Genomic DNA, 56,562 nt, shown 5'->3' on the forward strand with positions numbered 1-56,562 from the left:
CCGCCTCGTCGATCTCGACGACGTCGGCCTCGAGCGCCTCGTCGCTGAACTGGTCGGCGCCCGATTCGACGTCGGCCTGCTCGGTGACCTCGGTCGGACTACGGGCGACGACGTGCTCGGTCTCGTCGACGAGCCGCCAACGCCAGTCACTGCCCGACTCGTACAGTTCGTAGGTCGGCTCGCCGGCCACGGTGACCGACGCCGACTCGAGGGCGGGGAGCAGCGCCTCCGCGGCTTCCTCGGCGTCGCGACGACTGTCGAAGGTGTCCGAGGCGCTCGCGACGACGTCGTCGCCGTCGTCGACGAAGCGCCAGGTCCAGCCGCCCGGCCGCTCGACGAGTTCGACGCCGACGTGTTCGATGTCGAGCAAACGCGCGCGGTCGAATCGTTCCGCGAACGTCTGTGCGGCCTCCTCGGCCCGGTCCTGGGTTCGGTAACCCGAGTCGCTCGAGGCTAACGGATTCCGCTCGTCGTCGACGAGTTGCCAGAACCACTGGTCGCGTTTCTCCTCGTAGGTGAACGCGGCGCCCTCGATCTCGATGACGTCCGCGTTCGGACCGCGGTCTTTCAGGAAGCTCACGGAGTTCTCGGCGCCGTCGCTCTGGTCGAACTCGCCGGTGCTCGAGCCGACGACGCTGCCGTCGTCACGCGCGAGCGTCCACTGCCAGGTGCCGTCGCGGTCCTCGTAGAGGCGGAACGCGGAGGTGGTGAGCTCCATCAGCCCCGCGGAGCTGATCTGGGACTGGACGCGCTCGATGCTCTCGGTCGCGTCGGGTCGCGTGACGGCGCTCTCGTCGCTCGTCGCGAGCGCCTCGAGGTGGAGGACGTTCCACTGCCAGTCGCCGTTCTCGTCGCGGAAGACGGCGAACTGAGCGCTCTCCATCGCGTCGCCGGTCAGGATGTCCGGATCGTCGGTCGCTCCTTCCTCCTCGACGAACATGCCTTTCTGTCCCGTGAGGATGGGTACGAGGGCGGTGACGCCCGCGATGATTCCGATTCCCAGCGTATAGACGGAGATGACCTGAACGCTGTAATCCACCCCCAGATCTCGCCAGTTGTTCGGATACGCCCAACCGAAGAAAACGATGCCGCCGAGCGCGATGAGTACGCCGAGCACGCTCGCGTAGATCCCGATCCGCCGAACCGGGAGCATGAGGACGATTCCGAATAGACAGAGCGCGAGCCCCGTCGCCGCCGTGATCCCGGAGATCCGAATCAGCGTATAGGAGTCCGCGCTCCCGGCGTAGCCGACGACGAACGTGAATATCCCGGCCGCGCCGAGGAGATAGCCGGCGATGAATATCCAGTAGCCGTAGACGTCCTTGCTCGAGTCGGGTTCACCGACGTAGTGTTCGTACAGCCGAAACAGTTTTTGGTGAATTTCAGTTGTCGAGGACATTCGTAAACTTGACCGGATAACTGAAACCCATCGTAATAAAGCTCCGGCCACAGTTCTTCCTTCTGATATGTGGCCACCGAACGTGTTCGTTCGATCGGGTCGACTCGTCGAATCGTCTGACTGCTCTTATCTGGGGTATAGCGGCATTTAGGCGGCCGGAATCGAGTAGCGAGCTATCGAAACTCCCAGTACTCCAGTAAATCAGGTGCCGTTACCTTTCGAGTCGACGATCGTTCGAGTTCGGTACGCGGCGTCGACCGACGATCGAGACGAACGGAGTCCGGCGGCGATCGAGACGGACCGTCCCGCTACGCCGGACGAGATGGGTGCCGTTCGGTGGAGAATCCGGAGAACTTCAGCCGCGGCAGCAGTCACTCAGTCACTTCAACATCGCGCCCGCGGGATGTGTCGCACAGACGGTCGGCTCGTAGCCGGCGTCCGACAGCCCCGTCCCGAGCGCGAAGACGGTCTCGCCGAGCATGGCCATCGAGGCCTGGCCGTCGACCTCCGTCACGTCGCCGATCGTCCGCGCGACCTCCTCGGTCAACAGCTCCGCTTCGCGGGCGAACAACCGAGAGGCGTACATAAAGGAGAGCAACGTCGGCTCCTCGACGACCCGTGAGAGCGCCTGTTTTCCGGCGGCCGAGAGCGGCTCGGTTTCGCCCGAAAGCACGTCCGCCGTCGAGAGTTCTCCGAACGAGACGTACTCGACGCGCGCTCGCGCGGGAATCGCGTCGAGCTTGTTCACCTGTGGAGCCCCCGGCTCCAGCCGAATCGGGACCCCCCCGTGAGCCTGTGCGACCACGTCTCCCAGTCCGGTTCCCGCCTGTACTTCGGCCCCGTGTGCGATGGTCACGAGTTCGTTCCACGAGAGTTTGCGATCGAACACGCGGTTCGCCGCGAGGGCCGTTCCGAGCGCCATCGCGCCCGAGACGCCGAAGCCGGACCCGATCGGCAGTTCCGATTCGGCCTCGACGCGGGCGCTCACCTCGAGCGTCTCGAGAACCGTGTCGACGGGATCGATCCCGTACTCCTCGCCGTCGAGGACGACCGTCGACGTGCCGTCAGTGGCGGGTTCGACCGTCACCTCGACGCCGTCGGTGAGCGTCACTCCCGCCCCGCGGGAGCCCGCTTTCGTCGGATCCTCGTCTGGATGAGCGCTGAAAAAGCCCGTGATGTGCCCCGGTACGAACGCCGTCGCCTCCTCGCGCATTGGACGGTATTTCGACTCGGACGATATAACAGTGAAGATTTGGTACCGACCGACTCGAGTATGTCATCGAGTACGAACCGAGTGACGTCCTGTGGGTCCGATGACTGGTCGGTCACTCTCTCGGGGGCCGCTGTGTCCTCTGGGCGGCGACGAAACTGAGTTCGAGCTACGAGATCGAGACCGTCGCCCCTCTCGGTGCGGCCGCCGACGGCTCGGAGCTCTGCGAGGATCTCTGGATCGACGGTATCGACAACACCGGTGAAGTTCGCAACTACCACTCCGAGAACGACTCGACCGTCGGCAGCGCCTACGGCGGCTGGGGCGACACCGCGCTCGGAAACGAGGGTGCTGACTGCGATCCAGACGGGTATACGGACGTCGACGTGACCGACAGCGTCGGCAGTCACATGGGCTTCCTGGGTGATTCCGCCGTCGGATCCGACCTCGCGGACGCAATCGACGGCGACACCGATGACGGCGACGACGACGACCGCTGGTGGTAACGCGACGACCAATCGCTGTTCCAGAACTGAGCACTTGTCCGACGACCGCTTTTCCCGAGACGCTCAGCAGTGAAAGTACAGAGTGTGGCTCTGCCAGGCACACATCCTTACTAGCGTTACCGAAAATAGATTATTAGCCGCGACTAGATGAACGATTATTCCTATTTCGGACAACTGAATAGTATTTGGAAGACAAACATAGCGTATTAATTAACAGTTCCGCCTCACGCATATAAATAGATTCGTTACTGAGCGAGTAAAATGAATACATATACTTTCGATCAACATATTGTCGATGACAGATAACGACACACCGCGCGAAACGGACGAATCGATGACGCCGAGCCGACGAACGATGCTGAAAGGAACCGGCACGGCCATCGTGGGCACAGCGGGCCTGGCCGCGTCGTCCAGCTCGGCCGCCGCCGTCTCGAGTTGGGATATCGAAGTCCTCGAGGTCGGTGACAGCGTCTTCGGTATCGGCTCGACACCGTCGATTCCCGTCGACGACGAAGTGTTCGTCTTCGCCCACGGCTGGTTCGGCGATACGACCGTCGCGAGTCAGGCCGCGGACGTCGCGACCTCGATGGAGGACGCCGGCTACGAGGCCGACGAGTACGTCGCCATCGAGTGGGACGCGACGACGATCAACTTCCCGGCCGCGGAGAGCGAGACCGAAGACGTCGGCGAGGAACTCGCGGAGATGGTCGAGGAGTTCTACGACGACGGCGGTGGCGACCTCCGACTCATCGGTCACTCGTTGGGTGGTCGCGTCGTCCTCGAGACGATCAACGCCCTCGACGACGACTACGAAATCGAAACCGTCGCCCCGCTCGGGGCCGCAGCCGACGGCGATATGGTCTGTGCCGGCGGCGACGGACTGTTCAGCGACAACTGGTACGACGGCATCGCGGAGAACGCGGACGAGGTCCGCAACTACCACTCGAACAACGACTCGACCGTCGGATCGGCCTACGGTGGCTTCTTCGGTGCCGCACTGGGCAACGACGGTGCGGGCTGTCCGGGCGACACGGCGGACAACTACACGGACGTCGACGTGACCGACAGCGTCGGCAGCCACCTGGCCTACCTGGGTGACGAGGAGGTCGGTGCCGACCTCGCCGAAGCGGCCGGCGTCGACGTTGACGACGGCTGGTGGTGAGCTCGCTCGAGTCTTCCGTCGGTGCTCGATCCGAACCCAACCGTGTCATGCACTTTTCTGGAGTTCGTGCTCGCGAGTAGCTGGCCGTCAGAGCGGCTCCTAAAAAAGATGGTTCGGTAGTTCGACGAGACTCTCACGCCGTTCGAGTCCTGCTAGCTCCCAGAGATCGCGCCTTACGGCGACAGGCGCTGCCGGTCCTGCAAGACGTGGCTCTCTACGTTCGCCACGCCTTGCTGGCTCCCAGGTTTGTCGCCTACGGCGACAAACGCTGGCGATCTCGCGGAAAGAGTACAGCCTCCCGAATGTTGTCCAGGCCGAGAATCGTCATCACCAGACGCTCGCCGCCGAGACCGAAGCCGGCGTGCGGTGGCATCCCGTACTTGAACATCTTCGTGTAGTACTCGAACTGATCGGGGTCGAGACCCTGCTGTTCGAAGCCTTCGATGAGCTTCTCGTGGCGGTGTTCGCGCTGTCCACCGGAGACGAGTTCCATCCGCGGATGCATCAGATCGAACCCGGTCGAGAGCTGGTCGTCGTCGTCGTGATCCTTGATGTAGAACGGCTTGATCTCGCTCGGCCAGTCGGTGATGAAGTAGTGGCCGCCGACGTCGTCGCCGAGCGCCTTCTCGCCTTCCGTCGGCAGGTCGTCGCCCCAGACGAGTTGCTCGTCGAGTTCGCCCGTCGCGTTGATGCGCTCGATGGCCTCCTCGTAGCTGAGCCGCGGGAACGCCTCGTCCGGGAGTCCGAACTCCTCGTCGAGGCCGAGCGCTTCGAGTTCCTCGCTGCAGTTCTCGTTGACCGCCTCGTAGGCGGCCGTGACGACGCCTTCGACGACGTCCATCGCGTCGTTCTGATCGCAGAACGCGCCCTCGAAGTCGATCGAAGTCGCCTCGTTCAGGTGTCGCGGCGTGTTGTGTTCCTCTGCGCGGAAGATCGGACCGATCTCGAAGACGCGCTCGACGTTCGAGCCCGCGATCAGCTGTTTGAACAGCTGTGGCGACTGGTTCATGAAGGCCTCCTCGCCGAAGTAGGTGATCGGGAAGAGCTCGGTGCCGCCCTCGGTCCCCGTGGCGACGATCTTCGGCGTGTTGATCTCCGTACAGTCGAACTCGCGGAACTGCTCGCGCACGGCGCGCATGATCTCCGCGCGGATCTCGAAGATCGCCTGCACCTCCTCCTTGCGGAGGTCGAGCGTGCGGTTGTCGAGTCGCGTCGAGAGTTCGGCGTCGACCTTTCCGGAGGGGTCGAGCGGCAGTTCGGGGTCGGCCGGTGCGACGACCTCGACTTCCTCGGGCGTGATCTCGACGCCCGTCGGGGCGCGCGGTTCCTCCTCGACCGCGCCCGAGACTTTGACGACGCTCTCTCGAGAGACGCCCAGTCCCGTCTCGACGAGGTCTTCGTCCATCTCGTCTTTCTCGAACTTGATCTGAATCTTTCCGGAGCTATCTCGGAGAATCAGGAAGGCAATACCGCCAAGATCTCGGATTTCGTGAACCCAGCCGGCGACGGTCGCGTCGTCGCCCGGCTCGGCGTCGGCAGTGTGAGTTCTGTCCTGCATACCACCCGATTCCGGTCGCCGGAACTTAAGCGCAATCGTTCGAGTCCGCGACTCGTGACTCGCCGTTCGGTGGTACCGAGGCACTCGTCGACCGCGAGCGAGGACGGACTACCGATCTCGATCCGCCCGCTCGAGGACACCGAACCGTCCGCTCGCGTCCGCACGAAATTCGGCGGATCGACGTCGGCGGTTCTCGAATTCGGATTCGTCCACGAGTCCGGCGAGTTCTCGAAGCGGATCCGCGTCCCTCGCCATCTCCGTTTTCAGTTCTCTCGCGGGATCTGTCAGTTTTCCGTTCACGGGTATCACGACGAGTTTTGAACCTGCAGTCCGACGATCCGGTATGGACGACCTCGAGCGACTCGCCGACGAGATCCGGCGCGCAGAGACCGTCGTCGCCTTCACGGGGGCGGGAATCTCCGCACCCTCCGGCGTCCCGACCTTCCGCGGCGACGACGGCGTCTGGGACGAGTTCGACGAAGGACAGTTCACCTACGGCCGGTTCCAGCGCGATCCCGAGGGGTTCTGGGACGACCGCGTCGAACTTCAACGAGTGATGTTCGACGAGGCGTACGAGCCCAACGCGGCCCACGAGGCGTTGGCTGCGATGGGGAACGGCGGGGACCTCGAGGCGATTCTCACGCAGAACACGGATGGACTGCACGGCGAGGCCGCCGAATCGGTGACCGGCGGATCTGCAGACGGCAGCCCGGACGACACGACGATTCTCGAACTCCACGGCAACTCCCAGCGAGTGCGGTGTACCGACTGCGGGAAGCGAACCGACGGCGATCCGATCTTCGAGCGCGCGGCCGACGGCGAACGCCCGCCGACCTGTGACTGCGGCGGCGTCTACAAACCCGACGTCGTCCTCTTCGGCGAGCAACTGCCCGGGGCGGTCATCCAGCGCGCCCGCTCGCTCGCCCGCGAGAGCGACGTCTTCCTCGCAGTCGGCTCCTCGCTGGTCGTCGAACCCGCCGCGTCGCTGCCCCGACGCGCCGCATCGTCGGGGGCGACCGTCGGGATCGTCAATCTCGAGTCGACGCCGGTCGACGACGCGGCTGACGTGATCGTGCGCGAGGACGTCACCGACGTGCTGCCGCGACTGCGCGATCTCGTCGACGATACCGAGTAGCGTGGACGAACGGAGCGACAACCGCAGAGAGAGCGTTCCAGCGGGCGAGACGATATCGGCTGATCCTCAGACCGGGTAATCGATCGACTGCGTGAGATCTCGAACGAGCAGTTCCTCACAGATCGCCGGCGTCGTCGGTCGTCCGACGGAGTCACTCGAGTCGATCGAGTGACCGGTTTCGGCGAAGTGCTCGAGGGCCAGTTGCGAGCGCTCCCGTTCGGTAGTGCCGGACTCCCTGCCGGCGAACCAATCGCAGTTGTTGCAGTACTTCATCGGGAGGGCTGGCGTCCGGCGTGGTGGTCCGATTCGATCGTGACGTTGCGGTCGCTGTCGACGGTGATCACTTTTCCGTCGTGGGTGAACGTCACGCGTCCCCTGCGGGATTCATCACCGCTCGTCGGTTCGAACAGCGAGTCCAGCGCGGCAGGATCGACACTGTGGAACAGCGGAGGTGACAGCTCCAATGGATCGACGCCGTCGTGAGCCGCGATCTCTCGAGTGACGCTGATCGACAACGGTTCGCCGTTGGCAAGGGGTTCGTCACCGAACGAGTTTTGTTATGCCGACGCTGATCGACAACGGTTCGCCGTTGGCTGGGTGGGAGGGTGATCGTGTTGCCATCGTCAGTGTAAGGCCGCGGTAGTGTATAAGAATGCTGGACAGTGCCGTTTCGAGACACCAGAAGGAAAGATATATTCTGTCTACTGTCCACTGATTTTAGTCCCGTGCTACCGACGCTTACTCCGGTTCCGACTTCGAGTCGAGTTCGTCGCTCCCGAACTGGTCGAACGGCTGGTAGTACTCCGATCGGAGGATCTCCGAGTGATGGATTTCGAGTCCCAGTGCGTCCAGTTCATCGGTGACGGTCTCGATCTCCGAGGTGTCCATCGCGACGACCTCGACGTGGAGATTTCGCGACCCGGTCAACAGTTCGCGGACGTTGACGACGCCCGGAATATCGATCGTCCGTTCACAGATGGACTTTCGGTCGGTGATCGGCGTCGTACAGATGAACATGAGGTGGTGTGGGATGCCCGCCGCTTCGTAATCGATCAGCGGTCGGTAGTCCTGCAACACACCCTGTTCTTTGAGTTCCTGCAGTCGATTGCTGACGGTACTCGACGAGACGCCGATTTCCTCGCCGATCTCGTCGTGAGTGAGATGGTTTCGATTCTCCTCCTGTAAGAGCTGTAGAATGGCCCGATCCGTGCTGTCGAGATTCATACACGCTGCTACGACTGCAAGGAGGATGATTCCTGTACCAGATGGCCGATCCGCTTACAGTCACCGAGTTCTGACTGTGTCCGTCAGCGGCAGTTCGAGCGATCGGCTCAGGCTTCGTTCGCCGCCTCGACCGTCTCGCGGACGGCCTCGACGCCCTCGTCGTGTGCGAGGTCGCCGACGACCACGACGTCGGCGTGTTGGGCCATCGTCGCGGCCGAGTCGTAGTCGTGGATGCCGCCGCCGTAGAACAGCGTCGCCTCGTCGGTCGCCTCGCCCGCGGCCTCGACGATCTCCTCGTCGCCGAACGTTCCGGAGTACTCCACGTAGACGATCTCCTGACCGAACATCCGTTCAGCGACCTCGGCGTAGGCCGCGACGTCGTCGGCGTCGAGGTCGCAGTCGGCCTCAGTATAGGTCGCGACGTCCGCGTCGGGGTTCATCACGATGTAGGCCTCCGTCCAGGTCCGGTCCCAGTCCATGTCGCCGTCCAATCGCACCCACTCCTTGTGGGCGCCCGTGATCCAGAACGGCGAGCCGGCGTTGAAGACGGTCGGGATGAGATAGCCCTCTAGCGCCCGGTTGTCGATGACGACGTCGGGACTCGAGGGTTCCTGATAGAGCGGCACGTCGTGTTCGGCGCAGGCGTCGACGACGGCCTCCATGTTCGTCTCGGTGATGCCCATGGTGCCGCCGACTTCGATCGCGTCGGTTCCAGTCGCACAGAGATCGCCGTAGGTGACGCCCTCGGGGAGTTCCTTGTCGGGATCGATCTTGAGAATGTGGTTCCAATCGTCCCAGGGGCCGGTAGTCATACCGCGTCGTTTCCCGAGAACCGGCAAAAACGCTACGAATCCGCCGGCCGCGCGAAAACGCGCTCGAGCGGCCGTTACTCGGCGCTTGCGGCCGATCTCGGACTACCCCGTCCGCTCCGCGATGCGCTCGGAGACCGCGAGCAGATCCCGGATCGCACCGAGCGCGTCGTCGGTTACCGTGTCGACGCTCGAGTCAGCCGATTTCGGCTCCAGCGTCGGGACCGACAGGCGAAGCACCAGCGTCTCGCCGGACTCGAGGAATTCCGTCGTCGTCGGGAGCACGTCGGCGTACCGGGCGGCGAACGGCTGGAGGTGCGGCGCCGCGCCCGGAATCCGCGGGTCGACCGTCCCCCGCTCTACCGCGTGGACCAGACGGTGGTCCGGTGCGAGCGGCGGCGCCTCGAGTGCGATCCGCGTTGCGGCGTCATCCGCTCCGTCGGGCGACGACTGCTCGAGGCGACACTCGAGATTCGGGTCTCGATCCGCGACGGCCGATCGATACGCCTCGAGGAGCGCGTCGGATCCCTGCCGACTCCCGTCGAGTGCGGCCGCGACTAGCGCCGCGCGGTAGTTTCCGCGGTCGGTCCCTCGCGCTGCGAACCGGTCGCGGAGCGACTCGAGGGTGATCGTCGCGTCGACCGTCGAGGGCTCGCCACCGCGTCGAGCCTTGAGCGTCGCCCGTGCCAGTCGAACCGTTCGGCAGTCGTCCCACTCCTCCTCGAGGGCGCGTTCGCGACGCGTTCAAAACGGTTCGAGGGCGTCGCTGCTGTCCGAGCGATCGGATGTACCGGCGGACCCGATCTCGAGCGTCACCGCGAGGAGAACGAGTGCCGTTCGCCGCCGACCTCGAGTCCGCACTCGACGCCGGACGGGACGGTGTCGGCCGCCTTGCAGTCGACCGCGTCTCGAGCGTGAACGAGCGACGGCTCGTGGGTCTCGACGCCCAGCGACTCGCACAGCCACGAGAGAAACGTCGGCGAGACGGCCAGTTCCTCACAGACGAGTAACTCGAGGTCTCGAGGGCGGATCGACTCGAACCGAACGGACTCTGCGAGCATGTCTCGGTGCTGGCGGCCCGGTCACAAGAGCGTTTTCGGTCTTCGTTCGGTGCTATTTCGGTTTACCCAGTGCTCAGTACGGGCACACAGTTACCAGCGCCGAAAATAGAAGAGATATGTCCATTCGGTTTGTTATATCGACTATGTTCCCCCTGTCTCGTCGTGAAGCCATCCGGTTGGGCAGTGTGGTCTGTAGCACGAGTTTAGCTGGATGTATTGATCTGTCTTGGTCCGAAGAACAGGAAGCGAGGCTGACGAAAATAGCGCTTCAGAACCATACAGCGGACGAACAGTCGGTGCTGGTGATCGTTGAAGACGAGGGCGAACAGGTGTACGGTGAGTTCACCGCTGTTCCGCCTGCAGATGGTGATTCCCCGACGGTTCGGGAAGTGGAAGACGTACCCGAAGAGCCCGGCGTTTACGACGTGTACTTCAATCTCGCTCGACGGCCCGAAGATATCGAAGGGGAGTTTTGGGCTACCGCTGATAACACGGATATCACGTGCCGTGAGTATCGTCTCGATATCAAACCAGACGATCGTGGGGAACCGCAGTTCGGAATCTATCGTTCGGACGGCTGTTGAACCGCCGGGACGAATAGCTCCTCACTGTTTCTCCGCGCTATTCGTATCAACCAGTTTAGAGTTGGTGCCACGACTGGATTCGTTACGGCGACTCGAGAAGCAACAGGAAGAGAACCGGGTGACCCGTAACCGAGATGGGTCAGCTCAGACGTAGTCGAACCACTCGTCGTAGGCGTCGGTCCGCCGTTCGACGACATCGAAGAACCGCTGCTGGATGTCCTCGGTGACGGGACCGCGAGAGCCGTCGCCGATGACGACGTTGTCCACCTTTCGGATGGGCGTCACCTCGGCGGCGGAGCCGGTGAAGAACAGTTCGTCGGCCGTGTTGAGTTCGCCGCGGGAGATCGAGACGCTGTCGTGGACCGTGTAGCCCAGGTCCTCCGCGATCTGGATCACGGTATCGCGGGTGATACCGTCGAGAATCGACTCCGAGAGCCCGGGCGTGTGAATCTCGCCGTCGCGCACGAGGAAGATGTTCTCGCCGGGCCCCTCCGCGACGTTGCCCTCCTTGTTGAGGACGATGGCCTCCGCGTAGCCGTTCCGGCGGGCCTCCTCGCCCGCGAGCATGCTGTTGACGTAGAGCCCCGTCGTCTTCGCGTTCGTCGGGATCTGGCTCGAGGCGTGCTTGCGCCACGAGGAGATCATCACGTCGATCCCCTCCTCGAGTGCCTCTTCGCCGAGATACGCGCCCCAGGGCCAGACCGCGATCGCCGTCCTCGTCGGGCAGTCCTTCGGACTGACGCCGAGCGAGTTGTAGCCGTAGAAGGCGACCGGGCGGATGTAACAGGACTCTAAGTCCTGACTCGTGATGAGTTCCGTCGTCGCCTCGGTGAGTTCTTCTTTCGTGTAGTCGATGTCCATCTCGTAGGGCTTTGCCGACTGGAAGAGTCGTTCTAAGTGTTCCTCCCAGCGGAAGATCGCCGGCCCTTCTTCGGTGTCGTAACACCGGGCACCCTCGAAGACGCCGCTGCCGTAGTGAAGTCCGTGGGTCAACACGTGGATCTGGGCGTCGTCCCAGTCGACGAACTCGCCGTCCATCCAGATCGTGTCGACGTCCATCTCATCGAATCCCATGGTCGAGAGTGTTGAAAGCCACCGTACTAAGTGTTCGCGATTTTGGGTTCGGAGCGCGAGCGGGACGGCCCAGTGGTCGCTGAATTCGACTCCGCCCGCGCTGTGTGCATCGAGGTCGTCGCGATTACTCGACGCGCTCGCGGAAGCGACTCGACTCGAGTGCAACGGCGACGGAGCCGACGAGTCCGACCGCGACGGCACCGAACCGGAGCGCCGTCGCAAACGTCGAGTCGGCATCCGAGTCGGCGCTGTCATCGTGATTGTGATTTTCGTCACTGTGATCGTGGCCTTCGTCGCCGCGGTCGTGCGTTTGGGCGTCCGGATCCGGCACCACGCGAACGTCGACCCACTCGTCGACGTACTGGCCGTCCGGTTCGCCGGTGAGTCGGAGTTCCCAGTCGCCCTCGACAGGGAGCGTCTGGACGGTCGCGTAGGTCCCGTCGTCGGTTTCCTCGAGTTCCACCTCGAACCGATCACCGTCGGCGCCGTTTGCAAGCAACCGGACGGTGCGATCCGAGGCCGTTGGCTCGCCGCTATCGCCAAGGAAGGCGACTTCGAAGACGACCGGCTCGTTCTCCCGAACGAGGAGTCGTTCGTCGTCCGCACCGTCATCGCGTTCGGCGGGAACCGCCGTCAGTTCCATATCGACGTCCCCCTCGCGTTCGATCGTCGCCATCTCGAGGCCGTCGTCTTCGCCGACGACGGCAGCCGTCGGGACGGACGTCAGCAGCCCCGAGATGAGCAGGACGAAGACGAGCACGCCGACTTCGAAGCGAACGGCCCGGGTGAACGCGGTGATCGTTTCCGAACCTGCCTCTGCTTGGCCGCCGTCCTCTCGGATCCGCGTTTCGGCATCGGAAACGGAACCACCGCCGAACAGTCGACCCGCGAGTCCGTCTCGGTCGGTGTTCGCAGGATCCTCGAGACGTCGAAGGAGGACGAACCGAGTGACGCCACCCAGTCCGAGCGCCAGCAGGACCAGCAGGGTTTTCGCGGAGAGCGCGACGCCGTAGACGCTCCCGACGAGCGCCGCGAGATCCGGCACGTGCCAGGCCGCGAGGAGGAGGCCGGTCGCGGCCGCGAGCGTCACGCCGCCGAGTGCGAGCAGCGAGTAGCGTCGGATCGTTCCGGCGGCGAGCGCCGAGCGATCGGCGGGGTCCGTCTCGCGAAGCAACGGGGGCACGACGAGCGCCAGGACGAGTAGCCCGCCGACCCACAGGCCCGCGCCGCCGATGTGCGCGAAGTCGACGGCCGTTCCCTGCAGACGATCGATCGCCGTCGCGGAGTGGCTCGTCCAGCTGACGGCCGCGCCGACGCCGAGTGCGCCGACGAGCGTCGCGGGGAGCCAGACCCGACGGGAGAGCGAACCCGAGACGGCGAGTGCGAGCACGACCGCGAGCGCGGCCGCGAACGCCAGTTGCGCCAGCCAGGCCCGTCCGAGGGACATTCCGGTGAACTCGGTGAGGGTCTCGAGCGACAGCGAGTCGACTGACGCTGCCCGACTGAGTCCGAGCGCGACCACCGAGACCAACAGTAGTCCGCCCGTGGCGGCGAACAGTCGGGTGAGGCGACGATCGGCGCGCTCGGTTGCTCGACCCGACGAATCGACTCGGCCGGCGACCGGGTAGACCGCGACCGCGGCCGCGATCGGACCGCCGACGAGTCCGACGAGCGCGACCAACAGGAGGCCCTTCGCGGCGGTCTCGACGGGCGGAACCGACTCGTCTGCACCCGCCTCGTCGTCCTCGTAGGCCTCGAGGACGGCGTCTCGATCGAGCGGCTCCTCGCCGACGCTGAAGACGAACGAGCCGCTCGTCTCGTGGCCGTCGTCGGCGAGGATCTCCCACCGGACGGTGTACATACCGTCGGCGTCTTCGCCGTCGGCCGCGTCCTCGAGCGGGACGCGGACGATCCGCGAGTCGTCGGAGTCGACCGCGGCCTCCCCGCTGACGTCCTCGCCGTCGGGACCCGTCACCGTGACGTCGGCGATCTGGATTCCGTCACCGCCGAACGTCAGCGTCACCTCCTCGGGGACGGACTCGACCTGTTCGCCGTTCGACGGGTCGGAATCGCTCAGGTAGGCGTGGGCCGCAACCGGCGTAGCGACGCTCGAGCAGACGAGAACCGCCGCGACGAGAACAGCGAGGAGCCACGCTCGACGCGCACGGACTCCGTGCGAACGGCGGTCGCGACCGCGCTCGAGCGATTCACCCGTCGTTATGGTCATTCGGGAATGTACGCGACGGTGGCGACCCCGTTTTCGACCTCGACCTGTTCGATCAGTTCCCGTTCGGCCATGTCGATCACCGCAACCGTGCCGTCGGCTTCGGCGGACGTGAAGAAGTAACCGCCACCCGAAACGGCCGATCGGTGGAGGTGCTCGGCGTCCTCCGGACGCTCGATATCGCCGGCGTCGATCCGGTCGACTTCCTCGAGTTCGTCCATATCGACGACAACCGAGTCGGAGTCCATCGTGTTCGCCGTGAAGCCGTAGAGCGTGCCGTCGGCCTCGTAGTACTCGAGGTCGTCGGGACCGCCCTCGACCTCGAGGGAGCCGATCTCCTCAGTCTCGTCCGTCACGTCGAACAGGTGGATCTCGCCGTGGTCGACGATCGCCATCCGCTCCTCGTCGGGCGTGAGGTACATCCCGCCGGCGACGTCGAGTTCGTCGACGACTTCGTCGGTCTCGGTGTCGACGACGGCGGTCACGTCGCCGTACTCGACGTACGCGAGGCCGTTCGCCGGACTGTAGGCCTTGTAGTGGGTCCCGCCTTCCTCACCGAGTTCGATCGAGTTCGTTCGTTCGTAGTCGTCCAGATCGATGACGTGCAGCGCCGGGTCGTTGACGTTGGTCGCGTAGCCCTCGTCGCCGAAGTCCTCGTGGTAGAGGAGTTTCCCGTGACCTTCTCCCTCGAGGCCGGCCTCGACGGTTTCGGTGACCTCGTGGGATTCGGTATCGATGACGTAGAACGTTCCCTCCTCGTCGGAGTGGGCCCACATCTCGTCGTCGTTGGGGTGGTACATGTGGGTCCCGTCAGGACCCATTCCGACCTCGGCGACGATCCCTCGAGACTCGGTGTCGATGACGAGCACCTGACTGAGCGTCTCCTCGATGACGAACAGTTGACTTCCGTCGTTCGTCACCACCGCGTCGCCGTACTCGTAGCCGTCGACGCCCTCGGTGATCTCGTCGACGACTTCGCCGTCGGCCGGGTCGACGAGCGCAATCGTGTCCGGACCGAGCGCGTAGGCGAGTCCGGCGCTTCCGTCGCCGTTCTCACCGTCGTCGCCGTTCTCGCTGCCGTTTTCATCGCCACCGTCGTCACCGCCGAGACACCCGGCGGCCCCGACTGCGAGACCGCCGCCCATCACCTGCACGAACCGTCGTCGATCGATTGATCGAACCATGGACTGTCATCGTCCTCACGGGCTGTTTTCGGTTCTGGTACGACAGTCGAAATTATGGTTCGATCGTCGAAATAGCGTGTCACGGCAGGGATCTGTCTCCGGGAGTGATAGACGGGTTCCACCGCTCACGGAATCGTCGGGAGGCTCGAACGGTGGCCGTCGATCACCGCGATTCGGACGCGTTTTCGAGCAGGCCGTCGACCAGACGTGTGAACCGATCGACCAGCCGGTCCGGAACCGTCGGCGTGACCTCGGAGAGCAGCGGCGCAGTTCGCTCCGGGTTCGCGAGCGCGAGCGTGACGTGATTGCGCTCGTCGTAGCGTTTGTCGACGATGTCGCGTTCGACCAGGTGGTCGAGGTGGTACTCGAGCGTGCTGCGAGCGATGTCGAGGTCGTCCGCGACCGTGGCCGGCCGACACGGCTCGTGTTCGATCAGGTAGACGACGATCTCGCGGACGGTTTCACGACGGAACAGCGCCAGCGCACCGCGTTCCCACTCGTCGTACTGCGGCGGGTAGTAGTGGGTCTGCCCGTAGCACTCTTCGCGGACGAGTTCGCCGGCGTCGATCAGCCGACGGACGTGATACTGAATCTGTCCCGGCGCGTACGCCGACTCCCTGACGAGTTCGTTGAAGTGAATACCGGCGTTCGCCCGGACCTGCGCCCTGATCTGTCGTCGAGTGTCGCTCATTGGAATCGGTCTGTGTCCGTGATTTCGACGCTCGTGTGACCGAGAGTCGACTGCTACCACCAGCTAGCGCTGCCGTCTTGATAACGGCTTTTGATCGTTCCCGACGGCTGGGAACGGCTTCGAACCCGTTCGCCGACTCGAGGCAAACGGGCCCACGAGATTCGTCTGCGAGAGTCGGAGGGAGATGACCGAAGCACATAGGTAGCTCACATGCCATGTAGGGTCGTGTAGATGGATCACACCAGTCCCTTCGACATCCCGTGGCTGGATCCGCAACTGGCCCCGGTGTTGCTCGCCGTGCTCGTCCTCGCCGTCATCGGGACGACGGTCCTCTTTTGCTGTGGCATCGTCGCATATTCGCGACGGCGATCGACGCGCTACCTGTTGATCACGGTCGTTCTCGGGCTGCTCGCCACGCGCTCCGTTATCGGACTCGGAACCGCGTTCGGACTGGTTCCGATGACGATCCACCACCTCGTCGAACACGGGTTCGACTTCACGATCGCCGTGCTCGTCCTCTATGCCGTCTACCGAAGCGGTCCAGCGAACGACACAGACGCGGAGGATGAACGGACATCTCACGGCTCCGGTGGGGACTGACTGTCGATGGATTTCGTAGCCGAACCGCCCGAGAACGTGACGCATGACTTTCGGCAATCGACCGCCGAATTACGGGAGTCGTCGAGAAAAACCGCGTCGTGGCTAAGCGGTTGCAATCACAGCAGACTCTCACAGCTTCTCTCGAGCGGGCAATCGCCGCACGAGGGGGTGTGAGGCGTGCAGAGGCCGCCGCGCAATCCAGCGAGTGAATCGAATTCGACGGGAGGTGATCTGCTATCCGAGTCGCTCGAGGACCTCGCTGCCCTCGAGATAGCTGAACCCGTGGCGATCCGCGTAGGCGCGGGCGTCGACGGGGGTCAACGCCTCGCCGGTTTCGTCGTCTAGCATCTCACAGACGACGACGGCGGGCGAGAGGTCGGCCGCTTCGGCGAGCGCCACGCCGAGTTCGGTGTGGCCCTCGCGCTGGTCGACGAGGTCGGGTGCGGCTTTCAGCAGGTGGACGTGGCCGGGGACGCGGAACTCCGCGGCGAAGTCGGTCTCCTCGGGTGCGCTGGCAGCCTCGCCCAGCGCCCGAATCGTCAGCGATCGATCGTTGTCCGTGATGCCGGTGTAGGTGTCTCGGTGGTTGACCGTCAGCGAGAACGACGAGCGCTCGTCGTAGCCGAGTTCGTGGTCGCCGCTCGCGGGATGGTCGACTTCGTCGGTGTAAAAGGGCAGATCGAACGTCTCGGCGAGTTCGTGCCCGAGGGCGACGCAGACGAGGCCGCCGGCGTCGTTTCGCAGGCGAGCGACGGCTTCCGGCGTGACGCTATCCGCGTGGTAGATGATGTCCGTCTCGCCCTCGCGGTCGGCCGCGTCGTGGACGAGAATCGGCTCTCCCGCTCGCAGCGAGTCGAGCGCGTCCTCGACGGGGTCGGTCGTTCCCGCCGGACTCGTCCCGTCGTCCGCGCTCGCGTTCGATCGCGTGCCGGCGTGGTGGCCCGTCATCGGCGATCACCCACGTAGACCGTGACGTGATCCTCGTCCTCGAGGGCGAGTTCCTCCCGCAGTTTATCCGGCGCGATGACCTCGAGCTGGTCCTCGTCGTGGTGGGTCCGTTCGGGCGCGATGATGTGGGCGTCCTCGTAGCGGTCGCCCTCGGCCGTCTCGATCGTCGCTCGGTGACAGACCGCTGGGCCGTAGGTCCGCTCGTCGTCCTCCCAGCCGTCGATCGGAACCGGCTCGAGCGAGGCGATGGCGCTGCGTCGCCGAACGCTGTCCTCGCGCAGGTCGACGTTCAGCGTGCCGGGGAACGGCTCGTAGCCGAGGCGCTCCTCGAACTGGCGTTTGTAGCCCGGCAGGGAGATGTAGTGGCGGCCCTCACCCATCCCGCTGGTGACGGTGCCGTCGAGTTCGATCTCGGAGTCCGTCTCGAAGATGCGACGGTAGTCCTCGTACTCGGCGTGAAGCGTGTGTTCGCCGTCGTCGGTGATCGCCACCCACTGACCGTCGCTGACCGTATCGCGCTCGAGTAATCCGGCGCTCTCGAGGCGCTGGAGTCGCCGCGAGGCGGTCTGATTCGACGCGTCCAGTCGATCCGCGAGGTGAGAACAGGAGATCTTGACGTCGCCCTCGAGTCCGCCCTCGAGTGCGAGCAGTTTGAGCACGGCGAGTTCGTCGTGCCCGACGGCGGACTCAGCTGACACTGACATACCGAAGGCTATGGGACACCACCCTAAAAGCATACCGAATGTGGCATGCGTAACAAAACTGTGATGCGGTTGGCGAGCGTTTATCGCCGGTATCACTCCGTTGGTGAGTCGGGGCAAAAAGCCACCGGTGACTCCCGACGAAGTGGCGCAGTATTTGGCCCAGTATTCGAGCAGTAGGGAGTTAGGGGCCAGTCGAGGGGTGTCTCAGTCTCCGGTGACCGGATCGCGCTCCCAGAACTCGCTGTCCTTCTTCAGTTTCGGGACCCAGGTGTCTTTGGTCTTCGAGAGGAGCGCGACGCGCGAGGCCGGCACGTCCTTTACTTCCGTAAACTCGGGCATGTACTCCCCGATCCGCTCGGTGAAGTCGACGACCTCCTCGTGGTCGGGCATCGCCGTGCGGTCGAGTCGGCCCCGCGAGTGGCCGACGTGCATGTACGCCTTCATCTCGATGAAGTCGGGGTCGGCCTGCTGGTAGAACCCGGCGTACCAGTCGGGGTGGTGCATGTTTTCGCCCTTGACGAGCGTCGTCCGGAGCACCGTACGGGTCTCGTCTTTCTCGGCGAGGACGTCCATCGTCTCGAGTAGCTTCTCCCAGGCGTCGTCTTCCATCGCGCCGACGACCTCGTCGAAGGTGTGGCGTTCGGGGGCGTCGACGCTGACGTACAGTTGCGTGGGATCACACTCTCGGAGTACCTCGGGACGGGTACCGTTGGAGACGAGGAACGTCGTGATATCGCGGTCGTGGAACGCGTCGATGAGTTCCGGCAGGTAGGGGTAGAGCGACGGTTCGCCGTCCAGGGAGATCGCGACGTGACGGGGCTCCATCGACTGCTCGAAGACTTCGCGCGGGACCTCGTCGTTGCCGCCGAAGCCCGAGAGGAGCCGCTTTTGCAGTTTGAGCGAGGCGTCGACGACGGCTTCGGGATCGTCCCACTCGACGTCGTCCATCTCGTAGGAGTGGCCCTGGTGGTCGCGCCAACAGAAGACGCAGCGCTCGTTACACCGGACGACGGGCGTCATCTGGATACACCGGTGGGACTCGATGCCGTAGTAGATGTTCTTGTAACACTTGCCCTCGCCGCGCAGGGCGTTGGCCGTCCAGCCGCAGGTCTGGGCGGCCGTGTGGTTCTCGCTGTGGTAGTCCGGACTCGAGACCTGCATCGGACCGCCGTCGTCGTCGCCCTCGTCGGTGTCGGCGTCGGTCCCAGCGTCGACGCCCGACTCGGCGGAGTTACTCATGTTGCCCACGCTTGAACGGGGACAGTCAAAAGGTGTGTGGTGTCGTGCGTCGGTGTCGGATCGCGAGTTGTGAGCCGAGCGCCCAGGCCCAGGCTACTCGAGGACGACGACGCCTTCCCTCGTCCCGAAGACGACGACATCGTCGACGAGCGCGAGGGGGTGACCCGTGAAGGCGCCGACCGTCTCGTGCTCCCAGCGGACGGCTCCCGTCTCGGCCTCGAGGGCGAACAGGTGACCGGTCTCGCTCGCCGGTTGGGTGGGGTTGCCACCGCCCGCGTAGATCGTCCCGTCGGCGACTGCGGGCGGTCCGACCGGTTCGGGAACGGTCGTTTCCCAGATCGATTCGCCGGTATCCGGCTTCAGCGCCGCCACGGTGCTCTCGTCGAGCGCGTCCGATCCGTTGTTGTAGCCGGTGACCAACAGCCGATCCTCGAGAATCGCGGGCGTTTGCACTGCCGGCTCGAACGGCCGCTGCCAGACGAGTCCGCTCCGCTTCAGGGACCGAACCGGCGTTGGCTCTGAACCATCGGCCCGCCCGCCGAGTGCGATAGTTCCGTCGACGATAGCGGTTGCTGTCGGCACCGTGTGCGAATCGAGGCCGTCAAACGAGATGGACAGCCGTTCCGTCGGGCGGCCCGAACCGTTCGGGCCGAGGATGCGATGTGCGCTCGGCGTCGTCCAGTGGAGTTCCCTGTCGGCGACGGCGAGCGTTTCCCCTCCCCCGTAGCCGTCGCCGTCGACGGACCACCGGTGCTCGCCGGTATCGGCGTGGACGCCGTGTAGGTCTCCGTTGCCGGTGTAGTAGACCGTCCCGTCGACCTCGAGAAACGCCTGTAGCGGACTGGAATCGGCCGGTTCGTGTCGCCACACCGGGTCGCCCGTCTCGGCGTCTCGGGCGATCAGTTCCTCCAAGTTGGCGGTGTAACAGCGTCCGTCGACGACGGTGACGAAGGACGCTTCCCCGTCGTCGGCCCAGCGCAGATCGCCGTCCTCGAGTCGGCGGGCTTCGACCCCGTCGCGACCGCCGACGAAGACGACCCCGTCGAAGACGGCGATACTGAGGACGGAACCGCAATCACCAGCACTCCAGCGTTCGCTCGGTTCGTCCCGTGGCGGCCGGGCCGTCGGCGAGACGATATCGTTGTCGAAAGAGCGGGTCGAACGAATCCACTCGCCCCTCCCCGGTCGGTACGAGGGAGAGACCCGCCGGTCGGCCGGTGACGTGTCCTCGTCGTCGCTATCGCGGCCGAGCAGATCCGTACAGCCAGCGACGCCGCTGGCGACGGCGACGCCGAGGAACGCCCGGCGACTGACGGTGGGCATGCAGTCCGGTGTTCTCAGAACGAAATAATATTTGTTGCGGTGTCATTTTCGAGAACGCCGTCGTCGAGCGACGAATCCGACCTACTCGGGCAACTCGCCCGGATGGGCCGGTTCGTCGTCCTCGTTGGTCACTTCGCGCTCGAAGCCGTACAGCACCAGGCCGGTATTCGCCGTCATGATGACGCCGGTCGTCGGGGCGGACGTGAACAGGAACAGCGCTGCTCCGACGGCGACGGCACCCCCCGAGAAGGCGGCCCACAGCAGCGGCCTCGAGACCTCGTTACGCGTCGCGTCACGGTAGGTCCAGGCGAAGAGTCCGGGCGCCACCACGAGGCCGAAGACGGCGACGAGGGTGTCGACTACCATACGTGGAGGTTGGACGGTCGGAAGAAAAGCGTTCTGTGTGTCGCATCCGGCCGTGGGTCGGTCCGCCGGTAGGATCTCCGCGGGCTGGCGATCACGCGGACCCACGGACCCGCTCGAGCACGGCCAACGTCCCATCGGCGTGAACCTCCTCGAGCACCTCGTCGGCCGCTGCTTTCGCCGTCTCGTCGGCGTTCGCCACGGCAAAACTCCGGCCGACGGCTCGGAACGTCGAAACGTCGTTGACCGAGTCGCCCACGGCGACGGCCGCCCCGAGGTCGATACCGACGCGGTCGGCGATCGTCTCGAGACCGTCGCCCTTGTTCGAATTCGTGTCCTTGACGTGGTAAGCGTAGCCGGTGTCGATCACCTCGAGGCCGTGTTTCGCGGCGATCTCGCGCAGCGGGCCGACGGGCTGCTCTAAGTTGACCGCGATCTCGGTCTCGCGCCACCGGTTGACGGTGTTCTCCGGCCCCCACCCGGACGAGTAGCCGGCGGCGCGGTAGTCCTCGAGGACGGCCTGAGCGGCCTCGCGGTCGGCGGTGAAGAAGACGTCGTCGCCGGTGTAGACGACGCCGCCGTTCTCCGCGACGACGAGTTCCGGAACGGCCATAAAGTGACAGAGCGCGACGGGATAGGGGAACGCCTTCCCGGTCGCGATCACGACGGGAGCCTCCCAGTTGCGGATGGGATCAAAGACGCGCGGATCGATACCCCACCCTTCGGGACGGGTGAGCGTGCCGTCGATGTCGAGGACCAGCGGCGGATCGGCTGTCATGGGAGGAGATCCGGTATCCGTCGCCTAAAGCGGACGGATATCCCGTCCGGGCTAACTGCGTGTGGAAGTCGCCGCGACGCTGGCAGATCCGAGATACTGACGGATCCGCGATACTGGTGGATACGCGATATTGGCGGAGAGGCGGCAGGGGTATCGACGACGGGAGTGGTACTCGAACAGCGTCCGGTGGTGCACTCGAGTGTCAACGGCGGCGCGGCTACTCGAGTTCGACGAGACGATCAAAAAATCGAAGTCGGTAGTTGACGCGCCGTAGAGCCGCTCAGAGCGTCGGGACCCACACCGTCTCGGGGAACACGCCCGCGAAGTACAGGAGCGCGATGACGAGCGTCCCGAAGACGATCGCCGCCGCGGGTGGGTCCACGTGGGTGTCGCCGTGGGCGTAGAAGACGCGCTGGAACAGTTCGCCGAACAGCGCGCAGATCACGCCGAAGACGAGCGCGACGATCAACGCACCCGACTGGCCGAGGCCGGCGATAACGGCGTCTCCGCTCGCCATCACGGCCAGCGCGGCCGTCCCGGCGGGCAGCGTGATGTGGTGGGTCACCGGAACCTTCTCGATGCCGAGGTTGAGGAACAGCAGCGACGCCGCGCTGACTCCGAACGCGAGGAACGGACTCTGCGTCGCGATGGCGATCCAGCCACCCAGAATGCCGGCAAACGCACCGAGGGTCGCGACGTGGCCCCACTTGTACTGGTGGGGGAGCCACGGTTCGACGGCGAACCGGCCCGACGGGGCGGCCGCCTCGCCGGAAACGTCGTCGTCTTTCTCGGGCGTGATGACTTCACCACCCTCGACGCTGTGATCCGATGAGGGTTCCGAATCGGCCACTCGCTCACCGCCGTCCGTCGAGGTGCGGCGTTCCTCCCGTTCAAACGGACTCATGTCGAGGATGCCGCTCCCGCGGACCTTGCCGATGATGCTGTAACCCAGAATGAGTCGGTGGAAGATCGCCGACAGCACGACACCCATCGCGATGGGGTCGTACGGTAGCGCGAGTACGTCGGAGGCGACCTGCAGCCACCAACCGAGCAGACCGAAGGCCGCGCCGACGAGGAGTACATCGGGTTTGGTTCCGAGCGCCTGCGCGATGTTCTTCGCCTGGTGATAGTCCCATTCGAAGCCCTCCATATACCCCTTCTTCGCGGCGTAGGCCGTCGCAGCCACACCGCCGGCGAAACTGACCGCCGGGGAGAACGCCGGTCCGAAGGCGACCTGCCCGGTGATCGCACCGCTGTCGGCGTCGACGAGGACGGCCGACTCGCCGGCGATCACCATGAAGCCGGTGAAGACGAACGCCGGCAGCGGGCCGAACGCCGCGCCGAAGGCACCGCCGCCGAGCGCGGCGATGATCTCCGGGAGACTCGAGAGCGCGTCGACGAGTTCGCTCGTCGTCATTCGTCACCACCGCCGTCCCGGGCCCAGTCGAGCGACCGCTCGACGGCGTCCTGCCAGCGGCCGTACTGCTCGTCAGCCTGATCGCCGTCCATCTCGGGTTCGAACTCGCGGTCGATCTGCCAGTTGTCGCGCAGGCTGTCGACGTCGCTCCAGTAGCCGACGGCCAGTCCGGCCGCGTACGCCGAGCCGAGTGCCGTCGTCTCGTCGACGACCGGGCGAACGATCTCCGAGCCGATGATGTCCGACTGGAGCTGACAGAGGTAGTTGTTCTTGACCGCGCCGCCGTCGACCTTCAGACTCGTCATCTCGATGCCCGAGTCGGCCTCCATCGCTTCGGCGACGTCGCGCGTCTGGTAGGCGATCGACTCGAGCGTCGCCCGGACGACGTGTTCCTTGCGCGTGCCGCGAGTCATCCCGACGATGGTACCGCGTGCGCGCTGGTCCCAGTGGGGGGCACCGAGGCCCGTGAAGGCCGGCACGACGTAGACGCCGTCCGTCGAGTCGACGCTGCGGGCGAGTTCGGCCGTCTCCGCCGGATCGTCGATCAGCGTCAGATCCTCGAGCCACTCGATCGCGGCGCCGGTGATGAAGATCGAGCCCTCCAGCGCGTACTGAACGTCCTCGCCCGAGCGCTGGAAGCCGATGGTCGTCAACAGGCCGTGGTCGCTCTCGACGGCCTCGTTGCCGGTGTTCATCAGGAAGAACGAGCCCGTGCCGTAGGTGTTCTTCGCGTCGCCGGCGTCGAAACAGGTCTGGCCGAACAGGGCCGCCTGCTGGTCGCCGAGCGCGCCCGCGACGGGGATCTCGGCCTCGAGGAAGCCCTCCGGGTCGGTCGCGCCGTAGGTGTCGTCGTCGCTGGACGGGCGGACCTCGGGGAGCATCGCTTTCGGAAAGTCGAACTCCGCCAGCAGGTCGTCGTCCCACTCGAGGTCGTGGATGTTGTAGAGCATCGTCCTCGAGGCGTTCGTGACCTCGGTGATGTGATTGCCCGTGAGGTTGTAGATCAGCCACGTGTCGATGGTACCGAAGAGCACTTCGCCTTTCTCCGCCCGGTCGCGGATGTCCTCGGGACGCGAGCGCTCGAGTTTGATCGGATCGGCGTTGTCGAGCAGCCACTCCGCTTTCGTCGCGGAGAAGTAGGCGTCGGCCTCGAGGCCGGTCTTTTCACGGATCGTTCCGACCAGGCCGTCTTCTTCGAGCTGTTCGACGCGGTCGGTCGTTCGTCGGTCCTGCCAGACGATGGCGTTGTGAACCGGCCGCCCGGAGTCGGCGTCCCACAGCAGCGTCGTTTCGCGCTGGTTGGTCACGCCGATGGCCTCGAGCTGGTCGGGACTGATGCCCGCCTGTCCGAGCGCCTGCGTGATGACGCTCTTCGTGTTCTCCCAGATCTCCGTCGGGTCGTGTTCGACCCAGCCGGGTTCCGGATAAATCTGTTCGTGTTTTTCGTACGCGTTCGCGACGACCTGTCCACCGTGATCGAATACGATGAAACGCGTCCCGGTCGTTCCTTGATCTACCGCACCGACGTAGGTATTGTCTGTCACTGGTAGTCACCCCTTAGGCTGTCCACGCGAGTTTACTGATGGTCGCGTGATACTGGTAAACAATATCCACTATCATTATAAATGTTACTACAAACATAATATTACATTCATAATTTCCCCATCACGCCGGGTTTTCTTGCTTCTCTGCGACACAACTGGCCGATGGTTCGGGGTTTTCCGAGCGTTTTTGACTGGAAACCAACGCTTTCTCGTGTTACTACCTATCACATTCTAACAGATGTTATGGCCGTTGGTCGACCGTCGATAAAATAAAGAGTAGGGGGACCTAGGTACGAACGAAGGGATGGCAGACCACACCGAGGTTCTCGTTCTCGGGGGCGGTTCGACGGGCTGTGGTATCGCCAGGGATCTGGCGATGCGCGGGCTCGACGTAACCCTCGTCGAACGAGGAAACCTAACGGACGGGACGACTGGCCGCATGCACGGCCTCTTACACAGCGGTGGGCGGTACGCCGTGTCGGATCAGGCCAGTGCGACCGAGTGTATCGAAGAGAACGAGATCCTCCGGGATATCGCGGGTCACTGCGTCGAACTGACGGGTGGCCTGTTCGTCCAGCGACCGGAGGACTCGGACGAGTACTTCCGGGAGAAACTCGAGGGCTGTCGCGAGTGCGGGATTCCCGCGCGCGTCCTCTCGGGCCGGGAAGCCCGCGAGGTCGAACCGTACCTCGCAAAGGACGTCGAACGCGCGATCGAGGTTCCCGACGGCGCGGTCGACCCGTTCCGACTCTGCGTCGCGAACGCGCTCGACGCCGAGAATCACGGCGCACGCGTCGAGACCCACGCCGAAGTGGTGGACCTCCTGCGCGACGGCGACGACATCTACGGCGTCGAAGTGCGCCACGAATCGGGGCCGGGGAAACGAACGCACAACGCCGCCGGGACCACCGAGGAGATTACCGCCGAGTACGTCGTCAACGCGACGGGCGCGTGGGCCGGACAGATCGGCGCGATGGCCGACCTCGACGTCGAGGTCCGACCGTCGAAGGGCGTCATGACGATCATGAACGTCCGGCAGGTCGACACCGTGGTCAACCGCTGCCGACCGAAAGGCGACGCCGACATCATCGTCCCCCACGAGACGACGGCGATCCTCGGCACGACGGACGAGGAGGTCTCGGATCCGGACGACTACCCCGAGGAGCAGTGGGAGGTCGACCAGATGATCGACACCCTCTCGGAGCTCGTTCCGATCCTCGAGGAGGCCCGCACCATTCGCTCGTTCTGGGGCGTTCGACCGCTGTACGAACCGCCGGGAACCGGCACCCAGGACCCCACGGACATCACGCGGGACTTCTTCCTGCTCGATCACGACGACCGCGACGGTGTCACGGGGATGTCCAGCATCGTCGGCGGCAAGTTCACGACCTACCGCGCGATGGCCGAGGAAATATCGGACCACGTCTGCGACAAGCTGGGCGTGAACGCCTCCTGTGCGACGGCCGACGAACCGCTACCCGGCAGCGAGAATATCGAGACCCTCGAGCGAGGGATGGACGACTTCGGTCTCCGCTCGCCGGTCGCCCGTCGAAGCACGCAACGACTCGGGAGTCGGGCGAGCGACGTGCTCGGAACGGACGAAGCGAACCCCGTCATCTGCCAGTGTGAGGGCGTGACGCGCGCGGAAGTCCAGGATGCGATCTCCCAGTCGGGATCGGACCTGAACGCGGTCCGCATCCGCACGCGCGCCTCGATGGGCAACTGTCAGGGCGGCTTTTGCTGCGCGAACATGGCCAACGAACTCCACCCCGAGTACGACGAGGCGACGGTCCGCGCGTCGCTCGACGAACTCTTCCAGGAGCGCTGGAAGGGCGAACGCCACGCCCTCTGGGGGGAACAGCTCTCGCAGGCGATGCTCAACTACGCGCTACACGCGACGACGATGAACCGGGATCGGGATCCGGCGAACGCGGACGACCCGGACGCACTCGAGTACGAGGCCTTCGATACCGGCCGTCCGGCGGCGGAAATGCGTGCGGACGGCGGAGGTGATCGCTGAGATGGCGATCGAAGACGACGTGCTCGTCATCGGTGGCGGACTCGCCGGCGCGAGCGCGGCGCTCGCGGCCGCAGAGCGGGACGTCCGAGTTCGACTCGTCACGTACAAGCAGAGCACGCTCCGGCACGCGAGCGGACTGATCGACGTGATCGGATACACGCCGGACGGGGAGGGACCGCTGGTCGATCCGTTCGAGGCGCTCCCCGACCTTCCCGAGGGCCACCCCTACGAACGCGTCGGGAGCGAGGCCGTCCGCGAGGCGCTCGCGTTCTTCGACGAGATCGCTGGCGAGACGTACGCGGGGTCGCACACGGAGGCGAACGCGCTCGTTCCGACCCACGGCGGCACCGTCAAGCCGACCGCGCGATACCCCGTCTCGACGGCCGCCGGACTGGCGAGCGACGCTCGAGACACCTTACTCGTCGGCTTCGAGACCCTGCCGGACTTCGAGGCCCCGCTGGCCGCGGACCACCTCGAGGCCGCCGGCGCGCCGTTTTCGGCTCGCGGCGTCACCGTCTCGTTCCCCGGCATCGTCCGGGACGACGCGAAGGTGACGCGGTACGCCCACCTGCTCGATCACGACGAATCGGTGGCGACGGGCGACGGAGAGACCGGCGCACGAAACGCGCTCGCGACGACCGTTTACGAGCACCTCGAGGACGAGTCCCGCGTCGGATTCCCCGCAATTCTGGGCGACGATCACGCCGACGAGGTTCGGGCAGCCCTCGAGGACGCACTCGGCGTCGACGTCTTCGAGGTCCCGATGGGGCCGCCGAGTCTGCCGGGGATGCGACTCGAGGATCTGTTGTACAACGCGCTCGAGGAGGCCGGCGTCCGGATGACGTCGGGCGTTCCCGTGGTCGAGTACGAGACTGCGGCCGAGGGGGAAACGGACTCGAGCGACGGCGACCGGATCGATCACGTCGTCGTCGACCGAAACGGAACGATGGTTCCCCACCGCGCCGATCAGTACGTCCTCGCGACGGGCGGACTGGTCGGCAAGGGCGTCCGCTCCGAGCGCGAGCGCGTGTTCGAGCCGCTATTCGATTGCTACGTCCCCCACGCTTCGGACCGCTACGACTGGTTCGTCGACGACGTCTTCGGCGAACAGCCCTACGCGCGCTTCGGTCTCGCACCCGACCGCGAGCTCCGGCCGCTCGACGCGGACGACGAGCCGGAGTTTTCGAACCTGCGAGCGGCCGGTGCCGTACTGGGGGGCTACGACTTCGCGGCCGAGAAGTCCGGTGCCGGCGTCTCCCTCGCGACGGGGTACGTCGCGGGGACGCGGGCCGGAACGGAGGCGGAGCGATGAGCGCGACCGACTCGCGACCGGCGCTCCGACCGCGCGACTCGAGCGATACCGACCGACCGACTGTGGTGATCTCGATTTTATGAGCGACGCAGAACGACCGACCGACGACCACGTACCGGGCGACGACGAGTTCGAACCGATTCAGGTCTTCCCCGAGGCGGAAGAGATGGACCTCCGGCCGGGCGCGGACAACTGTTACAAGTGCTCGACCTGCGACACCAACTGTCCCGTCGCCGAGGTCGACGACGAGTTCCCCGGACCGAAGTTCCAGGGACCCGAGCAGTGGCGTCTCAAGCGCCAGGACGACCACGACATCGACGACTCGGTGATGAAGTGTTCGAACTGCATGCGCTGTGACAGCGCCTGCCCCTCCGAGGTCCCGCTCTCGCAGATGCACAACACGGCGCGTGCGGAGTACGTCGAGGAGAACATGAGCAAACTCTCCCGGGAGTACTGGCGCAACCGGATGCTCGCGAACTACCGACAACTCGCGCCGCTGGCGGCGACGTTCCCGCGGACGGCAAACTTCGTGATGGGACTCTCCGTGACGAAGTGGCTGGGCGAGAAGACGCTCGGAATCACGAGCGAGCGGGATTTCCCCGAGTTCGCGACCGAGACGTTTCGGGAGTGGTGGACCAAGCGAGGTGGCGCGCAAGTCGAAAACCCCGACAAGCGCATCGCCTACTTCCACGGCTGCTACTCGAACTACAACACCCCCGAAGTCGGGAAGGCGCTGGTCCGCGTCTACGAACACTTCGGCTACGAGATCATGGTCCCCGATCAGTCCTGTTCGGGGACACCGATGTTCGCCAACGGGATGCTCGAGGACGCCCGTCGGGCCGCCGAGACCAACGTCCGCGAACTCGCCGCGGCCATCGAGGACGGCGCCGATATCGTCGCCTCCTGTAGCTCCTGTTCGATGTCGCTGCGCCAGGAGTATCCCGAACTGTTCGATTTCGAGAACACCGAAACGGTGGCCGAGAACACCTGGGACGCCGTCGAGTATCTCCGGGTTCACGAGGATCTCGAGGGCGAACTCGAGGGCACCTCGGTCGAGGGCGAGGACGTCGCCTACCACGCACCGTGTCATTCACGTAACCAGGGCCTCGATGGACAGACGATCGAAGTGGTGGGAGCAATCGAGGGCATCGACGCCCACGACGTCGGCGATTCCTGTTCGGGGATCTCCGGCACGTACGGCTGGAAGGAAGAGAACTACGAGACGTCGATGAAGATCGGCGAGGAGATGTTCGACCACATGGAAGAGTCGGCGGCCGAGACCGGGCTCACGGAGTGTCCGACCTGTTCGATGCAGATGGGCCACGGCACCGGCTACGAGATCAAGCACACGCTCGAAGTGCTCGAGTCGGCACTCCTCGGCACGCCGCTCGAGTCGAACGACCGCGGGACACGGGAGGCATAGGGATGGATCTGGACGAACGCATCGCTCGGCGACGATCAGCGCGACAGGGACGGACGGTCGTCGTCGACCGGAACCACCTCAGCCCGGTCGTCCACCGGCCGGATCCGGTGGGCCGCGGTCCCGTTCTGGAACAGTTGCTCGACGAACTCGAGCCGGTGTTCGACGGTGAGTTGCCGTCACCGGTCGCGGTAGTCGGGCCGACGGGCTCGGGAACGTCCGCCATCGTCACCGCGCTGTTCGACGCGTTGAACGACCGCCTCAGCGAGTCGACGCAAGCGATCGGCACGACGACGCGTGCGGGAAGCACCGAACCGGTGACGTGGTTCGTCTACGTCGACGCGCGACGCGTCGGGAGCGCCTTCGCCTTCTACCGGGCGGTTCTATCGGTGGTTTCGACCGATCCCGTCCCCGAGAGCGGCGTCGGAACCGGCGAGTTGCGCGAACGGTTGGGTGAGCGAGTCGCCCGACCGGACCGCCGCGCGGTCGTCGCGATCGACCATCACGACGAGCCCGAGACGCTCTCCTACGGCCGGGTCTGCGAACTGCTCGAGCCGGTCGCCGACAGCGTGTCGACCGTCGCCGTGGGCCAGCGCGTCCCCGACGGCTGGTCGGACGACAACCCCACCGTTCCCGTGCCGGCGTACCGCCACCACGAACTCGTCGACGTGATCACCGACCGCGCCTCGACGGGCCTCGCCGCCGGCGTCCTCGACCACGAACCGATTCGCGAGGTGGCGATGTGGGCCGACGGCAACGCGCACGACGCGCTCGCGGCCCTGTTCGGCGCCGCCGTCCTCGCGACCGAGGACGGCAGCGAACGGATCGAGGACGACCACCTCGAGACGGCTCGAGCCGACGTTCCCGACGACGGCGTCCACCTGGATCGGGTGCTCGCGCTCTCGGAAACGCGCCAGCGGGTACTGCTGGACCTCGTCGCCGTCGACTCGGCCGAGCGTCCCATCCGCGAGGTCGCGGCGGAGATCGCCGACCGCTCCTCGCTGACCGCGGGGACGGTCAAACGGTTCCTCTACGAACTCGCGGATCGAGGCGTCATCGAACGGGTTCCCCTCCCCGCGAACGGAAGCGGGCGGCGTCCCAGTGCCGTCGTTCCGCGGTTTCCGACGATCGCGTTCCGGGCGCTGGGCCCGGCCAGAGACGAACCCGGCGTCGACGACGAAACTAGCGACGCGACCGCAACCGACGAGCCGAGCTAACCCGAGTCAGTACTCGAGGTCGTCGGTATACCGATCGACGAGCAAGACGGAACCCGCGCCGACGACACCGGCGACAACGGCGATAGTCGGCGTTCCGAAGGCCGTCTCACCGAGATTCCCGACCACTTCTTCGACCGGCAATCGGAGCGCGCCGACCATCAGACTCACCAGAAAGGCGAGCGTCGCGGCCCGGTAGTGCTCGAGGGCGTAGCCCACCGCGTGCGCCATCGTGAACAGCCCGATAACTGCGCCGACGCCGAAAACGGCGACGATGGTACCCGCGTCGAGCACGGGCGAGAGCGCGTCGCCGGTGAGCAGCCCGAGCATCCCGTCGACGAACTCGCTCAACACGCCGGTCATGTACTCGTACTGGCCGAGAATCAGGAGGAAGAACGCCCCCGAGACGCCCGGCAGCACCATCGCACAGATCGCAACCGCGCCGGCGGCGAAGACCATGAGCGGACCGTGGGACGCGCCACTCGCGGTCACCCCCGTCACCAGAAAGGCGATTACGATTGCGACGGCCGAAATGAGGAGTCGTCCCGGCGTCCACGATTCGACGTCGCCGTAGAGGACGACCGCCGACGCGGCGATCAACCCGAAGAAGAAGCTGTACGTCGGCACCGGGTACGACGTCGCCGCGGCGTGCATCACCCGCGAGAGGATCACGATCGCCGTCGCGACGCCCAACCCGAGTGCGATCAGGAACGGAATGTCCATTCGGTCGACTGCCGATCGAAGCTCCGCTCGAGCCTCGGGCTCGTGAATACGCAACGCGGGCCGAACGGCCCGCGGATCGATCGCCGTGATCGCCTGAATCATTCGATCGTAGATACCCACGATCAGTGCGATCGTCCCGCCCGAGACGCCCGGGACGACGTCGGCCGCACCCATCGAGAAGCCCTTGAGATAGATGACGAGAAGCTCCCGCATTGATCGAGGATATTCCGGACGGGTGCAAAAGCCTTCTTACTCTTGTAGGCGCCTGCATCGAGCCAGCGGCTCCGTTGGACGATGCGTTCCGGCGGTATCGTACAGCAAAATCCGCTCGAGCGTCTCCGAACGGTCCGTGAGTGGAGGGAGGGTTCGAGAAGCGATTACTCGTCTTCAGTCTCGGCGCCGTCGTCTCCGTCGGCGCCGTCAGTTTCGTTGTCGTCGGTTTCGTTCCCGTCGGTTTCGTCTGCGTCATCGTTCTCGCCGTCAGCACCCTCCTCGTCCCCGTCTGCGTCATCGTTCTCGTCTGTGTCGTTCGCGTCCGGGTCTTCGAGTTCGACCTGCTCGAGGTCGACGGTGACGGAGTCACCCTGGACGACTGCGGTCTCGGAGACCTCGGTCTGTCCTTCGAACCCGTCTTCGCCCGGTTCGCCGATGGTCACGTCGTACTCGCCGTCGAGCGCCTCGACGCTGCTGTTCGTGTAGCCGTCGTCGACGCCGAGTTCGTCGTTAGTGGCGTACGGGACGGTCAGTTCGAAGCTGCCGTCGTCTTCGACGTCGGCCGTCTGCTCGTAGGTGAACGTTCGCCCGGGTTCGGTCTCGAGTTCGACTTCCGCCGTCACCGTCGCGTCGTCCGCGAGTACGTTCTCCTCGTCGTCGACCTGTCCGGTGATCGTCGCCCCTTCGACGCGCTCGTAGGTTTTGACCGTCGAGACGACCTCGGCGTCCCACATCGGGGCCCCACCGATACCCTGGTAGATCTCGTCGTTTGCGCGGGCCTCCTCGAGTTCGGCGGCGTACGTCTCGGCGTTCTCACTCCAACCCGTGTCGATGCCGAGTCGCGAGAACTCGAGCGAGTAGTGCGGCCTGAGACTCTGGCCGATCTGCATCGCCCCGACGAACGCGTAGTCGTCGTTCTCGTGGACCAGCCGGTAGTGTTCCATCCCATCCGCATCGTCGTGATACAGCGAGGCCATCGTCGTGTTGTAGTAGTTCTCGTTCGGTGCCGGGAGCCCCTGCTCGCCGCCGCCGACCTGGTAGTCGGTCGTGCCGTAGTAGTGTTCGTAGTCGGGCCCCGTCCACTGGGAGATCGCGCTGAACTTCCCGCCGGCCATCTCGTGATCGATCATCACGTACCGCATCTCCTCGTGGGTCGCGTCTTCGGCCATGGACTCGAGTTCCGCGTCCGTCTGATCGCTGGGCGATTCGCCCGCGGCGATCGCATCGAGGATCAGTTCGGCGCGTTCCTCCGAGTCGGCGGTCAGGTACGCCGACGAGGAGACGGCGTTCTGCTGGAACGGGTTCGAGTGCGGGATGCGTTCGGCTTGCGTCGTTATCAGGTGGCCGTAGTCCCACCACGACATCACGCCGTAGGCGCCTTCGGGGTACTCGTACCCGTCGTCTGGATCGTACGTGCCGTAGTAGTCGAGTTCGTCCGCGTTGTCCGCACCGCCCCAGTTACCCGGCTCGGGTGTGTTCCCCGCGAGCCAGTGGTTCGCTTCCTGCCAGGTCATCGCTCCGCCGGACGGACCGGTGTTTTGTCCGCGCTCCCACGTCGTCGTGTCGTCGGCCGCCATCGGCGGCAGCAGCGGCGCGAACAGGAGTACGACGACCAGCAAGAGGACGATAACCTGGTACGTCTCGATCCCGCGGAGAGAGTCGAGTCCCGGCCGAATATCAAGGTCGAAGAGACGAATCACGTCCGCGACGAAGACGGCGTTGACGACCGCCACTGCGACGGCGAGGTAGTACATGAAGCGGACCTGCGTCGCGGCCATGCTGATCATGAACAGCGCCCAGACGACGATCAGCGTGTACTCGGCACGGAGTTCGCGGCCGAGGAACGGCCGCGCCACGAGGAGCGCGAGGCCTGCGAGCATCGTGTAGAAGGCGGCACCGAACTCGTCGAAGGCGCGACCCGTGAAGTCGTCCGGCGGCTGGGCTTCCGAGATGGTGAGCGCCCCCGTGCTCGGATCGAGCGGAAGCAGTCGGCCGGTCACGTTCCCGACCAGGGTACTGTACAGTTCGGGTATCGCGAGCCACATGACGAGCATCGAGGCGCCGATAATGCCGACGATCGCGACGGGGTAGTACCGGCGATCGAAACCGCGCGCGTTCCAGGTTCGCGCGAGCCAGGCCATGAAGAGGCAGCCGCCGGCCACGAGGAGCGCGGTCAGCGGTTGGACGTAGCCGAAACTCGAGACGCTGAACCCGGGGTCTTCGATCAAGACCGTCGAGACGACCGCAGTCACGCCGAGACTGATCGCACCGACGAAGGCGACGTGATCCGGGGAGATGCCGCGGAGGTAGTCGAGAGAGAGCTGGACGACGAAGAAGACGCCGAAGATGCCGATCAGGACGACGGCCGACGGCCACACCCAGATGTAGAACGAGAGTGCGAGTCCAGCCAGGACGCTGTAGATTGCGGGCTCGCGAAGCGCGTCGCGGTCCCGATCGGCGACCAGTTCGTAGATCGGCTGCTCCCGTTCGGCCACGCGAACGGCGACCATCATCGCGAGGACGGCGATCGCCATGAACAGCGCCTCACCGACGTGGTGGTCGAGTTGACCCACGAGCGATCGCGAGAAGAACGAACCAGGCGTCAATGCGAGGACGACTATCGAGACGATTCCGCCGATCGTCCCGCCGAGCCGACGCCCCATGTAGAATACGGGGATCGCGACCAGCGCGGCCATCGCCGGGATCGAGAGCAACGCGACGGTGTACAGGGTTTCCGGCGACGGATCGCCGAGTCCGACGATCATCGCGACGGTGACGATGAGCTGATCGAAGAGCGTGCCGAACTGACCGACCTGATTCCCGTCCGGGAACCCCGTCCAGACCTCGTACGGCATCGTCCGCGGGTAGTTCTCGCTCGTCCACTGTATCGTTCGCCAGTGGTACCAGGAGTCGACGCCCGCCAGCGCCGGCGTCCCGTCGTCGGTGACGAACCGATCGTACGATTGGGTTCGCACCCAGAACATAAACAGCATCACCGCCCCGATGATCGGGAGGTGATACCAGTCGGCCCACGACTCGAGGACGGACGAGGACGTCTCGCCCCCTTCCTCGACGTGTTCGGTATCCGTACTCATTAGGTTCCACCAGTGCCAAGCCAAGAATAAGCCTTGTCATCTGTTCGCGTCCTTTTCATGTACCGATCGGCGACAGTCACCGAGCGATAGTCGTTTTCTCCACAACACTGACGGCGGAAGCGATGGTACGTACGCTCGATGGACGTCTCGGTCGTACTCTGCACGTACTCCCTCGATACGTACGACGACTTCCGTGAAGCCGCGACGAGTGTCCTCGAGCAGACGTACGGCGAGGTCGAACTCGTCGTCGTCGTCGACGGCGTCGAGGCCGTCTACGAGCGCGTGCTCGAGGACTTCGGCGGGCGTGACGACGTCGTCGTCCACTGTAACGACGAGAACCGCGGGCTGCTGGCGAGCCGCAATCGCGGCGTCGAACTCGCGAGCGGCGACGTGGTGGCGTTTCTCGACGACGACGCCGTCGCCGACGAGGCGTGGCTCGAGTCGCTCGTCGACGCTTACGACGAGGAGAACGCGATCGCGGCGGGCGGGAAGATGACGCCGCGATGGGTCGCCGGAGAGCCGGACTTCCTCCCCGAGGAGTTCTACTGGCTCGTCGGGGTGACCCACCGCGGCTTCGCCGACGGGGAAGGAGAGGTGCGGAACACGTTCGGCTCGAACATCTCCTTTCGTCGCGACGTGTTCCAAACCCTCGGCGGTTTCGATACGAACATCGGCGGTCGAAAGGGCGACAGGAACCTGCAGGGAGGGGAGACCGAACTGTGCGCGCGGATGCAACGCGAGTACGGTCGCGGCGTCTGGTACGTCCCCGACGCCGCGGTCGAGCACAAGGTCTTCGAGTACCGAACGGACCCGACGTGGCTGCTCGAGCGGGCGTTCTGGCAGGGCTACTCGAAGCGGGCGATGGAGACGCTCGTGCCGGACTCGAGCGACGAGGAGAGCGAGTTCCTCGGGAAACTCCTCTTCGACTCGGTTCCCGAACGAACCCGCGGCCTCGTGACCGCCCCGCACGCGGGACGGGCGACGCAGTTGCTCGCACTGTTCGTCTTCACCGCCGTCGTCGGGTTCGGCTACCTGTACGGACTCGCCCGGTACCGATGACCGCCGCGAACGCCCCGCCGTCGGTGCTCTGGCTCACCCCCGACAAACCGGCGGACATCAGCGTCGGCCGCCAGCGGATCGCCGACCACCTCTCGAGCGAGGGCGTCGACGTCACCGTCCGCGGAACCACGCCGAAGACGGTGTTACGATCGCTTCGGGAGCGCGAGCGGTACGACGTCGTCGTCGGGACGACGCGCGCGGGCGCCATCGCCGGAGCGGTCCTGAAACTCGCGACCGGGACGCCGCTGGTCGTCGACCACGTCGATCCGATCAGACAGTTCGAGGAGACCAATCCGCGCTGGCTCGCCGAAATCGTCCGCCGCCTCGAGAACGCTGCGTTCCGCGTCGCGGACCACGTCCTGTACGTCTACGCCGAGGAACGAGCGCGCGTCAGTCGCCTCGCGTCCGCGACGAAGACGGATCTCGGCGTCGAGTTCGATCGGTTCGCGAATCCCTCGCCGGAGGCGCTCTCGAGGGCCGAGTCGTCGCTCGACGCGGACGGTGCGGAGCGCGTCGCGATCTACGTGGGCGGACTCGAGCCGATCTACCGCATCCGGGAACTGCTCGCCGCGGCGACGGCACTCGAGGAGGACTGGACGCTCGTCGTCCTCGGTGCGGGGTCGCTCTCGGACCTCGTCGAGCGAACGGCGGCGTCCCACGACAACGTGGTCTTTCCCGGGACGGTCCCGCACGAGGACGTGCCGGGCTACCTCCGCGCCGCCGACGTCGGCGTCTGTCTGGTCGACGACCCGCACACGCTGAAGGTCCTCGAGTACGGGGCGGCGGGACTGCCGACCGTGCAGGTTCGCGGTCGCGCCGAGGATCGGTTCGACGGACTCGTCGAGTTCTGCGACCTGACGCCGGAGGGTATCGCCCGCGCCGTCGAGCGCGCCGCGAGGACGGACCCGGGCCCGCTCCGGTCGTTCGCTCGGGACTTCGACTGGGCGGAGATCGCCGAAACGTATAAGAAAGCCATCACAACCGTGAAATGATGCGACATTGCAGTTGTCCGCATGGACGATATCCTGTTCGTGACCGTCGACTCCCTCCGCGCGGATCACGTCGGCTGGCACGACTACGCCCGGGACACGACGCCGAATCTGGACGACCTCGCAGATCGCGGACATACCTGTACCAACGCGTTCGCCCACGCCTGCAGCACTCGTCCCTCGTTCCCGTCGATTCTCACGTCGTCGTACGCGCTCATGTACGGCGGCTACGAGCGGATCTCCGAGGACCGAACGCTGCTATCGGAAGCGTTCGACGACGCCGGCTACCGGACGGCCGGGTTTCACTCGAATCTATACCTGAGCGCCGATTTCGGGTACGACCGCGGGTTCGACGAGTTCTACGACTCGAAGACGGATCCGTCGGCGACCGCGCGGCTTCGGCAGTTCGTCAAGGACCAACTCGACTCGGACGGCCTGCTCTACCAGACGCTCGCGCAGGCGTTCGAGACCGCCGAGCAAACCGCCGGCGTGAACGTCGGGTCGGCGTACGTCAGCGCCGACGAGATTACCGACCGCGCGCTGGAGTGGGCGAACTCCGTCGAAGGCGACGGTCCGCGATTTATGTGGGTCCACTACATGGACGTCCACCACCCTTACGTCCCCCCCGAGCGCCATCAGCGCGCCTTTCGGGACGAGCCGATCGGCGACCGGCGGGCGATCAAACTGCGCCGGAAGATGATCGAGTCGCCAGACGAGGTTACCCGGGATGAACTCGAGGACATCGTGGACCTCTACGACGCGGAGATCCGGTTCACCGACGAGCAGATCGGTCGCCTGGTCGAGACCGTCCGGGACTCGTGGGACGGCGCCACGGTGACGGTCACGGCCGACCACGGCGAGGAGTTCCTCGACCACGGCCAGTTCAGCCACTACGCGACCTTCTACGACGAGGTGCTCCACGTCCCGCTGCTGTACGACGACGGCTCAGGCGACGGCGGGGAGCACGACGACCTCGTCGGCCTCCTCGACGTCGCGCCGACGCTGGTCGACGGCGCGGGGCTCGAGCAGCCGCCGACCTTCCGCGGGGAGAGTCTGCACGCGCTGTTCGACGGCGACGGGTGGTCCCGAGAGCACGTCGTCGGCGACTGGGAGAACACGAATTCGGGAGAGCGACGCTTCTCCTACCGCGACCGCGAGTGGAAGTACATCCGCACCGGCGACGGCGAGGAACTGTACGATCTGACGGCCGACCCCGACGAACGGGAGAACCTCGTCGACGCCGAACCCGAGCCCCTCGAGCACGCGCGGACCGTGATCGACGAGCACGAACGGGCGGTCGAGGAGACCGCGACGGACCTCGGCGAGGTCGAGATGCAAGAGGAGGTCAAGGAACGACTGCGCGACCTCGGCTATCAGGAGTGAGATGACCGACCGAACGCCGCTCGTGAGCGTCGTCGTTCCGACGTACGACCGGCCCGAGCGGCTGGTCCGATCCCTCGAGAGCGTGGCCGAACAGACCTACGAGACCCTCGAGATCGTCGTCGTCGACGACGGATCGGAGACCCCCGCTAAAGCGGCCGTCGAGCCGCTGCGCGAGGACTTCCCGTACGAGATAGTCGTTATCAGACACGACGAAAACCGCGGGGCGAACGCGGCGAGGAATACGGGCATCCGCGAAGCGTCGGGCGACTTCCTCGCGTTTCTCGACGACGACGACGAGTGGGCGCCGTCGAAGGTGTCTCGGCAGGTAGAGACGTTTCGGCGATCGCCCGCCGACGTCGGACTGGTCTACTCCGCGCTCCGAATCGTCGACGACGACGGGACGGTGGTCCGGACGACCGACGCGTCTGCCGCCGGGGACGTGACGCGGACGCTCCTCCGCCGGAACGCGATCGGCTCGTTCTCCTGCGTGATGGTTCGGGCCGCGGCGGCCGAAGACGCCGGCCCCCTCGACGAGGCGTTCCCGAGCTGGCAGGATCTCGACTGGTACATTCGGATCGCCGAGCGCTGGCGCGTTCGGCCCATTTCCGAACCGCTCGTCACGAACCACGCGGGGGGTCACGACCGGATTACCGACGACCTCGAGTCGTTAGTCGAGGAGACGTATCCGCGGTTCGTCCGGAAACACCGGCCTCGAGCGGCGGCGTACGGCCGCCTGTTCGAGCGCGAGATGCTCGGCTGGGCCGCGTTCCGGGTCGGCGCGTGGTACGCGCTCCCCGCGGGGGAGTACGAGACGGCGCGTCGGTTTCTCCGGCGGGCGGTGACGCTGTACCCCGTGGAGCCGCAGTTCTTCCTTTACGCCGCGGTCGCTGCCGGCGGTGAACCGGCGCAATCGGCGTTCGAACGGGCGAAACGATCGATCCTCCGCGATCGATCGTGATCCCGCCTCGAGCCGCCGTTCCCTTCCGTCTCGTCGGTCGTTTCGGATGCGGCTGTAACCCGATAGGGGCACGATACCGGATTACGAATACTAGCACGGTAACGAATCACGAATAATAACTTGACAATGCATCGGAGTCGGTTAAGCCGCGCGCAGTCGTAGAGCGTTGGTATGCGACAGGTAGGCGCAGTTCTCTCAGTATCGTCGTCGTCCGCGCTCGAGCAGGTGTCGTCGTTCGGTCGCCTCGCGTTTGCACCCGCACTCACGGCGGTTTCGACGCGCACCGACCAGTACAGCGACGCCGAAAAGCGGCAACGATGACCGACGAGCCTGCCGATCCTCCGAACGGCGCCGTGGCCAGCGACGGCGGACGGATCGAAAGCGAAGTGGCGACGGTCGAGACGAACGATTCCCCGTACCCGACGGACGATCCGGTACTGGCCCGCATCGGCGGAACCCCGCTCGTCGAGTACCCCGAACCGACGGACGGCGGGGACGTCTTGCTCAAACTCGAGTCCGACAACCCCACCGGGTCGATGAAAGACCGCCTCGCGCTCGGGATCGTTCGCGAACTGGAAGCCGATGGCCGATTGGCGGACGGCGACGTCGTGGTCGAGGCGTCGTCGGGCAATACCGCCGGCGCGATCTCGCTGGTGACGAATCGACTCGGCTACGACGGCGTGTTGACCGTCCCGGCCGGAACGAGTTCGCAGAAGATCGGCTACGTTCGATCGTTCGGGAGCGAAATCGTCGAGTGCCCGAACGTCGACGCGGACGACGAACGACACTATCGGAAGACGGCGGAGCGGATCGCTGCGGAACGGGACGGGATCTGGATCGACCAGTATTCGAACCAGTTGAACCCGACCGTTCACTACGAGTGGACCGGCCCCGAGCTGTGGGACCAGGCTCCGGGCGGGCTGACCCACGTCGTCTGTCCGATGGGGACCGGCGGGACGGCCTCCGGCATCGCCAAGTTCGTGAAAGAACGGAAGCCGGACGTGCGCGTCATTGGCGTCGACGCGGAGGATTCGAACATCTCGACCGCGTTTTACGGAACCGATTCCGGGGCGTACGACACCGAGGTCGAGGGACTCGGGAAGGACCACGAACTCCCGACGATGTGGTTCGAGTACGTCGACGAGGTGCGAAGCGTCGGCGACGAGCGGGCGTTCGTTCAGGCCCGGCGCGCCGCCGCCGAGAGCGGGGTTCTCGTCGGCGGCTCGTCCGGAGCCGCGATCTCCGTCGCTCGAGACGTCGCGAGCGATCGACCGGACGCGAACGTCGTCGCGATCGGCTGTGACAGCGGCGATCAGTACTTCGACACCGTCTTCGACGATGCGTGGATGCGAGAGCGCGGTTACCGAACGGACTACCGCTGACCGATTCGGGAGATTCTCTCAGAGTCGAACGCTCCAGTACGCTTTTCTCGCTCTCCGGACAACGACGAACCCATGGTCGGCATCTGCGGGGTTCTGGGCGATCCACAGCACGATATCGACGCGATCGCGTCCACTATCGAGTGGGGTGTCGACGAGGAAACGGCGGATTACAGGGACGACGGTGCTCGAGTACACCTCTCGGTCCACCGGGAAACCGACGCACAGCAGCCCGCGACGGCTCGAGGAACGGGGGGATCGGAGCAGTTGCTCTGGATCTGGGGCGACGTCATCGGATTCGAGGACTCGACGGGGTACGCGCCGAGACGAAACCGCGAGACGGCCGACGCGAGCTACTGTGCGGAGTTGCTGGCCGAACACGGGCCGTCGTTCGTCGACGGTTTGAACAGCGAGTTCGCCGGGCTGGTACTCGATCGCGACCGATCGGAGGCGACGCTGTTCACGGACCGACTCAGCGCTCGTCCGATCTACTTCACGGAGGCGCTCGACGGCCGCGTCCTGTTTTCGACGAACCTGAACACCGTTCTGGCGCATCCGGATTTTCGCACCACCGTCGACGACGAACTCATGTCGGAGTACCTCAAACTCGAGCGCGCGTTCGGCGTTTGCACGCCGTTCGAGGGCGTGTCTCAGCTCCATCCCGGATCGAAACTCACCGTCGACCTCGAGAGCGGTAAAACCTCCCTCGAGAAATACTGGGTACCCCGATATCGACCGACGGACAAGTCATACGACGCGTTCGTCGAGGAATTCGCGTCGATCATCCGGAACAGCGTCGACGAGCGCCGGGAGCCGTCGGCCGAGGAGGGACTGTTCATCAGCGGCGGGAGCGACTCGAGGCTCCTCCTGTCGCTGTTCGAGGACCGCGACGTGACGGGCTACCACCTGAACGACTCGATGAACGACGAAGCGGAAATCGCGCGGAAAGTGTGCGAAACCGTCGGCGTCGAGTTCAGATTTCTTCGGCGCGAACCGGACTATCTGACGGACGTCCTGGAGCGCGTGGCAGACTCCCACGTGTTCTCGTCGTTCTTCGATCAGGCGCACTTCGCGGGGTTCGAAGACGAACTCACGGACGACGTCGACGCCGTGTTCGCCGGCCACACGGCCGACACGGTGCTCGAGGGCTTTTACATGCCGACGCTGGAGGTTCCCGTCCCTCGCCTCGGGTGGACGATCCCGCTGCCGATCCTCGATCCCGTCGAGGACGTCGACTCGTACGCCGAGCACATCGTCCGCAACTACCAGTACCACCGCGGGCCGTCGACGAACGAGCAACCGGAGTACGTGACGCTCGAAAAGAGCCCAATCGAGGTGTTGCGCGACCGCATGACGGAATCGGACGGAACCGTCGTTCACCACGGCGTGACGTATCCGTCCCTCGAGGCGCTCACGCACGCCGGCGGCTTCTACCCGCTGACGAACAACAAGGCGTATCTCATGTACTACACCGCGAACCAGATGCTGCCGACGCACTATCCGTTTCTGGACAATCGCGTGATCGAGTTCTCGCTGTCCGTTCCCCACCGCCACCACGTGCGCCGGAGCGTCGTCAACCGCACCCTCACGGCTCGAAACCGGACGCTGGCCGAGATTCCGAAGTCGAGCGTCGGTCTCCCGCTGACCTATCCGAGGACGGTGTACAGCGCCGCGCGGCTGTGGCGGAGTTTCAGCGGCAAGTTCGGCTCCGATTCCGAGTCCGGGAGCGGCGGCGGTTCGTGGAGCGACGGCGATCGCGTGTTGCGAGAGACCGACATCGCCGAAACGCACCTGCTGACGCCGGAGAACCCCGACCGCTGTCCGGCGATCGTCGACTGGGAGACGGTCGAAGACCTGTACCGGCGCCACCTCGAGGGCGAGAACAACTACTTCGACCTGTACGGCGTCCTCTCGCTCTGTAACTCGTATCCGGCTCGACACGGGCTGTTTTCTCCCTGAAAGCCGTCGGCGTCGGTCCGCGCGACGGCGCGCCGTGCGATCGATCCGACGAACCGCTCGACTCTCGCTGTGCGCGAGAGCAGTGACCAGTATAATGTGTCTCTCCGTCGTACGGGAGAGAAAGATGTGCGCCATGCACGAACGAGCGGAAACGCTGCTGTCCTCGCTCTACGCGGGACCGGTTCGGCGCCTCTCCGAACGGGCCGGTCTCCACCCGTTCGTCTTCGAGATCCACCGTCGAATCCAGACGGGCACGAAGATGATCGATCATCGTCGCGCCCCGAACCCGTACCCCGTCGACGTCGCCGGCCGATCGGTTCGGTTCGACGTGTCGACCCTCGCGGAGTACAATCGCGTCTCGAGTTTCCTCGAGGAGGAAGCACTTATCGACGAGATCGTCGCGGAAGTGAGCGCCGACGACGTCTACTGGGACGTCGGTGCGAATATCGGGACGCACGCGTTGCTGCCGGCGGCGGCGAACCCGGAGGCCAGCGTCATCGCCGTCGAACCCCACCACCGGAATATCGCGAAGCTCATCCGGAACAAGACGCTGAACGACCTCGAGAACGTTACGATCCTCCCGGTCGCGTTGAGCGACCGGAACGGGACGGCCGCGCTGCACGGCGAGGAGGACCGGCCCGGCTACGGGTCGTTTTCGCTGGTGAATACGTCGGCGGACACGGTCGCAGACGTACCCGTCCGGCCGGGTGACGACGTGATCGAAGACGGCGTCCCGACGCCGTCGGTCGTGAAGATCGACGTCGAGGGCGGCGAGCTCGCGGTTCTCGACGGTCTGGAGGGAACGTTGTCCTCGAGCGCGGTACGGACCGTGTTCTGCGAGGTCCATCAACAGGAAGGCGTCACCGAGGACGCCGTCGAACGCCGATTTCGGGAGTTCGGATACGACGTGAGTCGCATCGCGGAGCGCGGACCGATGGTGTTTCTGCGAGCGGACCGTGACTAGGATTCGACGGCGGTTTTTCGCGAGCACCCGTCGGACGATAGCCGTTCACGCCGGGACCGGAGTATGAAGCTAGGCCAGATCTCGTTCATCAACTTCGCGTCGCAGATCGCGTCGTCGATATTCGGGTTTCTCGCGACGATCTACCTCGCACGGACGCTGGGCGCGGGCGTGTTGGGAACGTACTTCCTCGTCGTGGCGATCGTGATCTGGCTGAAAGTGATCCTGTTCGGCGGCGTCCAGTCGGCGCTGACGAAACGTCTGAGCGAGGGCGGGGAGAGCGGGTCGTACGTCACCGCCGGAATCGGTCTGTTCCTCGGGATTTACGCGGTACTGCTCGTCGGGCTGTTCCTCGCGCGGGACCTCGTCACCGCCTACATCGGCCAGCCCGTGGCGCTCCCGATCGCCGTCGTCCTCCTCGGATCGCTGTTGCTCATGTTCGTCTCGGGCGCGCTCCAGGGACAGCACCGCGTCCACATCTCCGGCGCGCTCACCCCGGTGGACACGTTCTCCCGGAGCGCGCTCCAGATCGGCGTCGTCGTCCTCGGCTTCGGGCTGTACGGGCTCCTCGCCGGCTACGCGCTCGCGGCCGCCATCGCGGGGGTCGTGGGGGCGGTTTTCATCACCTGGACGGTGGACCTCCCCAGTCGCCGCCACCTGTCGAGTCTGTTCGACTACGCCCGGTACTCGTGGCTCGGGCGGCTGAGCTCGCGCACGTTCTCGTCGATGGACACGCTCGTCCTCGGCGTGTTCGTCGCGCCCGACCTCATCGGCGTCTACGAGATCTCCTGGAACCTCGCGTCGCTGCTCGCGATCTTCAGCCTCGCGATACAGCAGACGCTGTTTCCCGAGATCAGTAGCGTCGCCGAGGACGACGAGCACGACCGAATCGCGAGCCTGCTGGACGACGCGTTCGCGTACGCCGGCCTGTTTCTCATTCCCGGACTGGTCGGCAGCGCGCTCATCGGCGATTTCGTCCTCCGGATCTACGGTCCCGAGTTCGGCGTCGGCCACGCCGTGCTCGTGATACTCGTCGGCTCGCGGCTCGCCTACGCGTACGGCGAGCAGTTCCTCAATGCCCTCAACGGGCTCGACAGACCCGACCTCTCGTTCCGAATCAACGCGGTCTTTTTCGTCACGAACATCACCCTCAACGTCGCGCTCGTCTCCGTCTACGGCTGGATGGGCGCTGCCGTCGCGACCGCGGTCTCCGCGCTGGTAACGCTGGTGATCGGCTATCGGGTTCTCGATCGGTTCATCGCGGTCTCGTTCCCCCTCCGCGAAGTCGGGACGCAGGTGCTCGCCGCGGTACCGATGGCCGCCGTCGTCGGCGCCGGACGCCTGTTCCTCGAGCCGAGCGAGCTGGCGGCCGTCGCGCTGGTCGCCGTCGGCGCGATGACCTACTTCGCGGCGCTGCTTCTCCTGTCGGGGCGCTTCCGGACGACGGTGGTGCGCAACCTGCCGACGGGGTACGGCGGATCGTAGCGCTCGCCGGTCGTCCGGTCGCGACGATCGATCATCTCGAGGGACGCGTCTCGAGGCTCTCGTACTCCCAGATCAGATCGAAGTACCGCTTCATGCCCGCGACGAACGAGCCGTTCTCCGTGATCGCGGCCTGGCGGCGGTGGTCGGGAACGTCGGTCTCCTCGACGAGGAAGATGGCCTTCCCGGAGTCGTACTCCATGCTCGGATCGACGAACGTCCCGCGCCACGGGAGGAGCTCCTCGCTGAATCGGTACTCGATCTCGGGAAAGTCGACCGCGAGGCGGTCGACGACATCCGCCTGCACGGCGGCTTTCTCCCGCGGAAGCTTTCGCGGTTCGAGGAAGAGCACTGAAACGGAGACGTCGTCCTCGAGCGCGCCGGTCACGGCCGGTTCGACGTCGTCGAAGTACGCGAAGCTGTTCGTGATGACGAAGACCTCCTCCGACGCGTTCCGGTAGAGCTGCCGAGTCTCCGTCTCGCTCGGGTTTCCCACGTCGACCACGTGAAACAGGTCGGCCGTCGGCGTCACGTCTCCGTCCGCCCGCTCGTACAGCGGGCCGAACTCCTCGAGGAACTCCTCGCGGAGATCCTCGATCTCGGTACAGTAATCCTCGTATCGCTGTCGTCGGTTCTCCTTCGCTCGCTCGAGAATCTCCTCGGGCGATTTCGGCTGGTACTGCTTCGGTCGACCGGGGATCACCTCGATGAAGCCGCAATCGGCTATCGAATCGAGGACGCCGTACACCCGCGCCTGCGGGATGTCCGTCGCCTCGGCGATATCCGGTGCCGTCGTCCGACCGGCGCTCAGTAAGTGGGCGAGCGCCGTGGTCTCGTACTCCTTCAGGTTCAGTCGCTGAAGCAGTTCCGTCGAACCGGTTCGCGGACCCATTACCGTCCGATTGGCTGCGGACGACCGTAAATCCGAGTGGTCGCACGGCTCGAGTCGTTCCGAAACGGTCCGCGGATCGACTACGTCCGTCGTCGCAGTAGCTCCCGGACCGACTCCTCGACCGTGTGACGCGCTTCCCACTCGAGTTCGTCGTTCGCTCTCGAGGTGTCGACCGCGAAGTCCTCGACCAGCGTCTCGGCGCTCCGGGGGTTCTCGACGAGTTCGACGTCGACCGTCTCGCCGAGTTCCTCGCGGGCGAGCTCGCGGACCGTCTCCGCGACCGACATCACGGACGGATCCTCGTTGCCGGCGATCTCGTACGTTTCGGCGCCCGTCTCGCCCGCCGCGAGCTGCTCGAGCAGTCGCTCCGCGCTCCGGACGTAGGCGCGGGCGACGTCCTTGACGTGGACGAAATTGCGCGATTGCGTCCCCGGCTCGTACACCGTCAGCGTCTCGCCGGCCGTCGCTCGATCGACGAAGAAGTTGATCACGGTGGGTTTCGAGACGACGGTCCCGTCGACGACGTGGTCGCCGTAGAGGTTCGACTTCAGGAACGCGTGGGCGGGGAACGAGCCGTCGGCGAACGTCTCGACGGCCCGCTCGCCGAGGAGCTTCGTCCGCCCGTACCAGTTGAACGGCTCGCGCGGCAGGTCCGCGGTGATCGGGAACGTCTCGGGATCGCCGAGGACGGCCATACTGAACGGGAACACGAGGCCCGCCCCGGTCTTCCGGCAGAACCAGGCGACGTTGTTCGTCCCCGTGACGTTGACCTCGTAGGCCAGGTCCGGGTTCTCGTCGCAGTCGTCGACCCCGCTGACCGCCGCGAGGTGGAGGACGACGTCCGCACCCTCGAGCCGTTCCTCGAGCCGGCCCCTGTTTCGGACGTCGACGTGGTCGATCTCCACCTCGCCGACGGACTCGAGCTGTCCGCGGTACTGGTTGTCGAGCGCGAGCAGGTTCCAGTCGGGGTGCGCCGACCGAAGCTGGTCCACGACGCGACTGCCGATGAACCCGGCCGCTCCGGTGATCGCGATCGTCGGCTCGTCTCGATCGTTCGTCGTCGGTTCGCCTCGATCGGCCGTCGTCGGTTCGCCTTGATCGGCCGTCGATTCCGTATCTGCCGTCGTCTCCGTCGTGTTCGTCGATCCCGTCATGCTTCGATCGTCATCGGTCGAGTCTGCCGTCCTCGTAGCCGATCCGCGAGTTCGCGGACGCCCCGCCGAACCGTCCACTCGGGTTCGAATCCCGTCTTCTCGAGCCGGTCGAAGTTCACGTGGTACGACGGCCCGGGATGTTCGTCCTCGAGGTAGGTGATGTCCAGATCGCGGTCGAGTTCGTCGCGGACGATTTCGGCGATTTCGGCGATTCGATAGTTCTCGTCGTTCGAACCGACGTTGTAGACCGTTCGCGGCCACGACTCGGGCTCGAGGGCGGCGTGTGCGTACGCCCGTGCGGCGTCCTCCACGTGGATGAACGGCCGCCAGTTGCTCCCGTCGCCGTACACCGTCAGCGGACGGTCGGTCAGGCCCCGGAAGACGAAGTGGTTCACGACCAGGTTGAACCGGACGCCGGGCGACCAGCCGTAGTTCGTGCTCATTCGCAACGCGGTGCCGTCGATGCCGTAGTCCTCGATCGCATCGGTCAGCAGTCGCTCGGACTCCACTTTCGACTCCGCGTAGGGGTTCAGCGGATCCTGCTCGGTCGTCTCGTCGATGTTCGTGCTGGCCGCCCGCCCGTAGTTGTTACACGACGACGCGAACACGACCGAGTCGACGCCGAGTTTCCCGGCGGCGGTGAGCACGTTCTCCGTCCCGCCGCGATTGACCGCGAACGTCTCGTCGCGACGGTCGTGGGTCGAGGCCGCACCCGTGATGGCCGCCAGGTGGACGACGCTGTCGACGCCGCGCATCGCGCTTTCGACGTCGCCGTACTCGCGAACGTCGCCGCGGCGGAACTCCAGCGCGTCGCCGATACTCCTGCGGAGGTTCGCCGGCGATCCCGATTCGAGCGAGTCGAGGACGACGACCTCGTCGACCCGCTCGTCGTCACACAGCAGCGGCACGAGCGCGCTCCCGATGTAGCCGCACCCGCCCGTGACGAGAACGCGCATCCTACTCGGCCTCTGTGTCGATCGGCTGTGCTTCGTCGGACGACTCGCCGGTGACCGTCTCGGTCGCCTCATCGCCGGTCAACACGTCGGGCAGGAACCGGTCTTCGTGGGCTTCGACCGTGTCCCGGTAGTCGACCAACGACTCGAGAACGTCTCTGACGCCCTCCTCGAACGTCGTCGACTGGCCGTCGATCAGGGCGGCGTACCGATCGTTCTCGATCTCCATCTTGTGGGTTTCGTCCTCGTCGCGCGGGTTGTCGAAGTGCTCGACCTCGACGCCGAGATCGAACTCGCCGGCGACGTCGGCGACCGTCTCCGCGATCTCGACGATACTGATCGCTCGAGTCACCTGATTGTAGACGACGTGGTCGTCCGGTCTCTCGTCGGGATCGGAGAGCGCCAACCGAGCGAGCCCTTCGACCGCGTCCTCGAGGGCGACGAACGGTTTGCGCTGTTCGCCCTTCCCGTAGACGGTCATCGGGTAGCCGGCGACGGCCTGCGCGCAGAACCGGTGGGCGACGACGCCGAAGTAGTAGTCGAAGTCGAACCGGGTGGCCAGCCGCGGATCCGCGGCCGTCTCCTCGGTCTCGGCCCCGTACGTGATCGCCGTCCGGACGTCCGAGATCGGCACGTCGAACTGCGTGTGCGCGAGACGCATGTTGGCCGCGTCGTGGCTCTTGGTGAGGTGGTACCAGCTGCCGGCCATCGCGGGGAACGGCACCTCGTCTCGCTCGCCGTGGTTCTCCATCGTCGCCCCGCCTTCGGGGATCTCGAACTCGGGCGCACCGTAGACGCCGGTCGTCGTCGTCTCGATGAAGTGCGTGTCGGTCAGGTCGTGTTCCTCGAGCCCCCACAGCAGGTTTCGCGTCGCCTGCATGTTGTTGTGCTGCGTGTAGTTCGCCCGCTCCCCGTTGATCTGGGAATACGGCGCCGACGGCTGTGCGGCGGTGTGGACGATCGCCGTCGGTTCGTGGATCGTCAACAGCCGATCGACGGTCTCCTTGTCGGTCAGATCTCCCCGGATGAACGAGAGATTGGAGAGGCCGTGGACCTCCTTGGCGGCGGCGATACGCTCGTCGATATCGGCTATCGGAACGGCGCTCGTCGAGCCGACGGATTCGACCCACTCCCGTCTGGCGAAGTTGTCGACGAGCACGACTCGATCGCTCGTTCGATTCGCGATCCGCAGCGCCGTCGGCCAACCGATGTATCCGTCGCCGCCTGTTACGAGCACGGTCATAGTGACTCGAGTCGTGAGTAAGTGGCAAAAGGGGTCCTGTTCGTTCAGGGATTGTACATCGCATTTACTCTCGCTTTCGCGGATTTTCGACGAGTACGAGTCACTTATCCGCTCGCAAAAACTCGCTCGAGAGCGCTGCTACTGGTGACTCGCTGTCACGGATGCTGTAGCGTGCACCTGAGTAGTCCGTTGCACCATCCGAAAGCGGGATTGCGTTACGCCCAACACCGCTACGACGGCTTACTTCGTTCTACTCTTCGGAACGGTCGGTGACAAACGAACGTTTCTCCGTGGGGTTAATGGCCTAGTCCGAGTTACTCAAATCTTGAGTACCATGGACACCGAGAACCAGCCGGGTGAGGACGGCGACCAGCGGCAGGTCGATCACCTCTCGAATATCGACGACGGCTGCGGTTGCACCGAAATCTGGGAACGCCTCAGCGAGATCAGAGAGTCCGAGTAGTTCCTCCGTCTTCGGCACCTGAACTGGTCTCGAGCCCTCGACGGTCCTCCGAGAGATCGGTCTCGATCCGTCGCACGTGATTTCGCCACCACACGCGCCCGCTTCGTCGGGACGTCATGTGCGCTTTCTCTCGGAGCCACCAGTTTGATCCACACCGGCCGCTCGTGGCGCGAGTACCGCTCGATTGGACTTACAGCAAATTGTCACGACAGGGGCCTGGCCGTGACAATGGCGGCCTGGTCGTCACGAGTATGACCAGTCGCGAACGACGCACCACTCTCAAGCGAGCGTCGACGGGCCCCAGTCCGTGGGTTCGACCGACCCGATAACGAGCGATTATTCGTGACTTCCGGGTTCGACGAACGACGCTCGCGAATACAGGCTGGAACGCATCGGAACGAAAAAGCTTATCCTCCGATCACAGCAATCGAGGCGCGATGAAGGTCTCCGTCGTCGTCTGCACCTACGCAATGGACCGTTACGACGTGTTCTCCGAGTGCGTCGACAGCGTTCTCGCTCAGACGTACGATCCGCTCGAGGTCGTCATCGTGGTCGACGGGAACGACGACGTCTTCGAGCGCGTCCGTACCGATTACGGTGCCCGCGACAACGTACGCGTACACTGTAACGACGCGAATCAAGGCATCTCCTACAGCCGGACTCGCGGCGCCGAGCTCGCCTCGGGCGAGGTCGTGGCGTTCATCGACGACGACGCGGTCGCCGAGGACGACTGGGTCGAGGAGTTGGCTCGAGTCTACGAGGAACGGGACGCGATCGCCGTCGGCGGCCACGTCGCACCGGACTGGGTGACCGAGAAGCCCGACTTCTTTCCGGCGGAGTTCTACTGGCTCGTCGGCTGTGACGAACGCGGGATGGGCGACCACATGGCGGAGTTGCGGAACACGTACGGTTCGAACATCTCGTTTCGACGGGACGTGTTTCTGAGCGTCGGCGGCTACGACGAGAACACGGGTCGGCGCGGCGACCGGCACATCCAGGCCCACGAAGCACCGGTCTGTATCCGGATGGCGAACAAGTACGGGAGAGGCGTGGTGTACAATACGGAGGCCGTAGTGCACCACAAATTGTTCGACTACCGCGGCGACTTCCGGTGGCTGGTGTTCCGATCGTTCTGGCAGGGCTACTCGAAACGGATCATGGACCTTCTGTTGCCCGAGGCTTCGGGAGATAAGAATGAGTATTTGAAGCAGTTGCTGCTCGAGTTCGTTCCGGGGCGGATGTCGGACCTGGCTCGGGGGCCCTCGAGTCCAAAAGTGAAACAGCTCGTGACGATTTTCATTTTTACTGCTGCAGTCGGTTTCGGTTATCTGTATGGGCTGATCGATGTAAATCACTCCCAATTGACAGTCGATCCCGACGCCGCTGCGGGTAACTAATCTCCTTCGTTCGTCGTACGCGGTCGGAAACGTCGCTCACTCCTCGAATCTCGGAACTCCGTCCTCGAGTTCAGGCTCTTGACCGTCTGCGAGGTACTCCTGGTAGTAGCCGAGACCGCGGACGCCGGTGAGGACCCTCGAGAGCGCGCCGAAGGCGAGACGATCGCCGCGCGGCAGGTCGCGATCGGGGGACTTGACGCCACTCGGGCGGGGAGGGACGCCAGGGGTTCCGTAGCGCTCGGGGTGATAGCGCTGGAGCTGACAGAGCCCGCGACCGACGCGGAGGTCCTTCTTTACGAGCGCTTCCAGTGAGTTCCGCGTTGGATGGTACATGGTGACGTCCTCGGCGAAGTGTACGTCGTAGCCCGCCTCGTGAACCCGGTTGCCGAACTCCTTGTCGCCGCCGGAGATCAGTCGGTGGTCGAAGAGGCCGACGTCCTCGAATACCTCGCGGCGGACGAAGAGGCAACAGGTCGGGGCGAAGTGCTGGCGTTCGATGTACTGTTCGATAGGGAATCCGGTGTGGTGGTCGTAGCGGGCCGCACGGGCGGGGTCGTCGGGGAGGATGAGTTCGACGTTGCAGCCCATGTAGTCGGCGTTCGTCGATCGGAAGGTGGAGAGGGCGGACTCGAGCCAGTCCTCGGGGACGGTCATATCCGCGTCGACGAAGGCGAGGATTTCGGCGTCGGTGTTTCGGATGCCGGTATTGCGGGCGGCGTAGGAGGATTGGATTTCGGTCTCGGTGAGGTAGGTGATTCGTTCGTTGGTATACTCGTCGATGACTGTCGGAGTCTCGTCTGTGGAGTCGTTGTCAACGACGTACAGGTGTGCTTCGTTGTTTTGGAGGAGGGGACAGATCGACTCGAGGGTAGTTCGGATGCCGTCGGGGTCGTTGTAGACGGGGACGACGATCGCGACCATCGTGGTTCACTCTCCCCATCGGATCGCGACGGCCTCGCGGAGTGCGTTCGCTGACTGGGTCAGTTTCAGGCCATACTCGAGCGCGTAGAACCCGATCATCTCCGACGCGGAGACGGACGTCCCCGAGTATCGATCCCGGAGCCGCCAGGGACTCGGCGGGAGGAACCGCGTCGGGTGCAACGGGTGAGCGTAGTCGTCAATCTCCGAGTGGTAGTGGCGCATCTGCGCTCGCCCGCGGCCGATTCGCTGAGCTTTCGAGCGCAGCTCGGCGAGCGAGTCTCGAGCCGGATGGTAGGCGGTTATCGACTCCGCGTAGCCCTGGTCGAAGCCGGCCCGGTGGACGCGCTGGCCGAACTCCTTGTCGCCGCCGGACTCGAGGCGATGCTCGAAGCGGCCGATCTCCTCAAAAACTTCGCGCCGTACCGCGAGCGCGCAGGTCGGGACAAAGTACTTTCGCTCGAGGTAGCTCTCGACGGGGAAGGAGAGCGACTGCTCGTAGCGTTCCCATAAATTGGGTTGGTCGTTGACGACGACTTCGACATTACAGCCGACGTAGTCGTAGTCGTTGCATTCAAGGACGGTAGCCATATCCCTGACCCAGGTTTCGGAGACCCACATATCAGCATCAAGAAAAAGCAAAACATCACCAGAGGCGTGTTCTATCCCGGTGTTGCGAGCTGCATAGGAGGACTGAACGTCAGTTTCTTCGAGTGGGGTAACTAAGTTTGGATTCTGCTCGGTAAGATTCTGGATCACATCCCCTGTTTTGTCCGTCGAATTATTATCAACGGGCAAAATTTCGTACTTTTCATATAACTGGTTAGATAGCGACTCGATTGTTGTACGTGTACCTTTTGGATCGTTATACGAGGGAATTATCACAGAAACATCGAGGGTTCCTTGAGTACTACTCGTCATGAGGATGTTGTTCTGTATTGTTAAACGCAAAAATATAGGACTTCTGAATGACAATCATGAGAATAAAAGACAACCATCAATATAAAGTGTGAGACGGTTTAGAATCTCTCGTTGAAATCTATTAACCACTGCTCGGTATCACGGGGTCCAAAACCACCATTCCATCACTGACGGTTCCCGCCGGAGACAGCGTCCCTGCACCGTAATCAGAAAACGTTGTGTTCGTTGACTCTACTCTGTCGGCGATGGAGCTTCAGTTCGCGCTCAAATTAATGGAATATCATCATGCACGATTAACTGGCTGTAATTCCGTCCGAGGATTATCAAACCCGCTGCATACTTGACCTTAGCAAGGATGAAATAACTATCACACTGATAGGAGGCGGCTATCCCGATCCGGATAGCAAAGTACCGTACTTGAAAAAACAGAATCACGACCAGCTTCGCAGCTACAACTGGCAATGACTCTCATCAATGATTGACTAACCGGTAAATCACCTCTCGTGCTGATCAACTGTGATCGTCAGTTCCGGCAGTCGGGTCAGCTGATAGATCCGCGCGGCGAGTGTCTCCTCGTCGTAGGGGGTACGGTCCATTCTGTCGCGATCAAACGAGTAACACCGGGAGAGTTGCTCTGAAACCCAATCCTCGGCAGCATGCTTGTTCTCGTGTAGTTCCCACTCCCAGTGAGCGATTTCAAATCCAGTCGGGTTGTATGAATAGCAGAACTGGTTATCGTTGATCGCTACGCGATAGCGCTCCGATCGCGTGTACTCAGTGAGTGTTTCGATCAATGGATCTTCCCAGGTTGGATGATTCGGATACTGTTCATGGAGGATGGCAAGACTACTTAGAATGAATGAGTGGTATCCGTAGGACCGTCGTTCAATCTTACGCCTATACTCTGTCCGAACCCTGTGGAGAATTGGATCAGGAATCCGTTTCAGGCGGATATTTTTGACCAGATATGGGACGAACAATTTTGGATCCAATCCTGGAGCGACCGAGTGGTAGACTGGCCCTTCACGGAATTGCGTCAGGATCGATGGTACCCTATCAAGAACAGCCTGAACCTGTCGTTCGATTCGGTCGTTCTCCCGCCGATCACACACCTCCGCACCAACAGCCGCGAACCAGAGCTGCTGGTTGAGCGTGAAATGGTAACCGAGGTCGGTACCGTCAACATCGATTGCGTGCCAGCCAGGAAGGGATCCATCATAGGGATGGGTTTCGATCAGGCTCTCAGCGATATCGAGTAGCTTGGGATTGTCAAGAAGTTTACCCAGGCGGATCAGAGATTCGATCGTCCATGCTTGTCCGATAAGACCGTTACACTGGTCTTTTTCATCGGACTGCCGATGTCGGTAACTGTATCCCTCCGGCTGGACCTCATCCGAGCATAGGTACGTCGCGCACATCCGAGCCGCATCCCTGTATTTCCTATCCCCGATCTGTTTAGCAGCCCAAGCGAAGGTGATCCCCCAATGAGCCGTGTTCCTGACTGGAGTGTCCTCGTCGTTCCATGGTCCGTTGGATCCTGCTGGCGCGTGGCTTTCGTTCCCGAACCGCTTGATAGCCGTATCGGCAGACCGTCTGAGCAGATCTGTCGTTCGCATGTATTCGCACATTTGTTTGTCGGTCGCGTCAATTTAACCCTCACGAAGGAAAGGACATCTTGTCGCGTGAAGGCACATACGCTTCTATTCCAGTAGTACAAATGAAGTGCTTAGCGAGGATGCGCCTTCGGAACGCCCCCGACGAGCGAAACAGAAACTTTGCGACGACGGCGTCAGTGCCCTCGTTTGTGATAGGAGTTGTTTCTTCCTTGATGACTTGTTTTAGTACCGGCTTCCGTATCGGCAGAGATACCGAAACCGGATCAATGTGCTGGACGGTCTGGGCTTCTTGAGCAATCGACCTGCGAACGGTACGAACCGTAGGTTCGTTTGATCGCTGCCCACGCGTGAAAAGCGCTGCTGGGACCCAATCGGGCGCTGTTCAGATTAGAGTCTGAAGGAGAGAGGCGATAGCAGTTTCTGGGGTGTGGCTAGAACCGACCGGCTCACGCGTCCTAACACGGACATTCAGTTAGGATTTGTGGAGTGCGCAGACACCGCGCGAACTGATGCACCTCAGTATCCACCTCTATATGACAGGCCTCTCGCTTTCAGATACTGTTCATTTTTTGGAAAAATTTCGGTGTCAAACGAGTTCGTTCCATCGACTACAACTGTGCAAAAAGCAGAGCTACTGCCCAGCGGCGGTAAATCACCGGATCACGTCGGGCTCAACGAGACGGTGATCCAACTCACCGACCAGCGGTACTGGCTGTACGCCGCCGTCGATCCCGATACAAACGAATTCCTCCACGTGCGGCTGTTTCCGGCGCGGAACTCCGGCCTTATGTCGATGTTTCTCGCCGAACTGCGTGAGAAACACACCGTCGACGACACCGTCTTTCTCGTCGACTCCGCTCCATGGCTCCACGCACCACTCCACCGCCACGGACTCCGATTTCGATACGAGACGCACGCAAATCGGAATGCCGTTGGACGTCTCTTTCAGGAAGTAAAACGAATTACATACCAGTTCCGGAACTGCTTTAGGAACGCCAAGCGAGAAACCGCCGAAAGGTGGCTCCAGAGCTACGCATACTGCTGGAATTAGCTAATCTGAACAGTGCCATATTATGTAATGTCGCTTAATCTCTTGATCAGTTGATTATGATGCTATCCGGTGAGGTGGGCGTCACGGCGACGGTTGTTCGACAGAAGCGAGGACGTCGAAGTACTGTTCGCCTCCATCACACGCGATGAGGGCGACGACCGAACCGGGATTATCACTGGCGATGGAATGGGCGATCTTTAACGCAGCACCGCTCGACGGTCCAATTAGCACACCATTTTCCTTCGCGGACTTTTTCGCCCACCTGATTGCCACATCGTCGCTCACGTCGAACACATCGTCGACATACTCGAACCACATTGTCGGCGTTTTTGATCCTTTGCCGAGTCCCTCGATTTGAGTTTCGTAGGAAACTGGATCGTTGTCGTAGAAGGCGGTGCTAATGTTCGAATTTATCGCATCAACGCCGATGATCTCCACAGTGGGATTTTGATTCTTAAGATACTTTCCGATGCCCGAGAGCGTTCCTCCAGTACCCATCGGGCAGACCACATGAGTTACATCCTCCAATTGTTGGTACAGTTCCGGACCTGTCCACTTAGCATGTACCTCCGGATTGAGCTGGTTGTGGTATTGGTCTAGAAACACGCCGCCACGATTATCTGCGATCGCATCCGCTTGATTTCGATAGTGGTCCGCGGAGTCGGAATCAACTGACGGGCACTCAATCAGTTCTGCACCGAGGGATTTGACGTAGCCGATCTTTTGTCTGCTTGTTGTTTCCGGGGTCGTGATGACACAGTCATGACCTAACCGGTTAGCGACGAGCGAGACGCCACCCGCAGTGTTCCCTGAGGACGCCTCAACTATGAGGTCGTTGCGATCAATATCGCCGGTTTCGTACATTTCCAGGGTCATACCGAGAGCGATTCGATCCTTCATCGAACCCGTAGGATTTTCCTTTTCCAGTTTGACGTAGAGATTGTCGTTCACCGCGTCAGGATACTCGATCATTGATGTGTTGCCGATCAGGGAGAGAATAGGATCGTCAACATCATACGGAGAGGTCGCGGGCGAGACTGCGGTCGATTC

Annotated in this window: 52 protein-coding genes and 2 pseudogenes (2 of these 54 running past the window's edge); 22 read left to right on the forward strand and 32 right to left on the reverse strand. The window is 64.0% G+C overall.

The genetic code is table 11. The features are described from left to right. Positions 1 to 1,399 carry the 5' portion of a DUF1508 domain-containing protein gene (locus ACSFC7_RS20545; protein WP_436344669.1) on the reverse strand. The gene continues 1,499 nt to the left of window position 1, outside the view, so 1,399 of the gene's 2,898 nt are visible here — the first part of the coding sequence; it begins with the start codon at positions 1,397 to 1,399; its stop codon lies beyond the left edge, outside the window. A gap of 379 nt (positions 1,400 to 1,778) precedes the next feature. After that, positions 1,779 to 2,612, reverse strand: a complete 834-nt coding sequence (locus ACSFC7_RS20550) for a pantoate kinase (protein WP_436344670.1) — start codon at positions 2,610 to 2,612, stop codon at positions 1,779 to 1,781. Between the two features lie 104 nt (positions 2,613 to 2,716). On the opposite strand from ACSFC7_RS20550, the pseudogene ACSFC7_RS20555 reads away from it, so the two are divergent. Together ACSFC7_RS20555 and ACSFC7_RS20560 are read left to right on the forward strand one after the other, a co-directional pair. Continuing rightward, positions 2,717 to 3,115: pseudogene (locus ACSFC7_RS20555) on the forward strand (alpha/beta hydrolase); the annotation flags it as partial. Between the two features lie 295 nt (positions 3,116 to 3,410). Next, positions 3,411 to 4,277, forward strand: coding sequence for a lipase/acyltransferase domain-containing protein (locus ACSFC7_RS20560; RefSeq protein WP_436344671.1), 867 nt, complete (start codon positions 3,411 to 3,413; stop codon positions 4,275 to 4,277). A 253-nt stretch (positions 4,278 to 4,530) separates the two neighbouring features. Here the strand turns inward: ACSFC7_RS20560 and aspS are convergent, their stop codons facing one another. Further along, positions 4,531 to 5,835 (reverse strand): aspartate--tRNA(Asn) ligase, encoded by a 1,305-nt coding sequence (aspS, locus tag ACSFC7_RS20565; protein ID WP_436344672.1) that lies wholly within the window; start codon positions 5,833 to 5,835, stop codon positions 4,531 to 4,533. 108 nt (positions 5,836 to 5,943) lie between these two features. After that, the gene (locus ACSFC7_RS20570; RefSeq protein ID WP_436344673.1) at positions 5,944 to 6,090 is read right to left on the reverse strand and encodes a hypothetical protein; all 147 of its coding nucleotides are present in this window, start codon (positions 6,088 to 6,090) and stop codon (positions 5,944 to 5,946) included. Between the two features lie 88 nt (positions 6,091 to 6,178). On the opposite strand from ACSFC7_RS20570, the gene ACSFC7_RS20575 reads away from it, so the two are divergent. Next, positions 6,179 to 6,970, forward strand: a complete 792-nt coding sequence (locus ACSFC7_RS20575) for an SIR2 family NAD-dependent protein deacylase (protein WP_436344674.1) — start codon at positions 6,179 to 6,181, stop codon at positions 6,968 to 6,970. 66 nt (positions 6,971 to 7,036) lie between these two features. Here ACSFC7_RS20575 and ACSFC7_RS20580 read toward each other — a convergent pair whose 3' ends face one another. The 5 genes from ACSFC7_RS20580 to ACSFC7_RS20600 form a co-directional block, all read right to left on the reverse strand. Next, complete coding sequence (locus tag ACSFC7_RS20580; protein ID WP_436344675.1) at positions 7,037 to 7,243, reverse strand: hypothetical protein; 207 nt, start codon at positions 7,241 to 7,243, stop codon at positions 7,037 to 7,039. Then, entirely contained in the window at positions 7,240 to 7,485 is a 246-nt protein-coding gene (locus ACSFC7_RS20585) for a HalOD1 output domain-containing protein (protein WP_436344676.1), read from the reverse strand. Before ACSFC7_RS20585 ends, ACSFC7_RS20580 begins: the two co-directional genes overlap by 4 nt. Positions 7,486 to 7,708: 223 nt before the next feature. Then, positions 7,709 to 8,194, reverse strand: a complete 486-nt coding sequence (locus ACSFC7_RS20590; RefSeq protein WP_436344677.1) for an Lrp/AsnC family transcriptional regulator — start codon at positions 8,192 to 8,194, stop codon at positions 7,709 to 7,711. 107 nt (positions 8,195 to 8,301) lie between these two features. Beyond that, positions 8,302 to 9,006: a phosphoglycerol geranylgeranyltransferase gene (locus ACSFC7_RS20595; RefSeq protein ID WP_436344678.1), complete on the reverse strand. Its 705-nt coding sequence runs from the start codon at positions 9,004 to 9,006 to the stop codon at positions 8,302 to 8,304. Positions 9,007 to 9,108: 102 nt separating this feature from the next. Further along, positions 9,109 to 9,288 carry a hypothetical protein gene (locus ACSFC7_RS20600; RefSeq protein WP_436344679.1) on the reverse strand — a complete coding sequence of 60 codons (180 nt, stop codon included), beginning with the start codon at positions 9,286 to 9,288 and terminating at the stop codon, positions 9,109 to 9,111. 93 nt (positions 9,289 to 9,381) lie between these two features. On the opposite strand from ACSFC7_RS20600, the gene ACSFC7_RS20605 reads away from it, so the two are divergent. Beyond that, on the forward strand, positions 9,382 to 9,564 hold the full coding sequence (locus tag ACSFC7_RS20605; RefSeq protein WP_436344680.1) for a hypothetical protein: 183 nt from the start codon (positions 9,382 to 9,384) through the stop codon (positions 9,562 to 9,564). A gap of 251 nt (positions 9,565 to 9,815) precedes the next feature. Here the strand turns inward: ACSFC7_RS20605 and ACSFC7_RS20610 are convergent, their stop codons facing one another. Then, entirely contained in the window at positions 9,816 to 10,064 is a 249-nt protein-coding gene (locus tag ACSFC7_RS20610; RefSeq protein ID WP_436344681.1) for a hypothetical protein, read from the reverse strand. 143 nt (positions 10,065 to 10,207) lie between these two features. Here ACSFC7_RS20610 and ACSFC7_RS20615 point away from each other — a divergent pair, with 143 nt between their 5' ends. Then, positions 10,208 to 10,648 carry a hypothetical protein gene (locus ACSFC7_RS20615; protein WP_436344682.1) on the forward strand — a complete coding sequence of 147 codons (441 nt, stop codon included), beginning with the start codon at positions 10,208 to 10,210 and terminating at the stop codon, positions 10,646 to 10,648. A gap of 144 nt (positions 10,649 to 10,792) precedes the next feature. On the opposite strand, the gene ACSFC7_RS20620 is transcribed toward ACSFC7_RS20615, so the two are convergent. From ACSFC7_RS20620 to ACSFC7_RS20635, 4 genes are all read right to left on the reverse strand, one after another. Continuing rightward, positions 10,793 to 11,722 (reverse strand): branched-chain amino acid transaminase, encoded by a 930-nt coding sequence (locus tag ACSFC7_RS20620; RefSeq protein ID WP_436344683.1) that lies wholly within the window; start codon positions 11,720 to 11,722, stop codon positions 10,793 to 10,795. 124 nt (positions 11,723 to 11,846) lie between these two features. Further along, on the reverse strand, positions 11,847 to 13,949 hold the full coding sequence (locus ACSFC7_RS20625; RefSeq protein ID WP_436344684.1) for a copper resistance CopC/CopD family protein: 2,103 nt from the start codon (positions 13,947 to 13,949) through the stop codon (positions 11,847 to 11,849). Further along, positions 13,946 to 15,130: a YncE family protein gene (locus ACSFC7_RS20630; RefSeq protein ID WP_436344685.1), complete on the reverse strand. Its 1,185-nt coding sequence runs from the start codon at positions 15,128 to 15,130 to the stop codon at positions 13,946 to 13,948. Before ACSFC7_RS20630 ends, ACSFC7_RS20625 begins: the two co-directional genes overlap by 4 nt. A gap of 163 nt (positions 15,131 to 15,293) precedes the next feature. Continuing rightward, on the reverse strand, positions 15,294 to 15,821 hold the full coding sequence (locus ACSFC7_RS20635; protein WP_436344686.1) for a winged helix-turn-helix transcriptional regulator: 528 nt from the start codon (positions 15,819 to 15,821) through the stop codon (positions 15,294 to 15,296). 231 nt (positions 15,822 to 16,052) lie between these two features. On the opposite strand from ACSFC7_RS20635, the gene ACSFC7_RS20640 reads away from it, so the two are divergent. After that, positions 16,053 to 16,421, forward strand: coding sequence for a DUF7471 family protein (locus ACSFC7_RS20640; protein WP_436344687.1), 369 nt, complete (start codon positions 16,053 to 16,055; stop codon positions 16,419 to 16,421). A 234-nt stretch (positions 16,422 to 16,655) separates the two neighbouring features. On the opposite strand, the gene ribB is transcribed toward ACSFC7_RS20640, so the two are convergent. The 8 genes from ribB to glpK form a co-directional block, all read right to left on the reverse strand. Continuing rightward, positions 16,656 to 17,369, reverse strand: a complete 714-nt coding sequence (ribB, locus tag ACSFC7_RS20645; RefSeq protein WP_436344688.1) for a 3,4-dihydroxy-2-butanone-4-phosphate synthase — start codon at positions 17,367 to 17,369, stop codon at positions 16,656 to 16,658. Further along, complete coding sequence (locus ACSFC7_RS20650) at positions 17,366 to 18,073, reverse strand: DUF120 domain-containing protein (RefSeq protein ID WP_436344689.1); 708 nt, start codon at positions 18,071 to 18,073, stop codon at positions 17,366 to 17,368. The genes ribB and ACSFC7_RS20650 overlap by 4 nt, the downstream gene beginning before the upstream one ends. A gap of 204 nt (positions 18,074 to 18,277) precedes the next feature. Then, positions 18,278 to 19,312 carry a 4-demethylwyosine synthase TYW1 gene (gene twy1, locus ACSFC7_RS20655; RefSeq protein ID WP_436344690.1) on the reverse strand — a complete coding sequence of 345 codons (1,035 nt, stop codon included), beginning with the start codon at positions 19,310 to 19,312 and terminating at the stop codon, positions 18,278 to 18,280. A gap of 93 nt (positions 19,313 to 19,405) precedes the next feature. Beyond that, positions 19,406 to 20,635, reverse strand: a complete 1,230-nt coding sequence (locus ACSFC7_RS20660) for an outer membrane protein assembly factor BamB family protein (protein ID WP_436344691.1) — start codon at positions 20,633 to 20,635, stop codon at positions 19,406 to 19,408. A gap of 81 nt (positions 20,636 to 20,716) precedes the next feature. After that, entirely contained in the window at positions 20,717 to 21,001 is a 285-nt protein-coding gene (locus ACSFC7_RS20665; RefSeq protein WP_436344692.1) for a hypothetical protein, read from the reverse strand. A 91-nt stretch (positions 21,002 to 21,092) separates the two neighbouring features. Next, entirely contained in the window at positions 21,093 to 21,776 is a 684-nt protein-coding gene (locus ACSFC7_RS20670) for an HAD-IIB family hydrolase (protein ID WP_436344693.1), read from the reverse strand. A 280-nt stretch (positions 21,777 to 22,056) separates the two neighbouring features. Then, positions 22,057 to 23,193 carry a hypothetical protein gene (locus ACSFC7_RS20675; protein ID WP_436344694.1) on the reverse strand — a complete coding sequence of 379 codons (1,137 nt, stop codon included), beginning with the start codon at positions 23,191 to 23,193 and terminating at the stop codon, positions 22,057 to 22,059. Further along, the gene (glpK, locus tag ACSFC7_RS20680; RefSeq protein ID WP_436344695.1) at positions 23,190 to 24,737 is read right to left on the reverse strand and encodes a glycerol kinase GlpK; all 1,548 of its coding nucleotides are present in this window, start codon (positions 24,735 to 24,737) and stop codon (positions 23,190 to 23,192) included. Before glpK ends, ACSFC7_RS20675 begins: the two co-directional genes overlap by 4 nt. 304 nt (positions 24,738 to 25,041) lie before the next feature. On the opposite strand from glpK, the gene glpA reads away from it, so the two are divergent. From glpA to ACSFC7_RS20700, 4 genes are all read left to right on the forward strand, one after another. Continuing rightward, entirely contained in the window at positions 25,042 to 26,757 is a 1,716-nt protein-coding gene (glpA, locus tag ACSFC7_RS20685; protein ID WP_436344696.1) for an anaerobic glycerol-3-phosphate dehydrogenase subunit GlpA, read from the forward strand. A 1-nt stretch (position 26,758) separates the two neighbouring features. After that, positions 26,759 to 28,069 carry a glycerol-3-phosphate dehydrogenase subunit GlpB gene (glpB, locus tag ACSFC7_RS20690; protein ID WP_436344697.1) on the forward strand — a complete coding sequence of 437 codons (1,311 nt, stop codon included), beginning with the start codon at positions 26,759 to 26,761 and terminating at the stop codon, positions 28,067 to 28,069. Positions 28,070 to 28,148: 79 nt separating this feature from the next. Beyond that, positions 28,149 to 29,492: an anaerobic glycerol-3-phosphate dehydrogenase subunit C gene (locus ACSFC7_RS20695; RefSeq protein WP_436344698.1), complete on the forward strand. Its 1,344-nt coding sequence runs from the start codon at positions 28,149 to 28,151 to the stop codon at positions 29,490 to 29,492. 2 nt (positions 29,493 to 29,494) lie between these two features. Beyond that, positions 29,495 to 30,706, forward strand: a complete 1,212-nt coding sequence (locus tag ACSFC7_RS20700) for a Cdc6/Cdc18 family protein (protein ID WP_436344699.1) — start codon at positions 29,495 to 29,497, stop codon at positions 30,704 to 30,706. Positions 30,707 to 30,712: 6 nt separating this feature from the next. Here the strand turns inward: ACSFC7_RS20700 and ACSFC7_RS20705 are convergent, their stop codons facing one another. Next, positions 30,713 to 31,639: a DUF368 domain-containing protein gene (locus tag ACSFC7_RS20705; RefSeq protein WP_436344700.1), complete on the reverse strand. Its 927-nt coding sequence runs from the start codon at positions 31,637 to 31,639 to the stop codon at positions 30,713 to 30,715. Between the two features lie 164 nt (positions 31,640 to 31,803). Then, entirely contained in the window at positions 31,804 to 34,734 is a 2,931-nt protein-coding gene (locus ACSFC7_RS20710) for an oligosaccharyl transferase, archaeosortase A system-associated (RefSeq protein ID WP_436344701.1), read from the reverse strand. A gap of 138 nt (positions 34,735 to 34,872) precedes the next feature. On the opposite strand from ACSFC7_RS20710, the gene aglG (ACSFC7_RS20715) reads away from it, so the two are divergent. From aglG (ACSFC7_RS20715) to ACSFC7_RS20755, 9 genes are all read left to right on the forward strand, one after another. Then, a complete protein-coding gene (aglG, locus tag ACSFC7_RS20715; protein WP_436344702.1) occupies positions 34,873 to 35,793 on the forward strand; it encodes a glucosyl-dolichyl phosphate glucuronosyltransferase in 921 nt (306 codons plus the stop codon). Continuing rightward, a complete protein-coding gene (locus tag ACSFC7_RS20720) occupies positions 35,790 to 36,785 on the forward strand; it encodes a glycosyltransferase (protein ID WP_436344703.1) in 996 nt (331 codons plus the stop codon). Before aglG (ACSFC7_RS20715) ends, ACSFC7_RS20720 begins: the two co-directional genes overlap by 4 nt. A gap of 21 nt (positions 36,786 to 36,806) precedes the next feature. Continuing rightward, positions 36,807 to 38,165, forward strand: coding sequence for a sulfatase (locus ACSFC7_RS20725; RefSeq protein WP_436344704.1), 1,359 nt, complete (start codon positions 36,807 to 36,809; stop codon positions 38,163 to 38,165). A gap of 1 nt (position 38,166) precedes the next feature. Beyond that, positions 38,167 to 39,123, forward strand: a complete 957-nt coding sequence (locus tag ACSFC7_RS20730; protein WP_436344705.1) for a glycosyltransferase family 2 protein — start codon at positions 38,167 to 38,169, stop codon at positions 39,121 to 39,123. Positions 39,124 to 39,294: 171 nt separating this feature from the next. After that, the gene (locus tag ACSFC7_RS20735; RefSeq protein ID WP_436344706.1) at positions 39,295 to 39,444 is read left to right on the forward strand and encodes a hypothetical protein; all 150 of its coding nucleotides are present in this window, start codon (positions 39,295 to 39,297) and stop codon (positions 39,442 to 39,444) included. Further along, complete coding sequence (locus ACSFC7_RS20740) at positions 39,441 to 40,505, forward strand: PLP-dependent cysteine synthase family protein (protein ID WP_436344707.1); 1,065 nt, start codon at positions 39,441 to 39,443, stop codon at positions 40,503 to 40,505. Before ACSFC7_RS20735 ends, ACSFC7_RS20740 begins: the two co-directional genes overlap by 4 nt. A gap of 72 nt (positions 40,506 to 40,577) precedes the next feature. Further along, a complete protein-coding gene (locus ACSFC7_RS20745; protein WP_436344708.1) occupies positions 40,578 to 42,461 on the forward strand; it encodes an asparagine synthase-related protein in 1,884 nt (627 codons plus the stop codon). A gap of 133 nt (positions 42,462 to 42,594) precedes the next feature. Then, complete coding sequence (locus ACSFC7_RS20750; RefSeq protein WP_436344709.1) at positions 42,595 to 43,425, forward strand: FkbM family methyltransferase; 831 nt, start codon at positions 42,595 to 42,597, stop codon at positions 43,423 to 43,425. A gap of 63 nt (positions 43,426 to 43,488) precedes the next feature. Beyond that, positions 43,489 to 44,907, forward strand: a complete 1,419-nt coding sequence (locus ACSFC7_RS20755; protein ID WP_436344710.1) for an oligosaccharide flippase family protein — start codon at positions 43,489 to 43,491, stop codon at positions 44,905 to 44,907. A 31-nt stretch (positions 44,908 to 44,938) separates the two neighbouring features. On the opposite strand, the gene ACSFC7_RS20760 is transcribed toward ACSFC7_RS20755, so the two are convergent. The 4 genes from ACSFC7_RS20760 to ACSFC7_RS20775 form a co-directional block, all read right to left on the reverse strand. Then, positions 44,939 to 45,796, reverse strand: a complete 858-nt coding sequence (locus ACSFC7_RS20760) for a TrmB family transcriptional regulator (RefSeq protein ID WP_436344711.1) — start codon at positions 45,794 to 45,796, stop codon at positions 44,939 to 44,941. 80 nt (positions 45,797 to 45,876) lie between these two features. Next, positions 45,877 to 46,950, reverse strand: a complete 1,074-nt coding sequence (locus ACSFC7_RS20765; RefSeq protein ID WP_436344712.1) for an NAD-dependent epimerase/dehydratase family protein — start codon at positions 46,948 to 46,950, stop codon at positions 45,877 to 45,879. Further along, a complete protein-coding gene (locus ACSFC7_RS20770; protein WP_436344713.1) occupies positions 46,947 to 47,906 on the reverse strand; it encodes an NAD-dependent epimerase/dehydratase family protein in 960 nt (319 codons plus the stop codon). Before ACSFC7_RS20770 ends, ACSFC7_RS20765 begins: the two co-directional genes overlap by 4 nt. A 1-nt stretch (position 47,907) precedes the next feature. Beyond that, on the reverse strand, positions 47,908 to 49,146 hold the full coding sequence (locus ACSFC7_RS20775) for an NAD-dependent epimerase/dehydratase family protein (protein WP_436344714.1): 1,239 nt from the start codon (positions 49,144 to 49,146) through the stop codon (positions 47,908 to 47,910). Between the two features lie 325 nt (positions 49,147 to 49,471). On the opposite strand from ACSFC7_RS20775, the gene ACSFC7_RS20780 reads away from it, so the two are divergent. Continuing rightward, positions 49,472 to 49,609, forward strand: a complete 138-nt coding sequence (locus ACSFC7_RS20780) for a hypothetical protein (RefSeq protein WP_436348047.1) — start codon at positions 49,472 to 49,474, stop codon at positions 49,607 to 49,609. A gap of 437 nt (positions 49,610 to 50,046) precedes the next feature. Continuing rightward, positions 50,047 to 51,006 (forward strand): glucosyl-dolichyl phosphate glucuronosyltransferase, encoded by a 960-nt coding sequence (gene aglG, locus ACSFC7_RS20785; RefSeq protein ID WP_436344715.1) that lies wholly within the window; start codon positions 50,047 to 50,049, stop codon positions 51,004 to 51,006. Positions 51,007 to 51,042: 36 nt separating this feature from the next. Here the strand turns inward: aglG (ACSFC7_RS20785) and ACSFC7_RS20790 are convergent, their stop codons facing one another. The 3 genes from ACSFC7_RS20790 to ACSFC7_RS20800 form a co-directional block, all read right to left on the reverse strand. Then, a complete protein-coding gene (locus ACSFC7_RS20790) occupies positions 51,043 to 51,927 on the reverse strand; it encodes a glycosyltransferase (RefSeq protein WP_436344716.1) in 885 nt (294 codons plus the stop codon). Positions 51,928 to 51,933: 6 nt separating this feature from the next. Then, the gene (locus ACSFC7_RS20795) at positions 51,934 to 52,845 is read right to left on the reverse strand and encodes a glycosyltransferase (protein ID WP_436344717.1); all 912 of its coding nucleotides are present in this window, start codon (positions 52,843 to 52,845) and stop codon (positions 51,934 to 51,936) included. Between the two features lie 494 nt (positions 52,846 to 53,339). Then, positions 53,340 to 54,461, reverse strand: coding sequence for a hypothetical protein (locus ACSFC7_RS20800; RefSeq protein WP_436344718.1), 1,122 nt, complete (start codon positions 54,459 to 54,461; stop codon positions 53,340 to 53,342). 427 nt (positions 54,462 to 54,888) lie between these two features. Here ACSFC7_RS20800 and ACSFC7_RS20805 point away from each other — a divergent pair. Continuing rightward, positions 54,889 to 55,512: pseudogene (locus ACSFC7_RS20805) on the forward strand (IS6 family transposase). Between the two features lie 81 nt (positions 55,513 to 55,593). On the opposite strand, the gene ACSFC7_RS20810 reads toward ACSFC7_RS20805, so the two are convergent. Next, positions 55,594 to 56,562: the 3' portion of a PLP-dependent cysteine synthase family protein gene (locus ACSFC7_RS20810; protein ID WP_436344719.1), read on the reverse strand. The gene runs 78 nt beyond the window's last position; the window shows 969 of its 1,047 coding nt (coding positions 79–1,047); the start codon falls outside the window, past its right edge; the stop codon is at positions 55,594 to 55,596.

This window comes from Natronorubrum halobium, assembly GCF_051351675.1.
GTDB lineage: Archaea > Halobacteriota > Halobacteria > Halobacteriales > Natrialbaceae > Natronorubrum.

Excerpts from the sequence above, each read along its gene's own strand:
- glpB (WP_436344697.1), top strand. The coding sequence starts at position 26,759 with ATGGCGATCGAAGACGACGTGCTCGTCATCGGTGGCGGACTCGCCGGC.
- ACSFC7_RS20760 (WP_436344711.1), bottom strand. The coding sequence starts at position 45,796 with ATGGGTCCGCGAACCGGTTCGACGGAACTGCTTCAGCGACTGAACCTG.
- ACSFC7_RS20635 (WP_436344686.1), bottom strand. The coding sequence starts at position 15,821 with ATGAGCGACACTCGACGACAGATCAGGGCGCAGGTCCGGGCGAACGCC.
- ACSFC7_RS20675 (WP_436344694.1), bottom strand. The coding sequence starts at position 23,193 with ATGACGACGAGCGAACTCGTCGACGCGCTCTCGAGTCTCCCGGAGATC.
- ACSFC7_RS20660 (WP_436344691.1), bottom strand. The coding sequence starts at position 20,635 with ATGCCCACCGTCAGTCGCCGGGCGTTCCTCGGCGTCGCCGTCGCCAGC.
- ACSFC7_RS20720 (WP_436344703.1), top strand. The coding sequence starts at position 35,790 with ATGACCGCCGCGAACGCCCCGCCGTCGGTGCTCTGGCTCACCCCCGAC.
- twy1 (WP_436344690.1), bottom strand. The coding sequence starts at position 19,312 with ATGAGTAACTCCGCCGAGTCGGGCGTCGACGCTGGGACCGACGCCGAC.
- ACSFC7_RS20710 (WP_436344701.1), bottom strand. The coding sequence starts at position 34,734 with ATGAGTACGGATACCGAACACGTCGAGGAAGGGGGCGAGACGTCCTCG.
- aspS (WP_436344672.1), bottom strand. The coding sequence starts at position 5,835 with ATGCAGGACAGAACTCACACTGCCGACGCCGAGCCGGGCGACGACGCG.
- ACSFC7_RS20575 (WP_436344674.1), top strand. The coding sequence starts at position 6,179 with ATGGACGACCTCGAGCGACTCGCCGACGAGATCCGGCGCGCAGAGACC.
- aglG (WP_436344715.1), top strand. The coding sequence starts at position 50,047 with ATGAAGGTCTCCGTCGTCGTCTGCACCTACGCAATGGACCGTTACGAC.
- ACSFC7_RS20580 (WP_436344675.1), bottom strand. The coding sequence starts at position 7,243 with ATGAAGTACTGCAACAACTGCGATTGGTTCGCCGGCAGGGAGTCCGGC.
- ACSFC7_RS20620 (WP_436344683.1), bottom strand. The coding sequence starts at position 11,722 with ATGGGATTCGATGAGATGGACGTCGACACGATCTGGATGGACGGCGAG.
- ACSFC7_RS20750 (WP_436344709.1), top strand. The coding sequence starts at position 42,595 with ATGCACGAACGAGCGGAAACGCTGCTGTCCTCGCTCTACGCGGGACCG.
- ACSFC7_RS20735 (WP_436344706.1), top strand. The coding sequence starts at position 39,295 with ATGCGACAGGTAGGCGCAGTTCTCTCAGTATCGTCGTCGTCCGCGCTC.
- ACSFC7_RS20570 (WP_436344673.1), bottom strand. The coding sequence starts at position 6,090 with ATGGCGAGGGACGCGGATCCGCTTCGAGAACTCGCCGGACTCGTGGAC.
- ACSFC7_RS20705 (WP_436344700.1), bottom strand. The coding sequence starts at position 31,639 with ATGCGGGAGCTTCTCGTCATCTATCTCAAGGGCTTCTCGATGGGTGCG.
- ACSFC7_RS20765 (WP_436344712.1), bottom strand. The coding sequence starts at position 46,950 with ATGACGGGATCGACGAACACGACGGAGACGACGGCAGATACGGAATCG.
- ACSFC7_RS20790 (WP_436344716.1), bottom strand. The coding sequence starts at position 51,927 with ATGGTCGCGATCGTCGTCCCCGTCTACAACGACCCCGACGGCATCCGA.
- ACSFC7_RS20775 (WP_436344714.1), bottom strand. The coding sequence starts at position 49,146 with ATGACCGTGCTCGTAACAGGCGGCGACGGATACATCGGTTGGCCGACG.
- ACSFC7_RS20665 (WP_436344692.1), bottom strand. The coding sequence starts at position 21,001 with ATGGTAGTCGACACCCTCGTCGCCGTCTTCGGCCTCGTGGTGGCGCCC.
- ACSFC7_RS20745 (WP_436344708.1), top strand. The coding sequence starts at position 40,578 with ATGGTCGGCATCTGCGGGGTTCTGGGCGATCCACAGCACGATATCGAC.
- ACSFC7_RS20755 (WP_436344710.1), top strand. The coding sequence starts at position 43,489 with ATGAAGCTAGGCCAGATCTCGTTCATCAACTTCGCGTCGCAGATCGCG.
- aglG (WP_436344702.1), top strand. The coding sequence starts at position 34,873 with ATGGACGTCTCGGTCGTACTCTGCACGTACTCCCTCGATACGTACGAC.
- ACSFC7_RS20595 (WP_436344678.1), bottom strand. The coding sequence starts at position 9,006 with ATGACTACCGGCCCCTGGGACGATTGGAACCACATTCTCAAGATCGAT.
- ACSFC7_RS20640 (WP_436344687.1), top strand. The coding sequence starts at position 16,053 with ATGGATCACACCAGTCCCTTCGACATCCCGTGGCTGGATCCGCAACTG.
- ACSFC7_RS20795 (WP_436344717.1), bottom strand. The coding sequence starts at position 52,845 with ATGACGAGTAGTACTCAAGGAACCCTCGATGTTTCTGTGATAATTCCC.
- ACSFC7_RS20550 (WP_436344670.1), bottom strand. The coding sequence starts at position 2,612 with ATGCGCGAGGAGGCGACGGCGTTCGTACCGGGGCACATCACGGGCTTT.
- ACSFC7_RS20730 (WP_436344705.1), top strand. The coding sequence starts at position 38,167 with ATGACCGACCGAACGCCGCTCGTGAGCGTCGTCGTTCCGACGTACGAC.
- glpA (WP_436344696.1), top strand. The coding sequence starts at position 25,042 with ATGGCAGACCACACCGAGGTTCTCGTTCTCGGGGGCGGTTCGACGGGC.
- ribB (WP_436344688.1), bottom strand. The coding sequence starts at position 17,369 with ATGACGGGCCACCACGCCGGCACGCGATCGAACGCGAGCGCGGACGAC.
- ACSFC7_RS20650 (WP_436344689.1), bottom strand. The coding sequence starts at position 18,073 with ATGTCAGTGTCAGCTGAGTCCGCCGTCGGGCACGACGAACTCGCCGTG.
- ACSFC7_RS20725 (WP_436344704.1), top strand. The coding sequence starts at position 36,807 with ATGGACGATATCCTGTTCGTGACCGTCGACTCCCTCCGCGCGGATCAC.
- ACSFC7_RS20670 (WP_436344693.1), bottom strand. The coding sequence starts at position 21,776 with ATGACAGCCGATCCGCCGCTGGTCCTCGACATCGACGGCACGCTCACC.
- ACSFC7_RS20770 (WP_436344713.1), bottom strand. The coding sequence starts at position 47,906 with ATGCGCGTTCTCGTCACGGGCGGGTGCGGCTACATCGGGAGCGCGCTC.
- ACSFC7_RS20590 (WP_436344677.1), bottom strand. The coding sequence starts at position 8,194 with ATGAATCTCGACAGCACGGATCGGGCCATTCTACAGCTCTTACAGGAG.
- ACSFC7_RS20740 (WP_436344707.1), top strand. The coding sequence starts at position 39,441 with ATGACCGACGAGCCTGCCGATCCTCCGAACGGCGCCGTGGCCAGCGAC.
- ACSFC7_RS20800 (WP_436344718.1), bottom strand. The coding sequence starts at position 54,461 with ATGCGAACGACAGATCTGCTCAGACGGTCTGCCGATACGGCTATCAAG.
- ACSFC7_RS20610 (WP_436344681.1), bottom strand. The coding sequence starts at position 10,064 with ATGCTCGCAGAGTCCGTTCGGTTCGAGTCGATCCGCCCTCGAGACCTC.
- ACSFC7_RS20625 (WP_436344684.1), bottom strand. The coding sequence starts at position 13,949 with ATGACCATAACGACGGGTGAATCGCTCGAGCGCGGTCGCGACCGCCGT.
- ACSFC7_RS20700 (WP_436344699.1), top strand. The coding sequence starts at position 29,495 with ATGGATCTGGACGAACGCATCGCTCGGCGACGATCAGCGCGACAGGGA.
- ACSFC7_RS20695 (WP_436344698.1), top strand. The coding sequence starts at position 28,149 with ATGAGCGACGCAGAACGACCGACCGACGACCACGTACCGGGCGACGAC.
- ACSFC7_RS20630 (WP_436344685.1), bottom strand. The coding sequence starts at position 15,130 with ATGGTTCGATCAATCGATCGACGACGGTTCGTGCAGGTGATGGGCGGC.
- ACSFC7_RS20560 (WP_436344671.1), top strand. The coding sequence starts at position 3,411 with ATGACAGATAACGACACACCGCGCGAAACGGACGAATCGATGACGCCG.
- ACSFC7_RS20615 (WP_436344682.1), top strand. The coding sequence starts at position 10,208 with ATGTTCCCCCTGTCTCGTCGTGAAGCCATCCGGTTGGGCAGTGTGGTC.